Annotated in this window: 57 protein-coding genes and 1 pseudogene (2 of these 58 cut by a window edge); 33 read left to right on the top strand and 25 right to left on the bottom strand. The window is 37.4% G+C overall.

From position 1 onward, the window contains the following. Positions 1–186: the 3' portion of a DUF2187 family protein gene (locus tag ACFQZ1_RS12400; protein WP_377882480.1), read on the top strand. 42 nt of this gene lie to the left of the window's left edge; the window shows 186 of its 228 coding nt (coding positions 43–228); its start codon lies beyond the left edge, outside the window; the stop codon is at positions 184–186. 144 nt (positions 187–330) lie between these two features. Here the strand turns inward: ACFQZ1_RS12400 and ACFQZ1_RS12395 are convergent, their stop codons facing one another. Together ACFQZ1_RS12395 and ACFQZ1_RS12390 are read right to left on the bottom strand one after the other, a co-directional pair. Beyond that, positions 331–858: a DinB family protein gene (locus ACFQZ1_RS12395; protein WP_377882479.1), complete on the bottom strand. Its 528-nt coding sequence runs from the start codon at positions 856–858 to the stop codon at positions 331–333. Positions 859–952: 94 nt separating this feature from the next. Beyond that, positions 953–1,903: a helix-turn-helix transcriptional regulator gene (locus tag ACFQZ1_RS12390; RefSeq protein WP_377882478.1), complete on the bottom strand. Its 951-nt coding sequence runs from the start codon at positions 1,901–1,903 to the stop codon at positions 953–955. A gap of 217 nt (positions 1,904–2,120) precedes the next feature. Between ACFQZ1_RS12390 and ACFQZ1_RS12385 the strand changes: the two genes are divergently transcribed. Further along, positions 2,121–3,134 (top strand): LacI family DNA-binding transcriptional regulator, encoded by a 1,014-nt coding sequence (locus tag ACFQZ1_RS12385; RefSeq protein ID WP_377882477.1) that lies wholly within the window; start codon positions 2,121–2,123, stop codon positions 3,132–3,134. A 38-nt stretch (positions 3,135–3,172) separates the two neighbouring features. Here ACFQZ1_RS12385 and yhfH read toward each other — a convergent pair whose 3' ends face one another. After that, positions 3,173–3,301, bottom strand: a complete 129-nt coding sequence (yhfH, locus tag ACFQZ1_RS12380; RefSeq protein ID WP_377882476.1) for a protein YhfH — start codon at positions 3,299–3,301, stop codon at positions 3,173–3,175. Between the two features lie 192 nt (positions 3,302–3,493). Here yhfH and ACFQZ1_RS12375 point away from each other — a divergent pair, with 192 nt between their 5' ends. From ACFQZ1_RS12375 to ACFQZ1_RS12335, 9 genes are all read left to right on the top strand, one after another. Beyond that, positions 3,494–4,228 (top strand): MBL fold metallo-hydrolase, encoded by a 735-nt coding sequence (locus ACFQZ1_RS12375; RefSeq protein ID WP_377882475.1) that lies wholly within the window; start codon positions 3,494–3,496, stop codon positions 4,226–4,228. Between the two features lie 9 nt (positions 4,229–4,237). Next, complete coding sequence (gene lplA / locus ACFQZ1_RS12370; RefSeq protein WP_377882474.1) at positions 4,238–5,227, top strand: lipoate--protein ligase; 990 nt, start codon at positions 4,238–4,240, stop codon at positions 5,225–5,227. A gap of 137 nt (positions 5,228–5,364) precedes the next feature. Then, entirely contained in the window at positions 5,365–6,897 is a 1,533-nt protein-coding gene (locus ACFQZ1_RS12365; RefSeq protein ID WP_377882473.1) for a fatty acid--CoA ligase family protein, read from the top strand. An 837-nt stretch (positions 6,898–7,734) separates the two neighbouring features. Continuing rightward, positions 7,735–8,781: a sulfate ABC transporter substrate-binding protein gene (locus tag ACFQZ1_RS12360; protein WP_377882472.1), complete on the top strand. Its 1,047-nt coding sequence runs from the start codon at positions 7,735–7,737 to the stop codon at positions 8,779–8,781. Between the two features lie 33 nt (positions 8,782–8,814). After that, on the top strand, positions 8,815–9,657 hold the full coding sequence (gene cysT, locus ACFQZ1_RS12355; protein ID WP_377882471.1) for a sulfate ABC transporter permease subunit CysT: 843 nt from the start codon (positions 8,815–8,817) through the stop codon (positions 9,655–9,657). Positions 9,658–9,672: 15 nt separating this feature from the next. Further along, entirely contained in the window at positions 9,673–10,539 is an 867-nt protein-coding gene (gene cysW / locus ACFQZ1_RS12350; protein WP_377882470.1) for a sulfate ABC transporter permease subunit CysW, read from the top strand. 22 nt (positions 10,540–10,561) lie between these two features. Further along, on the top strand, positions 10,562–11,635 hold the full coding sequence (locus ACFQZ1_RS12345) for a sulfate/molybdate ABC transporter ATP-binding protein (RefSeq protein WP_377882469.1): 1,074 nt from the start codon (positions 10,562–10,564) through the stop codon (positions 11,633–11,635). 250 nt (positions 11,636–11,885) lie between these two features. Beyond that, a complete protein-coding gene (locus ACFQZ1_RS12340) occupies positions 11,886–12,821 on the top strand; it encodes an ATP-grasp domain-containing protein (RefSeq protein WP_377882468.1) in 936 nt (311 codons plus the stop codon). A 641-nt stretch (positions 12,822–13,462) separates the two neighbouring features. Further along, positions 13,463–14,368, top strand: a complete 906-nt coding sequence (locus tag ACFQZ1_RS12335) for an AraC family transcriptional regulator (RefSeq protein WP_377882467.1) — start codon at positions 13,463–13,465, stop codon at positions 14,366–14,368. Between the two features lie 42 nt (positions 14,369–14,410). On the opposite strand, the gene ACFQZ1_RS12330 is transcribed toward ACFQZ1_RS12335, so the two are convergent. Then, complete coding sequence (locus ACFQZ1_RS12330; protein ID WP_377882466.1) at positions 14,411–14,995, bottom strand: SCO family protein; 585 nt, start codon at positions 14,993–14,995, stop codon at positions 14,411–14,413. Positions 14,996–15,148: 153 nt separating this feature from the next. On the opposite strand from ACFQZ1_RS12330, the gene ACFQZ1_RS12325 reads away from it, so the two are divergent. Further along, positions 15,149–16,405, top strand: coding sequence for a M48 family metallopeptidase (locus ACFQZ1_RS12325; RefSeq protein WP_377882465.1), 1,257 nt, complete (start codon positions 15,149–15,151; stop codon positions 16,403–16,405). Positions 16,406–16,535: 130 nt separating this feature from the next. Here the strand turns inward: ACFQZ1_RS12325 and ACFQZ1_RS12320 are convergent, their stop codons facing one another. Beyond that, positions 16,536–16,751, bottom strand: a complete 216-nt coding sequence (locus ACFQZ1_RS12320; RefSeq protein WP_377882464.1) for a spore germination protein — start codon at positions 16,749–16,751, stop codon at positions 16,536–16,538. A 194-nt stretch (positions 16,752–16,945) separates the two neighbouring features. Between ACFQZ1_RS12320 and ACFQZ1_RS12315 the strand changes: the two genes are divergently transcribed. The 11 genes and pseudogenes from ACFQZ1_RS12315 (at position 16,946) to addA (ending at position 33,789) form a co-directional block, all read left to right on the top strand. Then, on the top strand, positions 16,946–18,187 hold the full coding sequence (locus ACFQZ1_RS12315) for a DUF5667 domain-containing protein (RefSeq protein ID WP_377882463.1): 1,242 nt from the start codon (positions 16,946–16,948) through the stop codon (positions 18,185–18,187). A gap of 75 nt (positions 18,188–18,262) precedes the next feature. Beyond that, positions 18,263–18,985 (top strand): RNA polymerase sigma factor SigI, encoded by a 723-nt coding sequence (gene sigI, locus ACFQZ1_RS12310; RefSeq protein WP_377882462.1) that lies wholly within the window; start codon positions 18,263–18,265, stop codon positions 18,983–18,985. Next, positions 18,978–19,883 (top strand): annotated as a pseudogene (locus ACFQZ1_RS12305) (anti-sigma factor domain-containing protein); the annotation flags it as partial. The gene sigI and the pseudogene ACFQZ1_RS12305, both read left to right, overlap by 8 nt. A 475-nt stretch (positions 19,884–20,358) precedes the next feature. Then, a complete protein-coding gene (gene aceB, locus ACFQZ1_RS12300) occupies positions 20,359–21,948 on the top strand; it encodes a malate synthase A (protein ID WP_377882460.1) in 1,590 nt (529 codons plus the stop codon). A gap of 24 nt (positions 21,949–21,972) precedes the next feature. Next, positions 21,973–23,250 carry an isocitrate lyase gene (gene aceA, locus ACFQZ1_RS12295; RefSeq protein ID WP_377882459.1) on the top strand — a complete coding sequence of 426 codons (1,278 nt, stop codon included), beginning with the start codon at positions 21,973–21,975 and terminating at the stop codon, positions 23,248–23,250. A 332-nt stretch (positions 23,251–23,582) separates the two neighbouring features. Next, positions 23,583–24,176, top strand: a complete 594-nt coding sequence (locus tag ACFQZ1_RS12290; RefSeq protein WP_377882458.1) for a competence protein ComK — start codon at positions 23,583–23,585, stop codon at positions 24,174–24,176. A gap of 591 nt (positions 24,177–24,767) precedes the next feature. Continuing rightward, positions 24,768–24,968, top strand: a complete 201-nt coding sequence (locus tag ACFQZ1_RS12285) for a cold-shock protein (protein WP_377882457.1) — start codon at positions 24,768–24,770, stop codon at positions 24,966–24,968. Between the two features lie 303 nt (positions 24,969–25,271). Next, positions 25,272–25,871 (top strand): TVP38/TMEM64 family protein, encoded by a 600-nt coding sequence (locus ACFQZ1_RS12280; RefSeq protein WP_377882456.1) that lies wholly within the window; start codon positions 25,272–25,274, stop codon positions 25,869–25,871. Between the two features lie 53 nt (positions 25,872–25,924). Continuing rightward, entirely contained in the window at positions 25,925–26,488 is a 564-nt protein-coding gene (gene lepB / locus ACFQZ1_RS12275) for a signal peptidase I (protein ID WP_377882455.1), read from the top strand. A gap of 72 nt (positions 26,489–26,560) precedes the next feature. Beyond that, on the top strand, positions 26,561–30,070 hold the full coding sequence (gene addB / locus ACFQZ1_RS12270) for a helicase-exonuclease AddAB subunit AddB (RefSeq protein WP_377882453.1): 3,510 nt from the start codon (positions 26,561–26,563) through the stop codon (positions 30,068–30,070). Further along, positions 30,067–33,789, top strand: coding sequence for a helicase-exonuclease AddAB subunit AddA (gene addA / locus ACFQZ1_RS12265; protein ID WP_377882452.1), 3,723 nt, complete (start codon positions 30,067–30,069; stop codon positions 33,787–33,789). The genes addB and addA overlap by 4 nt, the downstream gene beginning before the upstream one ends. A gap of 110 nt (positions 33,790–33,899) precedes the next feature. On the opposite strand, the gene ACFQZ1_RS12260 is transcribed toward addA, so the two are convergent. From ACFQZ1_RS12260 to ACFQZ1_RS12230, 7 genes are all read right to left on the bottom strand, one after another. Then, on the bottom strand, positions 33,900–34,115 hold the full coding sequence (locus ACFQZ1_RS12260; protein ID WP_336483561.1) for a spore germination protein: 216 nt from the start codon (positions 34,113–34,115) through the stop codon (positions 33,900–33,902). 41 nt (positions 34,116–34,156) lie between these two features. Next, complete coding sequence (locus tag ACFQZ1_RS12255; protein ID WP_377882451.1) at positions 34,157–34,543, bottom strand: spore germination protein GerPE; 387 nt, start codon at positions 34,541–34,543, stop codon at positions 34,157–34,159. A 12-nt stretch (positions 34,544–34,555) separates the two neighbouring features. Then, the gene (locus ACFQZ1_RS12250; RefSeq protein WP_377882450.1) at positions 34,556–34,750 is read right to left on the bottom strand and encodes a spore gernimation protein GerPD; all 195 of its coding nucleotides are present in this window, start codon (positions 34,748–34,750) and stop codon (positions 34,556–34,558) included. A gap of 6 nt (positions 34,751–34,756) precedes the next feature. Beyond that, complete coding sequence (gene gerPC / locus ACFQZ1_RS12245) at positions 34,757–35,371, bottom strand: spore germination protein GerPC (protein ID WP_377882449.1); 615 nt, start codon at positions 35,369–35,371, stop codon at positions 34,757–34,759. Between the two features lie 61 nt (positions 35,372–35,432). Beyond that, positions 35,433–35,642 carry a spore germination protein GerPB gene (locus tag ACFQZ1_RS12240; RefSeq protein ID WP_377882448.1) on the bottom strand — a complete coding sequence of 70 codons (210 nt, stop codon included), beginning with the start codon at positions 35,640–35,642 and terminating at the stop codon, positions 35,433–35,435. 15 nt (positions 35,643–35,657) lie between these two features. After that, positions 35,658–35,879, bottom strand: coding sequence for a spore germination protein (locus ACFQZ1_RS12235; RefSeq protein ID WP_377882447.1), 222 nt, complete (start codon positions 35,877–35,879; stop codon positions 35,658–35,660). Positions 35,880–36,016: 137 nt separating this feature from the next. Then, positions 36,017–36,196 carry an aspartyl-phosphate phosphatase Spo0E family protein gene (locus tag ACFQZ1_RS12230; RefSeq protein WP_377882446.1) on the bottom strand — a complete coding sequence of 60 codons (180 nt, stop codon included), beginning with the start codon at positions 36,194–36,196 and terminating at the stop codon, positions 36,017–36,019. A gap of 241 nt (positions 36,197–36,437) precedes the next feature. On the opposite strand from ACFQZ1_RS12230, the gene ACFQZ1_RS12225 reads away from it, so the two are divergent. Both ACFQZ1_RS12225 and ACFQZ1_RS12220 read left to right on the top strand, forming a co-directional pair. Beyond that, positions 36,438–37,337: a fumarylacetoacetate hydrolase family protein gene (locus ACFQZ1_RS12225; RefSeq protein WP_377882445.1), complete on the top strand. Its 900-nt coding sequence runs from the start codon at positions 36,438–36,440 to the stop codon at positions 37,335–37,337. Beyond that, positions 37,327–37,818: an HXXEE domain-containing protein gene (locus ACFQZ1_RS12220; RefSeq protein ID WP_377882444.1), complete on the top strand. Its 492-nt coding sequence runs from the start codon at positions 37,327–37,329 to the stop codon at positions 37,816–37,818. Before ACFQZ1_RS12225 ends, ACFQZ1_RS12220 begins: the two co-directional genes overlap by 11 nt. A 37-nt stretch (positions 37,819–37,855) precedes the next feature. Here the strand turns inward: ACFQZ1_RS12220 and ACFQZ1_RS12215 are convergent, their stop codons facing one another. Continuing rightward, positions 37,856–39,046 (bottom strand): ornithine--oxo-acid transaminase, encoded by a 1,191-nt coding sequence (locus tag ACFQZ1_RS12215; RefSeq protein ID WP_377882442.1) that lies wholly within the window; start codon positions 39,044–39,046, stop codon positions 37,856–37,858. Between the two features lie 153 nt (positions 39,047–39,199). Here ACFQZ1_RS12215 and ACFQZ1_RS12210 point away from each other — a divergent pair, with 153 nt between their 5' ends. Further along, positions 39,200–39,553, top strand: a complete 354-nt coding sequence (locus ACFQZ1_RS12210; RefSeq protein ID WP_377882441.1) for a YisL family protein — start codon at positions 39,200–39,202, stop codon at positions 39,551–39,553. A gap of 51 nt (positions 39,554–39,604) precedes the next feature. On the opposite strand, the gene ACFQZ1_RS12205 is transcribed toward ACFQZ1_RS12210, so the two are convergent. After that, the gene (locus tag ACFQZ1_RS12205; RefSeq protein WP_377882440.1) at positions 39,605–40,156 is read right to left on the bottom strand and encodes a DUF2777 domain-containing protein; all 552 of its coding nucleotides are present in this window, start codon (positions 40,154–40,156) and stop codon (positions 39,605–39,607) included. Positions 40,157–40,508: 352 nt separating this feature from the next. On the opposite strand from ACFQZ1_RS12205, the gene asnB reads away from it, so the two are divergent. After that, positions 40,509–42,356 carry an asparagine synthase (glutamine-hydrolyzing) gene (gene asnB / locus ACFQZ1_RS12200; RefSeq protein ID WP_377882439.1) on the top strand — a complete coding sequence of 616 codons (1,848 nt, stop codon included), beginning with the start codon at positions 40,509–40,511 and terminating at the stop codon, positions 42,354–42,356. A gap of 391 nt (positions 42,357–42,747) precedes the next feature. Here asnB and ACFQZ1_RS12195 read toward each other — a convergent pair whose 3' ends face one another. The 3 genes from ACFQZ1_RS12195 to ACFQZ1_RS12185 form a co-directional block, all read right to left on the bottom strand. Further along, positions 42,748–43,572: a metal ABC transporter permease gene (locus ACFQZ1_RS12195; RefSeq protein WP_377882438.1), complete on the bottom strand. Its 825-nt coding sequence runs from the start codon at positions 43,570–43,572 to the stop codon at positions 42,748–42,750. After that, a complete protein-coding gene (locus ACFQZ1_RS12190; RefSeq protein ID WP_377882437.1) occupies positions 43,518–44,225 on the bottom strand; it encodes a metal ABC transporter ATP-binding protein in 708 nt (235 codons plus the stop codon). The genes ACFQZ1_RS12195 and ACFQZ1_RS12190 overlap by 55 nt, the downstream gene beginning before the upstream one ends. A 76-nt stretch (positions 44,226–44,301) precedes the next feature. Beyond that, positions 44,302–45,255: a metal ABC transporter substrate-binding protein gene (locus ACFQZ1_RS12185; RefSeq protein ID WP_377882436.1), complete on the bottom strand. Its 954-nt coding sequence runs from the start codon at positions 45,253–45,255 to the stop codon at positions 44,302–44,304. Positions 45,256–46,280: 1,025 nt separating this feature from the next. On the opposite strand from ACFQZ1_RS12185, the gene ACFQZ1_RS12180 reads away from it, so the two are divergent. Together ACFQZ1_RS12180 and ACFQZ1_RS12175 are read left to right on the top strand one after the other, a co-directional pair. Then, on the top strand, positions 46,281–47,783 hold the full coding sequence (locus ACFQZ1_RS12180; protein ID WP_377882435.1) for a malate:quinone oxidoreductase: 1,503 nt from the start codon (positions 46,281–46,283) through the stop codon (positions 47,781–47,783). A gap of 307 nt (positions 47,784–48,090) precedes the next feature. Next, the gene (locus ACFQZ1_RS12175; protein WP_377882433.1) at positions 48,091–48,258 is read left to right on the top strand and encodes a hypothetical protein; all 168 of its coding nucleotides are present in this window, start codon (positions 48,091–48,093) and stop codon (positions 48,256–48,258) included. Between the two features lie 220 nt (positions 48,259–48,478). On the opposite strand, the gene ACFQZ1_RS12170 is transcribed toward ACFQZ1_RS12175, so the two are convergent. Together ACFQZ1_RS12170 and ACFQZ1_RS12165 are read right to left on the bottom strand one after the other, a co-directional pair. Further along, a complete protein-coding gene (locus tag ACFQZ1_RS12170; protein WP_377882431.1) occupies positions 48,479–48,736 on the bottom strand; it encodes a DUF3947 family protein in 258 nt (85 codons plus the stop codon). 322 nt (positions 48,737–49,058) lie between these two features. Then, on the bottom strand, positions 49,059–50,348 hold the full coding sequence (locus ACFQZ1_RS12165; protein ID WP_377882430.1) for an ammonium transporter: 1,290 nt from the start codon (positions 50,346–50,348) through the stop codon (positions 49,059–49,061). 282 nt (positions 50,349–50,630) lie between these two features. Here ACFQZ1_RS12165 and ACFQZ1_RS12160 point away from each other — a divergent pair, with 282 nt between their 5' ends. Next, entirely contained in the window at positions 50,631–51,923 is a 1,293-nt protein-coding gene (locus ACFQZ1_RS12160) for an alpha-amylase family glycosyl hydrolase (protein ID WP_377882698.1), read from the top strand. Between the two features lie 24 nt (positions 51,924–51,947). Here the strand turns inward: ACFQZ1_RS12160 and ACFQZ1_RS12155 are convergent, their stop codons facing one another. Beyond that, complete coding sequence (locus ACFQZ1_RS12155) at positions 51,948–52,439, bottom strand: YajQ family cyclic di-GMP-binding protein (protein ID WP_098306142.1); 492 nt, start codon at positions 52,437–52,439, stop codon at positions 51,948–51,950. A 403-nt stretch (positions 52,440–52,842) separates the two neighbouring features. On the opposite strand from ACFQZ1_RS12155, the gene ACFQZ1_RS12150 reads away from it, so the two are divergent. Then, the gene (locus ACFQZ1_RS12150; protein WP_377882429.1) at positions 52,843–53,697 is read left to right on the top strand and encodes a CvfB family protein; all 855 of its coding nucleotides are present in this window, start codon (positions 52,843–52,845) and stop codon (positions 53,695–53,697) included. A gap of 191 nt (positions 53,698–53,888) precedes the next feature. Here the strand turns inward: ACFQZ1_RS12150 and prsA are convergent, their stop codons facing one another. Then, positions 53,889–54,740 carry a peptidylprolyl isomerase PrsA gene (prsA, locus tag ACFQZ1_RS12145; RefSeq protein WP_377882428.1) on the bottom strand — a complete coding sequence of 284 codons (852 nt, stop codon included), beginning with the start codon at positions 54,738–54,740 and terminating at the stop codon, positions 53,889–53,891. Positions 54,741–54,869: 129 nt separating this feature from the next. Beyond that, a complete protein-coding gene (locus ACFQZ1_RS12140) occupies positions 54,870–55,001 on the bottom strand; it encodes a DUF3941 domain-containing protein (protein WP_377882427.1) in 132 nt (43 codons plus the stop codon). Between the two features lie 98 nt (positions 55,002–55,099). On the opposite strand from ACFQZ1_RS12140, the gene ACFQZ1_RS12135 reads away from it, so the two are divergent. Next, positions 55,100–55,957 carry a YitT family protein gene (locus ACFQZ1_RS12135; protein WP_377882426.1) on the top strand — a complete coding sequence of 286 codons (858 nt, stop codon included), beginning with the start codon at positions 55,100–55,102 and terminating at the stop codon, positions 55,955–55,957. A 64-nt stretch (positions 55,958–56,021) separates the two neighbouring features. Here ACFQZ1_RS12135 and ACFQZ1_RS12130 read toward each other — a convergent pair whose 3' ends face one another. The 3 genes from ACFQZ1_RS12130 to ACFQZ1_RS12120 all read right to left on the bottom strand — a co-directional run bounded on the left by ACFQZ1_RS12130 (position 56,022) and on the right by ACFQZ1_RS12120 (position 57,265). Next, on the bottom strand, positions 56,022–56,219 hold the full coding sequence (locus ACFQZ1_RS12130; RefSeq protein ID WP_377882425.1) for a DUF3813 domain-containing protein: 198 nt from the start codon (positions 56,217–56,219) through the stop codon (positions 56,022–56,024). Further along, positions 56,219–56,359: a hypothetical protein gene (locus ACFQZ1_RS12125; RefSeq protein ID WP_020059838.1), complete on the bottom strand. Its 141-nt coding sequence runs from the start codon at positions 56,357–56,359 to the stop codon at positions 56,219–56,221. The genes ACFQZ1_RS12130 and ACFQZ1_RS12125 overlap by 1 nt, the downstream gene beginning before the upstream one ends. A gap of 96 nt (positions 56,360–56,455) precedes the next feature. Next, positions 56,456–57,265 carry a Cof-type HAD-IIB family hydrolase gene (locus tag ACFQZ1_RS12120; protein ID WP_377882424.1) on the bottom strand — a complete coding sequence of 270 codons (810 nt, stop codon included), beginning with the start codon at positions 57,263–57,265 and terminating at the stop codon, positions 56,456–56,458. Positions 57,266–57,660: 395 nt separating this feature from the next. Here ACFQZ1_RS12120 and ACFQZ1_RS12115 point away from each other — a divergent pair, with 395 nt between their 5' ends. Next, positions 57,661–57,671: the 5' portion of a YjzC family protein gene (locus ACFQZ1_RS12115; RefSeq protein WP_020059836.1), read on the top strand. The gene runs 169 nt beyond the window's last position; only the first 11 of its 180 coding nucleotides appear in the window; it begins with the start codon at positions 57,661–57,663; its stop codon lies beyond the right edge, outside the window.

Genomic DNA, 57,671 nt, shown 5'->3' with positions numbered 1-57,671 from the left:
TTTCCTTATCGTGATAACCCATCCTTAAAATTAACTGGATATGTAGTAAACATTTTAATAAATACAGTTGTTGTAGATGTTTCAGAAATGTTAAAGAATGAAGAGCATCAAGATATCGAAGTTCGCCAAGTGGTAAAACATGATCAGTACAAGAAAATAGAAATTTCGAGAGATAATGTTTCATGATGAATACGATAAACATTCTCCATTAGAGGAAATAAATTTTGAAAGCCCTTTCAGTAGGGGTTCCTAGTCTCTTCAAAAAAAAGCTAGCAAAGTGCTAGCTTTTTGTATTTTGGATAACGATATATCGTGGTAAAGGAGAAATCTTTACCCATTAACGTGTAAAAGATCAAGTCTTTCTTTTTGACGAAGATGATGCTGAAAATGCATATGAATAAGTTGAAACCATTCCGTTGCATTTAAATAACCAAGGCGGGGATGTTGTACTTTATAGTTATTTGGAATAGTTGATAATGCAGGTTCAATTTCTTTCATTTTTTCGATAAGTTGTAATAGTCCTTGCTTAATCTCTTCTTTATTCGTTGGATTGTTCGGTGTATATTCAGGGTGAGCAGGTACTTTAATTTGGATCGGGGGAAATGCTCCCATTGCGTAAATTTTTTCTCCGGCTTCTGTTTTATCTCCTCCAACAGCAGCTGTTTTGTTTGCACACTTTTCAATAGCTGCTATTTGCATATGGAAAGCTGATAAAATGAGATGATTGTACATTTGTCCAAGTGACCATTCTTCATCGGAAGGTTTTTGTATGAATCGTTCTAATGGATACTTCTCCAGCTCTTTTATATAGTATGTTGCTAACTCTTCAAACTTCTCCAAAACTATACTTGTTTTCATGTTACATACTCCCTTTCTTATAATAGTTAAGTTCTTTTCTCTTATTATAAAGAAGTATTGCTGACACCATTATGTCAGTAGTAAAAATGAAAAATTACATATTTAATATATTTTTTGCTTCCTCTTTTATTCTTTCTGCAAGCATGGGTGGTTCTAATACTTTTACTTTGCTTCCCCAGCTAAATACCCACTGGAAAATTTCATCTAGCTGTCTTATTTTTAAAAAAACATGGAGACCATCTTCTTTTAGTTCATATGTATCTATATAAAAATAACGGGTTTCTATTACTTTATGGAAAACAGAATGTTGAAACACAAGGTGAATAGTTACAGTACGATTATTTTCTGGTATGTATTCTGGTAAATAAAAGTTTTTTGGTTTTGTAAAGGTTTCCTTTTCTTGTATTAGATCGTTCATTCGATCTAAGCGGAAATGTCGTATTTGTTTTCGAAGTAAACAATAAGCAACAAGATACCATACTCCAGAAATGTTTACGAGGCCATAAGGATGAACGACTCTTTTTTCTTTTTGTGCTTCGGCTTGATTTGGTTTACGGTAATAAAAAGAGATTCCTACCTGTCTCTGGATGGATTCTTGCAGGGTAGAAATCTTCTGTTCTAGAAGCTGTTTAATTTCAAATGTATTATGAGAAAAAGAAGTAGAAAGGAAACGAAATGTGCCCCGTAATTCTTTCACTTTTTTTTGTTGTTCAGCAGGAAGGATTGCTTCGAGTTTTTCCTTGGCAGATTGAGCGTGTATACGGAAATGGCTATGCAGATTTTGTTCAACATAATCACTGCCTAACAAAAGGGTAACAGCCTCTTCCGGTTTTAAGTGGATTGGCGGTAAGAAGTATCCTTCCATTAAAGAGTAACCTTGCCCTGGAACAGAGAGAATGGGGACACCTGATTCACTTAATGCTTGTATATCTCGATAGATTGTCCGTTTACAAATTTCAAATTTTTTTGCTAAAGCATCTGCTGTTACAATTTTTGTTCGTTGCAATTCCATAATAATGGAAAGTAAACGATCCGTTCGATTCATCTATACCATCCTTTTTTGATTTATAAGTTCTAGTTACAACATCAAAATATATTCGAACTATAGAGTGTTTTTTCCTGCAGTTATAAAGTTAATTTACTAGTTTTTAAGTTTTACAATATCAATATAGTAATTTTCCTCTAAGGTGTCTTGCAGTTTCCAATTATATACTATATAATTCTAAATAAGAAAACGTTTTCATTCAAAGGGGGAGAATTTCGTGTCGACGATCGAGGACGTAGCGAAATTAGCGGGGTTATCAAGAACAACGGTTTCTCGGGTAATTAATAACCATCCGTATGTATCGGAAGAGAAAAAAAAGAGAGTACAATTAGCGATGAAACACCTTGGATTTGTTCCTAACTCTGCAGCGAGAAGACTTCGTAAGCAAAAGACAGAAACGATTGCAGTGTTGGTTCCGCGTGTGACAGATCCTTTTTTCAGTAAATTTATTGAGGCAATTGAAATTGTCGCTTCAGATCATAAATATAAACTGATTATTTGTCAAACAAGATATTTACCAGAAAAAGAGATGGAGTATTTACAATTGTTATCTACGAAACAAGTAGATGGAATTATTTTATGTTCACTTGAAAATCAGTGGGAGGATGTTGAGCCTTATTTACAGCATGGACCAATTGTTTTATGCAATGAATATATTGAAGAAGCAAACATTCCAACTGTAAACTTTGATCATGCACAAGGAGCTTACATAGCAGCGAAGCATGTGTTAGATCAAGGATATCGTCATCTTGTCTTTTGTCGGGGGAAAGAGACAAAGGTGGTAAGCCAGCAGAGAAAAATGGGCTTTTTGCGTGCTGTAACAGAGAAAAGTAAACAAGTTGAGTCGATTGATTTCATTGAAAGCGCTTACTCTGTTGAGGATGGAAAAAACATGTTTTATGAGCTTTTGCAAGACAAAAAAAATCCTACCGCTATTTTGGCAGGGGGAGATGAAGTTGCAGCAGGAATTATCACAGAAGCAAGTAAACACAACTGGAGCATTCCTGACGATTTAGCTGTAGTTGGTTTCGATAATCAGTTCTTATCACAAATTACAGACTCAGGTATTACAACAATCGATCAGCCAATTGATGAAATGGCGCGTAAAGTTGTCGAACTGATGATGGATAAAATTCATACGAAAAATTATCGAAATAAAGAAGTGTACGAGTTTGAACTGGAGCTCTTGGTGAAAGGGTCAACAGTGAAAGATACAATGATGCCAGCCTAGTAGACAATGTCTGCTAGGTTTTTTATATTTACAATCTATTAATCTTCGTGAGTACAATCCTCGCATTTGTTGTGATATGCTTCGTGTTGCTCATCAATCTCTCTTCCGCATTGGGAACAAGTTTTTGCCGGTAAATTTCTGAAGAACTCCATTGGTTGATCTATCATGGTAAATCCCTCCATTTCCATTTGTTACTATTATTGTATTAGTACAAATGATTAAAGTCAACAACTGTTTTATAACAAATTTGAAAATAATGAAAATGTGTAGAAAATCCATTATAGTTAAGAATGGAGAATAGGAAGTTAAACAGAGCATGTCAAACAAAATGATTAATGGATTAGAAAGGATGAACACATATGAAAATGACAGTTGTTGGCTTTTGGGGCGGTTTTCCGGAAGCAGGAGAAGCAACATCTGGATATTTATTTGAACATGATGGCTTTCGTTTACTTGTCGACTGTGGCAGCGGTGTACTAGCACAGCTTCAAAAATACATAACGCCTTCCGATATAGATGCTGTTCTGTTATCACATTATCATCACGATCATGTTGCTGATATTGGAGTACTTCAATATGCACGCTTAATTACAAGCATGACAAATGGTGTATTACCAGAACTGCCAATTTACGGCCATACTTTTGATGCAAAAGGATTTGCATCGTTAACACATACACCGTATACAAAAGGGGTTCCTTATAACCCAGCGGAAACATTGCAAATTGGTCCATTTTCCATTTCCTTCTTACAAACAGTGCATCCTGCTATATGTTTTGCGATGCGTATTACAGCTGGTGAGAAAACTGTTGTATATACAGCAGATTCTAGTTACATGCCAAAGTTTGTTTCATTTGCACAAAATGCAGATGTATTTATTTGTGAATGTAACATGTATGCGCATCAAGATGGATCCAAAGCTGGGCATATGAATAGTACAGAAGCAGGAGAAATTGCAAAACAAGCAAATGTAGGAGAGCTGCTTTTAACTCATTTGCCGCATACAGGCAATTTATCTGATTTAGTAGCGGAAGCAAAACAAATTTTTAACGGCCGAACTGTGCTTGCTCATAGCGGTTACGTTTGGGAATCTTGAGGTGAAATGATGTTATTTATTGATAATAAAGGGATTACAGATCCAACGATTAACTTAGCAATTGAAGAATATTGTGTGAAAAACTTAAATATTAACGAAACGTACTTACTGTTTTATATCAATGAGCCATCTATCATTATTGGAAAGAATCAAAATACAGTAGAAGAAATTAATGCAGATTATGTGCGTGAAAAGGGAATTCATGTTGTAAGACGTCTTTCTGGAGGCGGCGCTGTGTACCATGATTTAGGAAATTTAAACTTTAGCTTTATTACGAAAGATGATGGAGATAGCTTTAACAATTTTAAAAAGTTTACAGAGCCGGTAACAAGAGCGCTTGGGAAATTAGGTATTAACGCTGAATTAAGCGGTCGTAACGATATTTTAGCGGAAGGAAGGAAAATTTCTGGTAACGCTCAGTTCGCGACAAAAGGCCGTATGTTTAGTCATGGTACGTTATTATTCGATTCAGAAATTGACCATGTTGTATCTGCATTAAATGTAAAAATGGATAAAATTCAATCAAAAGGAATTAAATCCATTCGCAGCCGCGTTGCAAATATTGCAGAATTTCTAAGTGAGAAAATTACAATTGAAGAATTTAAACAGCTGCTTTTAGAAAATATTTTTGAAGGGGAAAATGAAATCCCGACATACGAATTAACGGAAGATGATTGGAAAGAAATCTATAAAATCTCAGAAGAACGTTATCGAAATTGGGATTGGAACTACGGGAAGTCTCCAAAATTTAATTTGCAGCATTCACACCGTTTCCCAGTTGGACAAGTAGATGTTCGGTTAGAAGTACAGAAAGGCGTAGTCTCAGAATGTAAGATTTACGGGGACTTTTTCGGTGTTGAAGATGTACGTGATATCGAAGAGCGTTTAAGTGGTAAGGTGTTTGATAAGGAAGCATTTGCCGCAGCACTAGCTGACGTAGAAGTGCCACGTTATTTTGGTAATATAACAAAAGAAGATTTCTTATCTTTATTCTTTTAATGATATAAGAAACAGTCCTATCTTACGGTAGGGCTGTTTCTTATATATATGTTCAATGAAATGTAACTTGCACCCTTAATTTTCTTTTAATATAATGTATTTAGAATTTTTAAAATTTTATAAAAGGTGGGGGTTTTGTGAATCTCGTTCAAAGATTAGCCGAAACGGTGAAAAAGAGAGGTGACAAGCCGGCTTATATTTTTCAGGATCAGTCGGTTTCTTATGACCAATTTAACGTATTAGTCACAAAGTTTTCTAGTAGTTTAGCAAACATGGGCATTGGAAAAGGAGACAATGTCGCATTAATTGTTGGGAATTCACCGCACTTTTTAATCGGTTTATACGGGGCAATGCGTGCAGGAGCCACCGTTATTCCAGTCAATCCGATTTATACACCAGATGAACTATATTACATTTTACAAAATGGAGACGTTAAAGCAATCATTACACTCGACATCCTTCTACCAGTTATGCAATCACTTACATCAAGACTTCCTTCTATCGAGAACATCATCATTTGTGAAACCTCAGCAGATTCAACTCATAAAGAAACTGAAAAAATGAAAACGTTTACGAATTTAGTAGCAAGCGGAGATCTCGCTTTTCAAGGTCCGGATATACAAGAAGAAGACGTTGCTGTTATTTTATATACATCTGGAACGACAGGAAAGCCAAAAGGAGCAATGTTAACACACAAAAATTTATACAGTAATGCAAGCGATGTTGCTTCGTATTTACAGTATTCAGAGCATGATCGTGTGATTGCAGCACTTCCGATGTTCCATGTATTTTGTTTAACGGTTGCAGTCAATGCGCCAATTGTAAACGGTGCAACGATTTTAATGTTACCAAAGTTTAGCCCGAAAGAAGTATTTCGCATTTGCAACACATATGAAGCTACGATATTTGCCGGCGTACCGACAATGTATAATTATTTATATTTATATGAAGAAGCAAGTGCAGAAGATGTTCATACGCTTCGTTTTTGTATTTCTGGTGGCGCGTCTATGCCTGTTGCCTTACTAAAAAACTTTGAACAACGATTTGGTGTTATCGTTTCAGAAGGATATGGATTATCAGAGGCATCGCCTGTAACTTGTTTTAATCCGCTTGATCGTCCGCGTAAGCCAGGTTCAATTGGAACGAATGTTCAGAATGTGGAAAACAAAGTTGTAAATGAAATGGGCGAGGAAGTACCGGTTGGAGAAGTAGGAGAATTAATCGTTCGCGGTCCGAATGTAATGAAGGGCTATTACAAAGCGCCGGAAGATACAGCTGCAACAATTCGTGATGGCTGGCTGTATACAGGCGACTTAGCAAAAATGGATGAAGAAGGTTATTTTTACATTGTAGACCGGAAAAAAGATATCGTCCTTGTTGGCGGTTATAATGTTTACCCACGCGAAGTAGAAGAAGTGTTATATATGCACGAAGCTGTTGCTGAAGTAGTTGTAATTGGTGTTCCAGATGAAAGTTTAGGTGAAGCGGTTAAAGCATACGTCGTACTGAAAACGACAAATGTGACAGTGGAAGAGCTTATGGCGTATTGCTCGCTTCACCTTGCGAAATATAAAATACCAAGCAGCATTGAGTTTTTAGAAGAACTTCCGAAAAATACGACAGGAAAGATTTTGAGAAGGGCATTAAAAGAGAAGGCGATGCAAGTATAAGAGGAATGAAAAAGCAGCAGCTTGATGTATTTGGGCTGCTGTTTTTTATTTGTATGTATTTCTTTTTATAAAAAAAATTATAGAACAAATAGTTGGAAACATCATTAATTGTAAATCGAATAATTCATTAATATTTTGGGGAATCCCACCAAGAAAAATTTTAATTAATAACATTACGATACTACCTAATAAAAAATATATAACTAAAGCTAGTTTAAAAGGTACGGATTTAGGAATTATATAGTATCTATATAATAATTCACCGATTATACACCCTATTAATACGATGGGTGCTCCATAAATTATCATTATCACGGTAAAACCCAAAAGGTCCTGCCACTCTATCTTACTTGGAGACATAATCAGTCCTAACAGATTCATTGAAATAATCAAGCTACTTAAAGAATAAAGAAAAGCTACTATAAATTTTTTAATTATCTATCTCTCCAATCATACAATTAATTTTTTACAGTAATTGTATCAAGAATAAAATTTGTTGCAAAGTGTTCTCAATCAAATTAAACTCTGTATAAAATTCTTAACTAAGAAGTTACTATACTTGACTGGGTTAAAAAACATACATAGTCCTATTTGAAATTATGGGGGCATGATAGCTGTTGACATGCCCTCACTTGGTTAGTTTTACTTTGTTTTCCTTTCGCGAAATAATCGTTTGATTTCTTAGTTGACATATCGGAATTGTGTATTTAGAATAAAGGGAAATAATTGAAAAATTAAACAATAGAAGCTGATCAGAGAAACTGAAGGCGCGCAACGTTCACTTTGTGAAAAGATTGTGTGCCTTTTTTTATTGTATGAAACAAAGGGGGCTTATAGATGAAGCTGTGGGGGAAAACATCAATTACAAAAGGTGCAGGTGTTCTGTTGTCTACGCTAGTTCTGTTATCGGGGTGTGCTTCGACAACATCTACTAGTAAATCGGAATCAGGAAAGTCTATTGAACTTTTAAATGTATCTTATGATCCAACTCGGGAATTGTATCAAGATTTTAACAAAGATTTCGCAAAGTATTGGAAAGAAAAATCTGGTGAGACGGTTACTGTGAAACAATCTCATGGAGGCTCAGGTAGTCAAGCGCGTTCAGTCATTGATGGGCTAGAGGCAGATGTTGTGACGCTAGCATTGGCGTATGATATTGACGCGATTAGTAAGAAGAAGTTGTTATCTGAAGATTGGCAGAAACGTTTGCCTAATAACTCAACTCCATACACGTCTACTATTGTGTTTCTTGTGCGGAAAGGAAATCCGAAAGGGATTAAAGACTGGGATGACTTAACGAAGAAAGGAGTTTCTGTTATTACACCAAACCCGAAAACATCAGGAGGAGCTCGCTGGAACTATTTAGCGGCATGGGGATATGCATTAAAGAAACACAATAATAGTGAAGAAAAAGCAAAAGAATTTGTAAGTCAGCTATATAAAAACGTAGAAGTGTTGGACTCAGGTGCGCGCGGTTCAACGACTACCTTTGTAGAGAAAGGGATTGGGGATGTTCTTATTGCTTGGGAAAATGAGGCATTGCTATCACAAAAAGAGTTAGGGAAAGACAAGTTTGAAATTGTTACACCGTCTATTAGTATTCTTGCTGAGCCACCAGTGGCTGTCGTTGATAAAGTTGTTGATAAAAAGGGGACTCGTAAAGTAGCAGAGGAGTATCTCAAATATTTATATACGGAAAAAGGGCAAGAGATTGCGGCGAAAAACTTTTATCGTCCTCGAGACCAAAAGGTAGCTGAAAAATATACATCACAATTCCCGAAATTACAATTATTTACGGTTGATGAAGTGTTTGGAGGGTGGAAAAAAGCACAAGAAACACATTTCAAAGATGGAGGTGTCTTTGATAAAATCTATCAAAAATAATATAAACAGATGACCGCAATGAGGTGAAAGAATGTGAAGAAGAGCAAAAGGAAGCAAGGACAAATTTTACCGGGATTCGGGATTTCTCTTGGTTTTACGATGTTATATGTAAGTTTGTTTGTCTTAATACCATTGTCTATCGTTTTTATTCAAACTTCTCAGTTAGGGTGGAGCAAATTCTTTCAAGTTATAACAAGTGAAAGGGTATTGCATTCTTATCAAGTTAGTTTTACAACTTCACTTGCAGCGGCGATTGTAAACGTCGGTTTTGGTCTATTAATTTCCTGGGTACTTGTTCGTTACTCGTTTCCAGGAAAACGGCTTCTTGATGGATTAATTGATTTACCGTTCGCTTTACCAACAGCTGTTGCTGGTATTACGCTTACTACCTTGTATTCTCAAAACGGCTGGATAGGAAAAATTTTTGATATGTTTCATATAAAAATAGCATTTACTCCACTTGGTATTATTGTTGCTTTAACCTTTATTGGACTGCCTTTCGTTGTACGTATGGTTCAGCCTGTATTACAAAATATTGATAAAGAAGTCGAAGAAGCAGCGGCCAGTTTAGGAGCATCACGTTTACAAGTATTTTGGAAGGTTGTTTTTCCAGAAATTTTGCCGGCTTTATTAGCAGGATTTTCGTTAGCTTTTTCAAGGGCGCTAGGGGAATACGGATCGGTTGTCTTTATTGCTGGAAATATGCCGCTCAAAACAGAAATTGCTCCGCTGATGATCATGACGAAACTTGAGCAATACGATTATGCAGGTGCGACAGCTGTGGCGGCCGTTATGCTAATTGTCTCTCTTTTCTTCCTTTTTACTATTAATATCATTCAGGGGTGGAGTCAAAAACGTGGATTGCGAAACGAATAGAAAGGGGACGAAAGGATGGAACCGTCATTATTTAAACCGATAAAGCAAAGAACAGTTCAGACACCTGCACCCATTGCAGAATCTAAAGTAATCCGCATTATTTTAATTGCGGTGACAATTATATATTTATCTTTATTTCTTTTGTTGCCGTTAGCTACGATTTTTATGAAAGCATTTGAACATGGAATAGATGTGTACATTGCAGCAATTACAGATAGTGAAGCATTTTCTGCTATTCGTCTAACGATTATTGTTGCCCTAATTGTTGTTCCGCTTAATACGATATTTGGCGTGGCGGCAGCATGGCTTATTACAAAATTTCGCTTTAGAGGGAAACAGTTTCTTTTATCACTCATTGAATTGCCCTTTGCTGTTTCACCAGTTATTGCGGGGTTAGTTTTTGTATTATTATTTACGCCTCGTGGTGAACTGGGTGCATGGCTAATGGAACATGGTGTGAAGCTTATTTTTTCTGTACCAGGTATTGTAATTGCCACTGTGTTTGTGACATTCCCATTTGTAGCCCGCGAATTAATTCCAGTCATGCAGGCACAAGGAACAAGTGAAGAAGAAGCAGCTTTATCACTTGGAGCAAGCGGATGGAAAATGTTTTTGCGCGTTACGTTGCCTAATATAAAATGGGGTCTATTGTATGGCATGATTTTATGTAATGCCCGTGCGATTGGAGAATTTGGAGCCGTTTCTGTTGTATCTGGACATGTGCGAGGTGTTACGAATACGATGCCGCTTCATATTGAAATTTTATATAACGAATATCAATTTTCCGCTGCGTTTGCCGTTGCTTCTTTAATGTCACTGCTTGCGGTCGTTACATTAATTATAAAGAACTGGATTGAATGGAGAATGAAAGGAAGGCAATAGGTAAGAAAGGAGATGGGATATAATGAGTATTCAAATTCATAATGTGTGGAAACAATACGGTACGTTTCAAGCTTTGCAGCAAATTAATTTGGAAATTCCGAAAGGAGAACTCGTTGCACTGTTAGGTCCATCTGGTTCTGGGAAAACGACGTTATTACGAATTATTGCAGGGCTAGAGCAGGCGGATCGAGGGTCAATCTTATTTGACGGGGAAGATTTAACTCATACTCATGTGAAAAATCGACAAGTTGGTTTTGTGTTTCAACATTATGCTCTTTTTAAACATATGAATGTATTTGAAAATGTGGCTTTTGGATTGAAAGTAAGAAAAAAGAAATTCAGACCGTCTGCGGCAGAAATAGAAGAAAAGGTTCTTGAGTTATTAAGACTTGTTAAGATGGATGGTTTTGCGGCGCGTTATCCCGCGCAGTTATCTGGAGGACAAAGACAACGGATTGCGTTAGCGAGGGCTTTAGCGGTCGAACCGAAAATTTTGTTGCTTGATGAACCATTTGGTGCATTAGATGCAAAGGTGCGTAAAGAATTGCGAAGATGGCTGCGAAAATTACATGATGAGTTTCAAATTACAAGTGTGTTTGTAACGCATGATCAAGAAGAAGCATTAGATGTTGCGAACCGAATCATTGTAATGAATGAAGGGCGCATTGAACAAATGGGTACACCAGAAGATGTGTATGATAATCCAGCTAGTCCGTTTGTATACGATTTTCTTGGAAATGTAAATTTATTTCACGGTCGTGTTCATAAAGGAAAATTGAATTTAGGATCTATTGAATTAGAAGCGCCGGAGCATACGCATGTTTCAGATACAGATGCAATTGCCTATGTGCGTCCGCATCAGTTGTCTATTGAACGTACAAAACAAAGTGAAGATGCAATTCAAGCAAAAGTTACATATATACATGCAGTTGGTCCGAATGTATATATTGAATTGCAACGCTTAGGAACGGAAGAGTATTTAGAAGCGGAAGTAGGCAAGGAGCAATTTACACAGTTACATGTTCGGACAGGAGAGGTAGTGTATGTGCGTCCGAAAGAGGTGAAAGTGTTTGTTCCAGAGGATTTTGTGATTTAAATTAGCCATTCATTTAGCAAAAAACGAAAGATGCCTTGTCATCTTTCGTTTTTTTTACTTATGTCATAATTTTATCCCGCTATTCGCGGGCAGTATGGCCCCCGCCTCAAGATTCAAAGAGAAACGAGGAAGAGAGGTGGGGATGAAAAAACTTCACTGATGGAAGATCTACTTTATCTCAAAATTATTATTTTGCTGAGTAATAAAAATAGTATAATGAAACTATTACATCTAGAAAGAGGGTAGAACTGTGGGGAAAATTCACATTATTCATGAAAATAAAGAGTGGACAACTCATCTTATAAAAAGGTTGGAAGAACTTGGACTTCCATATGAAGAATGGCATTTAGATGAAGGTATTGTTGATCTTTCTTCTATTCCGCCAAAAGGTGTATTTTATAACCGAATGAGCGCTTCTTCTCATACGAGAGATCACCGTTTTGCACCGGAGCTTACTGCTGCTGTACTTGCTTGGTTAGAACAACATAATCGAAAGGTGTTCAATGGAAGCAGAGCATTGCAGCTTGAAGTAAGTAAAGTGGCACAATATATGGCATTAAACGCTCAAGGGATTCGTACACCAAAGACGATTGCAGCTGTTGGTAAAGAGCATATTATAGAAGCGGCAGCTCAATTTGAAGGACGTCCATTTATTACGAAGCATAACCGTGCTGGAAAAGGATTAGGGGTTCAACTGTTCCAGTCTGTTGCTTCTTTAAGAGATTATGTAGAAAGTGCAGCATTTGAAGAGCCAGTAGATGGTATTACATTAATTCAAGAATATATACAAGCTCCTGAACCTTATATTACGCGTTGTGAATTTGTTGGCGGAAAGTTTGTATATGCAGTTCAGGTAGATACATCGAAAGGTTTCGAATTATGTCCAGCCGATGCTTGTCAAATTGGAGATTTATTCTGTCCAGTTGGAGAGAAAGCTCCGGAAAAACCGAAGTTTCAAATTATAGAAGGATTTAATGACCCAATTCTTCAAAAATATGAAGCAGTTTTGACTGCTAACGATATAGCGATTGCTGGCATTGAGTTCATTCGAAATGCTGATGGTGAAATTTTCACTTATGATATTAATACGAACACAAACTATAATGCTGATGCAGAAGCAGTTGTTGGCAAATACGGTATGTTAGAAATAGCGAAGTTTCTTGGTAGTGAATTAGAGAAATTATAATAGATTAGGAAAGAAAGCTGCTGATTGGCAGCTTTCTTTTCTATTAGCTATGGTACGTAATTCTATTATCTGATAAAAATGAAAGCTCGAAAATAAAGGAATACCCGTTTGGAGGGAGTGAGAAAATGCATAAAAAAAAGTATTTTATACTATTAGTTCCGGCCCTTATCATTGCACTGTTCTTGCTTTATCATCTTTCAGCTGATAGACGATATTATGTATTCTTGGTACCTATTCTATTTTGGACTATCTATTATCTTTGGATTTATATTGAAAAGAAATCAAAAAATATCTTATGAAAATTTTTATGAAAAGGTTCTTTGGGGAAACAAAGCAAAAGAAAGACAATCTTTATCCCGCTACTTTTGAGGTGGGAGTATTACTGTCCATTAATGCGGGAGTTTCATGCATAAGACCTTCGGCTACGTGAAAGTGCTACGTGAGGGAGAGGAGATGTGGAAATAAATCGATCATATGCAACTTGTAAATGTGCTCTAATGATTGTGTTTCTCTTCCTCTCCGTCTATAAAAATGAATGAATTTTGAAAAAGTTACAAAATTCCATAAAACAAAAGCAAAAAACATCAAGAAGGAAACGCCAGTTCCCTTTATGATAATACATATAAGGCAGGTGAACAGAGATGGAAAGCTATGAAATACAAATTCAAAAGGTAATAGATTATATTGAAGAAGATGTGATGGAAAAGCAAACGTTAGCGAACCTGGCTTGCATTGCAGGATTTTCCGAATTTCATTTCCACCGCGTGTTTCAAGCACTTGTAGGAGACTCTGTGATGGAGTATGTACGAAAGAGAAGGCTAGCCCGGGCAGCTTATCAGCTTTCTCATACAGAGGAGAAAATCCTTGATATTGCACTAGAACACGGCTTTCAATCTCATGAAACGTTCACGCGCGCCTTTAAAAAGCTGTTTCATATGACGCCGAGTGAATATCGAAAGAAGGAGATTCGAACGCCGTTATATTCCAAAGTGAATGTGAAGCAGCGGAAATTTAATCCGTATTTAGGAGGAATCAAAATGGAATTTCGTATAGAAACAAAGCCAGCTTTTCAAGTGATTGGGTATGAAATGAAGACCACGAGTAAAGAAGGAAAAAATCTAAAAGATATTCCAGCGATGTGGGAAAATTATTTACAAAATAATTTATCAGAAAATATTCCAAACCGTAAGCATACGAATGAGTTCGTAGAGTTAGGGATGTGTACGGATTTTAATTTAGAAACAGGGGAGTTTACGTATATTATTGGGATAGAAGCAACAAGCTTTGATGATGTGCCAAGTAATTTGGCGTGTCGTACATTTCCAGAAGCAACGTACGCTGTATTTACAACGCCAAAAGTTCCGCACGAAGAAATGGTAGCATCGATTCAGCAAACGTGGAATGCAATCTTTACAGAATGGTTCCCGCATTCTGGCTACGAACACTCTGGTGTTGTAGAGTTTGAATTATATGATGAGCGCTGTCATGCTGATAAACATGAGCTTGCACAACTAGAGATTTGGTTACCGGTGCAAAAGAAAAAGTAAAAATAAAACAGAAAAAAGTTTCCTAGATTCTAGGAAACTTTTTTACATTGCCTTTTTAATTTTCTCTAACACTTCTTTACTATCAAATCCGCGCTCTCCCATGCCAAATACTTCGATTAAACGATTGTTTTCATCTAGTAGATAAGAATTTGAAGTATGAATGTAAAGACCGCTTCCAGGGTCGCGGTAGCGGAAGTTAAAAGATTCGGCTAGTTGTTTCGTTTCTTCCTCATCGCCGCGCAGTAAATGCCAGCCTTTCATTTGTTTCATGTCGAAGGTTTTAGAGTAATTTTCTAAAACTTCTTTCGTATCATATTTCGGATCAATGGTAATTGTAATAAATTCGATTTTTGTTCCGAAAACTTTCTCTTTTACAAGCTCATCTCGTAAATATTTCATTTTATATGTTGTAACAGGACAAATATCTGGACATTTTGTATACATAAATTCTACTAATTTTAATTTTTTAGGAAGCATATCAAATGAAACAGCTGTCCCATTTACATCATCCATAACAATCCCCTTTGGTATTTCCGCCGATGCTTTTCGGTAACCGGTAAAATAAAAAATTCCAATCCCGATTGCAATAATAAGTCCTAACGTAAAAGTAATATACAGTTTTTTCATTCCAATCCCTCCCAAATTTATTTTATAAGAAAAATCTGAAAAATAAGGAGGGATGAGTGAATATTACATGACAATTCATCGTATTAGCTTGTTCTATTTTTCGAGGAACGAACTACAATAATAATAGACAGGCAGCGATGAGGAGGAGAAAACATGCGAAAAGTGATGAGCTGGACACTTTTTTTGTACGTGATATTTGCTTTGTTTATATATTGGTATTTATTTGGATGGAATCATGAGATGATACCGGAAGCGTATAAAGGAACAAATGCAGATCCAGCAACATTTATGAATGCGAGGGAGCTGACGCTTAGTCAAGATTACTCTCGGGTGAAAAATTTATTATTTTTCTTAGCGACGCCGCTGCAATGGATTGTTTTATTATTTGTACTTGTTCTTGGTATATCAAAGCGGTTTGAAAAATGGGCGAAAGATACAACAAAAGTACGGGTGCTGCAAATTGCGATTTATTTGTTTTATTTATCACTTGTGACAACAGTGTTAGCGCTGCCGCTCCAATGGATTGGTCATCAAGTGTCTGCTGATTATGGCATTTCTACGCAATCAACAGCAAGTTGGATCAAGGAACATGTACTTGATTTTTGGATCAACTTTTTCCTTATGTTTCTCACGGTGTCTGTACTATTATGGCTCATTAAAAAATATCCGAAACGTTGGTGGCTGTACGGCTGGGCGCTTTCAGTGCCATTCACTATCTTTTTAACGTTCATTCAGCCGGTAGTCATTGATCCGCTCTATAATCATTTTTCTACACTTCATAATAAGGAGCTAGAGAAAAAGATTTTAAAATTAGCGGATAAAGCGAATATTCCAGCAGAGCATGTGTATGAAGTAGATATGTCAGAGAAAACAAATGGGTTAAATGCATACGTAACGGGAATTGGCTCAAATTCTCGCATTGTGTTATGGGATACAACGCTTGAGCAATTAAAAGATAAAGAAATATTATTTATTATGGCACATGAAATGGGTCACTACGTTATGAAGCATATATATTGGGGTGTTGGAAGTTATATTGTCTTAACTTTCGTTGGCATGTACCTCATTTATCGCATTATACAAGTTTGTATTCGTAAGTGGGGAGATACACTGCATATTTCTAAGATAGCGAGTTTCTCAGTTTTACCACTATTCTTTCTTGTATCTTCTATGCTTTCCTTTGCGGTAAGTCCTGCCACAAATTACGTATCGCGCATTGAAGAGAGAGCAGCAGATCAATATGCATTAGATATGACGAAGGATAGCCAGTCGGGGATAAAAACATTTCAATATTTATCAAAGACGAGTTTAAGTCAAGTGAACCCGCCGGCTTTGGTGAAATTTTTCTTATATACACATCCGCCAATTTTCGAGAGAATTCATACATTTGAGGAGTACAAGGGGAAATAATTGATTAAATTAAGATCAAAATAAAAAACACTAATAAATAAGGCAATGGATATATTAGTCACGACTAATATATCCATTGCCTTTCTTTTTGTTCAACTAACGTTTTCTTATTATGTTTTAAATTCCTAATTTACAGTGTAAATGATGTTTGTTGATCACTTTGATCATTATCAAATACATTTGCGGTACTAACCCCATTAAAAACTTTTAATGCTTTTGCTGTATTTGATGATCCAGAACCATGATATTCTTTATTTCCAAATCGAGGAGTTACACTGTATTGGTCACCTAAATTTACATTCCCCTTACATTGTGAAATGACAATGCTGTCAACAATTGCGGGCATGCTCTTCACCTCTTTTTTATTTTTATTGTATGCTGCTTATTTTGAAAAAAAGTTTGTTTATAAAAATAATGATAGGTTGTTCTTTTAGAAAATTTGTTTTTTATTTTTATAAAAAAATATTTTTTTAACCCCTATAAAATTTACATTCCCTCCGAATATGTATTAGTGAAGAAAGCAAATGGAGGAAAAAATACATGAAAAAGATATTATTAAAAGGCTCTATGGTAACTATGATGGCATGCAGTCCGTTTCTAATGGGTACAGCAGCGTATGCTGAAAACAAAGACGCGGTAAAAACAACGGAAACAGAAAAACCATCTTTAGTACAAGGCGATTTCTTTTATTTTGTGAAAACAACGGTAGAAGATATTAAAATGGCTCTGGCGACAAACGATTTAGATAAGGCAAAGCTATTGTCCGAGCAAGCTGCGGAACGAATTTCTGAAGCTGGTGTATTAATTGATAAGGGAAAAGATGATCTTACACAAGATACATTAGAAAAAGCAGCAGAGGACTTAGAAAAAGCAGATAAGCTTTCAGGAGATGAAAAAACAGAAAAGCCTGCTGACAAAGAGAAAACAGAAGAAAAAGCAATTGATGTAAAGAAAGAAGAAACAGAAAAGTCAACTGACAAAGAGAAAACAGAAGCAGAGAAGTCTACTGAAGCAAAGAAAGAAGAAACAGAAAAGTTAACTGACGAAAAGAAAACAGAAGAAAAAGCAACTGATGTAAAGAAAGAAGAAACAGAAAAGTCAACTGACGAAAAGAAAACAGAAGAAAAAGCAACTGATGTAAAGAAAGAAAAAACAAAAAAGCCTGCTGACAAAGAAAAAAACGAAGCGGAAAAAGTAAAAGTACATATTGGAAATAATATCGAAGCATTAGCAAAAGTGCTTGATAAAGTGAAAAATCCGAAAGCAAAAGCTGCAATTGCCAAAAATATCGAGAAGAGTTTTGCAAAGATTGCAGCTAAAATAGAGAAAGAACAAGAGAAACAAGCGGCTGCTATTGCAAAAGAAAGCAAGAAAGCAGATCAAAATACAGAGGTAACTCCAGCACAACCAGAACAACCGGCACAACCAGAACAAGCAGCACAACCAGAACAAGCAGCGCAACCAGAACAAGCAGCGCAACCGGCACAGCCAGCACAACCGGCACAGCCAGCACAACCGGCACAACCGGCACAGCCAACGCATGCAGCACAACCGGCACAGCCAGCGCACCCAGCACAACCGGCACAGCCAGCACATAAACCGGCTGTTTCCCATGAGAAGCATGAGCAATCAAACCAAAAGGGTCAAACAGAAAACGATGATAATCAAGGAAACGAGAATCATCAAGACAACGGTAATCATAAAGGAAACGAGAATCATCAAGACAACGGTAAAAAAGTTGGTCACGACAAGCAAGAAGACAAGCACAAAGAAAAGCAGTAAGAAAATGTGGTATAATGGTCACTTCTTTAGTGACCATTTTGCCATTTGCGGCAAAAGGGGGGAGGGGGATTACTAGTGTTAAGTTTAATGATGAAAATCATAAAAAAACCGGCTATAGAAGATACAGTATTTAACATACAAAACAATGTAGGCGATAAGGAAGCTTTTATCGCACAGTATCGGCCTTTTATTCGAAAATCAATCTCGTCTGTCTGCCGCAGGTATATTACGGAGCAGGATGATGAATATAGCATTGGATTGTTTGCGTTTAATCAAGCAATTGAACAATATTCATATAAAAAAGGAAAATCTTTTCTAGCGTTTGCTGAGCTTCTTATAAAAAGAGATGTAATTGACTATATACGCAAGGAGTCTAGGCATAATCTCGTCTTTTTAAAAGAAGACCAGCAAGAGGAAATGGTAGAAATGCAGGCATCGCTTACGGAATATATGAAAGAGATGGAAAACAGTAACCGTAAGGAGGAAATTCTTCATTTTCAAAGTGTGCTAGCTGAGTTTAAAATCACATTTACAGAGCTTGCTAAGGAATCTCCAAAGCATCGTGATACGCGTGAGCATTTAATAGAAATTGCAAAGATTGTTATAAAAGAAGAGAAAATGATAGAAGAGCTGTTCCGAAAGAAAAAATTACCGCTTAAACAAATTGAACCGCGTGTTAGAGCAAGTCGGAAAACGTTAGAGAGGCATAGAAAATACATTATTGCAATGTGTATTATCTTTGTAAACAACTATACATACATTCTTGATTATATAAGAGGGGAGAAAAATGATGAATAAAGGGATTGTGATGGATATACAAAAACATAGCGTAGTTGTTTTAACGCCAGACGGAGAGTTTATCACGTTTAAAAGAAAATCGCACCCTTATATGATTGGGCAAGAAGTCTCTTTTAATGAGCAAGAACAAAGAGTACCGCGTTTTTCAATCCCTTCTTTCTTAAAGCCTGCATCACTGCTTGTTGCTTGTTTTCTATGTGTGTTTCTGTTTTTCTACAACCAACCGGAAGAAAAAGCACTCGCTTATGTCTCTGTTGATATTAATCCAAGTTTAGAGGCGAGTGTGACAAAGGATCTTCATGTTATAGAATTGCGCGCTTGTAATGATGATGGAAAGCGCATTTTAAAAGAATTGAAACGATGGAAAAATCAACCTTTGCAGGATGTGGTGCGTGCCATTGTAAAGCAAAGCCAAGAGGATGGATATTTAACGAATGACAAGCAAGTTATGTTAACATCTGTTGCAAAGGACAAGTCGCTAGAACCGCAGTTGCAAAAGGCGATGCAAGCGTTAAAGAGAGAGTATGATAAAAAACATGTTACAGTCGTATATCAAGAAAGTACTATGCAAATGCGGGAGAAGGCACAAAAAGCTGGGGTTAGCACAGGTGTTTATATAAAGCAGGAAAATGAGAAGAAGAACTCGCTTGTTCCTCCTGCACCGCCGTCTAATCAGGAGGAACATCCTCCGGAGATACATTCGCAACCAGAGTCATCACCGGATTCATCGTCAAATTCACCATCGAATTCGTCATCGAATTCGTCTTCTGTAAAGGAAGAAAGACATGAGGGGCAAGAGCAAAAAGAACAACGGCAAAAAGAACAAAAGCAGTTCCAACAACAGCAAGCCCAGCAATCAAACAGAAATAATGGGCATCAGGAAGAAAACAACGATAAAGAACAGAAAAAAGAATATAAGGAACAGAAAAAAGGGGACAAAGAGCAGCAAAAAGAGCAGAAAGACTATGAAAAAGAGCAAAAAAAAGAACAGAAAAACTATGAAAAAGAGCAGAAAAAAGAAGAAAAAGGGCATAAACAAGAAGATAAAGGCCATGGAAAAGGAGACGAATAAGTTTCTGCTCTAAAACATGAGGAGAAAGAAAAATCTATAGAATATTTCAAAAGCATAGGGTATTGTACACCTTATGCTTTTTTTTATGTAAAAATGAGAAATAAAACTCCATCTTCAAAACGTGCGGGACGTAACCTAGTTTAAGGTGGGAGTTTTCATTTAATGTGATATGTAAGGATAAACCAATTTTTAAATACTGTTAAAATATTCAAAAAATTCCTTCCCTTTCTGATTTTTTGTTATATAATATAAACATAAAAATTAAATCTGTTATAAAACAGTTTAAAAAGGAGATGCTAATATGTCGACACAGACTTCACGGGTTACACTCGTTGGAGAAGTATTACCGGCGTATTTGGAGATTTTGACACCAGAAGCACTCACGTTTATAAAAGAGTTGCATGAGAAGTTCAACGGACGTCGTAAAGAATTACTACAGAAGCGGGTGGAAAAGCAAAGAAGAATAGATGCAGGGGAGTCCTTACACTTTTTAGAGGAAACTGCACATGTTCGGGCGAAGGATTGGACTGTTGCACCGCTTCCGAATGACTTACAAGACCGCCGCGTAGAAATTACAGGGCCGGTTGATCGCAAGATGGTTATAAATGCTCTAAATTCAGGGGCACGTATATTTATGGCAGACTTCGAAGATTCGAATGCACCGACATGGCAAAATGCAATTGAAGGACAAATAAATTTACGAGATGCAGTTAAGGGAACGATTTCATATAACAATCCAAATGGAAAAGAGTATCGTCTTAATGAACAAACAGCTGTACTAATGGTGCGTCCGCGCGGTTGGCATTTACAAGAAAAGCATGTGTTAATAGATGGCGAAGAAATATCAGGCAGCTTATTAGATTTTGGGTTGTTCTTTTTTCATAATGCAAAGGCGTTAATTAAAAAAGGAAGCGGTCCATACTTTTACTTACCGAAAATGGAAAGTTACTTAGAAGCAAGACTATGGAATGATGTGTTCGTATATGCACAAAAGTACATTGGTATTCCAAATGGAACGATTAAAGCAACCGCACTGTTAGAAACGATTCATGCTTCATTTGAGATGGATGAAATTTTATATGAGCTTCGTGATCATTCAGCAGGACTAAATTGCGGACGTTGGGATTATATTTTTAGTTTCTTAAAAACTTTCCGCAGCCATAAACAGTTCCTACTTCCGGACAGGGCGCAGGTAACGATGAGTGTTCCGTTTATGCGAGCTTATTGTTTGCGTGTGATTCAAACGTGTCATCGTCGCAATGCACCAGCAATTGGTGGGATGGCAGCGCAAATTCCAATTAAGAACGATTCGGCAGCGAATGAAGCAGCATTTGAGAAAGTGCGTGCTGATAAAGAGCGTGAGGCGTGTGATGGACATGATGGCACTTGGGTTGCCCATCCGGGACTTGTACCTGTAGCGATGGAAGTATTTGATCGCATTATGAAAACACCAAATCAAATATATCGAAAACGAGAAGAAATTAGTATAAATGAACAAGACTTATTAGAAGTTCCAATGGGAACGATTACAGAGGCTGGCCTTCGTACAAATATTAGCGTCGGGATTCAATATATTGCATCGTGGCTAAGCGGAAGAGGTGCAGCACCAATTTATAACTTAATGGAAGATGCGGCGACAGCCGAAATTTCACGTGCGCAAGTGTGGCAATGGATTCGTCATGAGAAAGGAAAATTAGAAGATGGACGAAAAATTACGTTTGCATTAGTAGAACAGTTTAAAGCAGAAGAGTTAGCAAAAATAGAGCAGGAGATTGGCAGCGATCGTTTTGAAAAAGAAAGATTTATAGAAGCTACAAAGCTATTTACTAGTCTTATTATGAATAATGAATTCGAGTCCTTTTTAACGTTGCCGGGTTATGAAATTTTATAAATTGAAAAAAAGGGGATGGAAGAAATGGTAAATGAAAGAGTACAACAATTACAAGAGAACTGGGAGCTTGATAAACGCTGGAAGGGAGTTACACGTCCGTATTCTGCAGAAGATGTTATTCGTTTGCGCGGATCGATTGATATTGAATATACGCTAGCACGCCTTGGTGCAGAAAAGCTTTGGAATTCTCTTCATAGTGAAGATTATATTCATGCATTAGGTGCATTAACTGGGAATCAGGCAATGCAGCAAGTAAAGGCAGGTTTGAAAGCAATTTATTTAAGCGGCTGGCAAGTAGCGGCAGATGCAAATGTAGCGGGTCAAATGTACCCAGATCAAAGCTTGTACCCAGCAAATAGTGTGCCGGCGGTTGTAAAGCGTATTAATCAAACATTGCAGCGTGCTGATCAAATTCAGCATATGGAAGGCAGCGGTGATATTGATTACCTCGTACCAATAGTTGCTGATGCAGAAGCTGGCTTTGGCGGACAGCTTAATGTATTTGAACTTATGAAAGGAATGATTGAAGCAGGAGCGTCTGGTGTTCACTTTGAAGATCAACTTTCTTCTGAAAAGAAATGCGGTCATTTAGGCGGAAAAGTATTACTGCCAACGCAAACGGCAGTGCGCAATTTAGTATCAGCACGTCTTGCGGCAGATGTAATGGGGGTACCAACGCTAATTATTGCAAGAACGGATGCGGATGCAGCCGATCTCATTACAAGTGATATTGATCCTGTTGATAAACCGTTTATTACAGGGGAAAGAACACCTGAAGGATTCTTCCGCACGAAGGCTGGACTTGATCAGGCGATTGCGCGCGGCTTAGCATACGCACCGTATGCAGATCTTGTATGGTGTGAAACATCCGAGCCGAATTTAGAAGATGCGAAGCGCTTTGCAGAAGCGATTCATGAAAAATTCCCTGGTAAACTATTAGCTTATAACTGTTCACCGTCTTTTAACTGGAAGAAAAAATTAGACGATGAAACAATTGCAAACTTCCAAAAAGAAATTGCAAATTACGGATATAAATTCCAATTTGTAACGCTTGCTGGTTTCCATGCTTTGAACTACGGTATGTTTGAACTAGCACGCGGATATAAAGAGCGAGGCATGGCAGCTTACTCAGAGATGCAACAAGCCGAATTTGCAGCAGAAGAGTACGGCTATTCTGCAACACGTCATCAACGCGAGGTTGGTACAGGATACTTTGATGAAGTAGCACAAGTAATTACAGGCGGAACTTCATCAACAACAGCATTGAAAGGATCTACAGAAGAGGAGCAGTTTACGCGATAACAGTAAGAAAGAGTCAGCCTTCGAGCTGGCTTTTTCTTATCCCGCTATTCGCGGGCAGTAAGACCCCCACTGAGGGAAGTTTCACTTTATGTTACAAATTTTTCAAAATGGGAGAATGTGAAATTTTACATAAGGTAATTTTATTTTATATAGGAAGAATATTAGATTTGATTAGAGATATTCATACAGATGTATAGAAGGAAATTTTAATTTATTGATAAGAAAATGTAAAAAAATTGAAAATATCGTTTATTCTTGTTATAAAATGGTACAATTATCCATGCAGGTAATTATATGAAATTATCTAAGAATGGAAAAAGGAGCGAAAAAGGATGACAAGTGAAGCTGAAAAATATACATCACAGTACATTATTAATTTAAAAACGATTGCACTACTTCCAATTGTTATGAAAGATAAACGAATTGTGACGCGTGTGATTGAGGAAAGTGATGAGTTTTTTGTGTACCAAAAACCACTTGAGATTGTGGAGCAAAGCTGTCGTCAATATGGAGCTAGCTTTGGCGGACGGAAAGACGGCACGAAAGAATACACAGGTTTTACGCATAAAGCACCGATTGCAATCAGTCCCACAGATCATATTTATTTCTTCCCCACGTTTTCTTATTCTCGCAAAGAATGTGCCTGGTTATCTCATTTTCATATCGAAAGTGTGACAAAACTTCCACACGGAAATATTCTCATTGAATTCATAAATGGTCAGACAATTAAACTAGAAGTATCTAAAAACAGCTTTGAAAATCAGAGAAATAGAACTGCACAGCTGCGTGCAGAATTTGAAGATAGAAAAAGAAAACAAGCAGAGCCGAAATTTTTACTTGTCAATCAGAATGAGGTTTTAGAGTTAAAACCAGCATATGAGAAAATGTATCTTATAAAAAAAGAAGATCAATTATATATGGAATAATGTGGTTCGTGAAAATTGCTACTAAGAAAATGACTATATAAATCTATTTTAACTTTCCTGTATATAAGTCGTTGCGATGCAGAACAAAACATCGCCTGCTCTTTTTTTACCCTTGCATGTGGCAGGAAAAGGTCCTGAATGCTTCTATACATGGCTAGATGTTTTTACCCACCTAAAAAGAAAGGTGCTTTTAGGTGGGCTTTTCAACTTGTATTTACTAGTAGTGATGTAATATTTCATTAGTATTTTGCGTATGGAGTAATCGTTACAGGGTTAGAAATAGATGTTGCATTAGTCGTTGCGTTAATCATTTTAACTCTGTAAGATTACAGCATTGATAATGATGGTTTTGAAAATCGAGTATGTGAGATGATTTTCTTGTTCTTGCAAATTATGTTGTACATTCCTTTTAAGTATGGTATAGTCAATATATAGTTGAATACCTAAATCAAGCAATCCATATATTATCAAGTGCCGTGAAACTAGCGAGGAAATTGTGTATGTGTTCTGTTTCGCATTTGATAATGTATGGATTCTTTTTTTATGTTGTAGAAACTACAAAATATATTTATTTCCTAGGAGGAAGTTATTATGAAAACAGGTCAAGTAAAATGGTTTAACAATGAAAAAGGTTTCGGTTTCATCGAAGTTCCAGGCGAAAACGATGTATTCGTACATTTCTCTGCTATCACAACTGAAGGTTTCAAATCTTTAGAAGAAGGCCAAAAAGTTAGCTTCGAAGTAGAAGAAGGTAACCGTGGACCTCAAGCTAAAAACGTTGTAAAACTATAATCTTATTGATGCGTAGTGTGAAAAAGGATGACATTTGTCATCCTTTTTTGTTATTTAAAACAGGATTTTTCCTTGAAAATATGGAAAATAAATATATATCTAGTTGTCACATATGTTATTTCCCCTTATTGCCCAATAATGATAAAGTAATAAAAGGAAAAGATAAAATGGAATTTTTATGAATGTTTTCTCTTTATATAGAAAGTTCACACCAATTGGGTCCTTACAGGAAGTATAACATCCTCCTAATTTAGAAAAAAATGTTACTATTCGTTAGAGTAAGGTAAAGGGGTATATAGTAGAATGGATTTTCAAACAATTAAAGAACATTTCACAATAGAAAATATGAAACATTTGTTAGAAAGCTACCAAGCATTTGGTCCGTTAATTGGGATCGGTCTTCCGATGATTGAAGCGTTTATTCCCGCTTTGCCGCTTTTTTTATTTGTGATGGCAAATGCAGTTGCCTTTGGATTATGGCTCGGCTTTTTTTATTCATGGCTCGGTTCATGTATAGGGGCATTGCTTGTGTTTTTTATCATTCGTCGTTTTGGCAGAAGTCGTTTTTTTGCTTTTGTAAATAAGCATCCGCGGGTTCGCAGTGCGATGACATGGATTGAGCGAAAAGGGTTCGCACCAATCTTTTTATTATTTTGTTTTCCGTTTACACCATCAGCACTTATTAATGTTGTAGCGGGATTATCGCGTATTAGCAAACGACAGTTTATTTTAGCGCTTTCTCTTGGTAAGCTTGTGATGATTTTCGTGCTAAGTTACGTTGGGCATGATCTTGCTTCTTTTATGCATAATCCAGTAAAAACAGTTATCGTACTTGGTGTTATTTTTATTTTATGGTATGTTGGAAAGAAAATTGAAGTAAAGCTTGAACTAAGCAGAGATTAGACTTCGTAAGTGAGCGCACCCCTGTTATAGAAAAAGGAAAGGGATGTGGCATGATGAAGCGAAAGTGGAAAAAAGAAAGCATAGAGTGGATGAGAACCATTTTTATAGGTATTTTATTGGCTATATTTTTTCGCACTTTTTTCTTTGCAACGTATGTTGTGGAAGGAAAATCGATGATGCCCACACTCCAAGATGGTAACATGCTGATTGTGAACAAAGTTGGTTATCAGTTTGGTGAGTTAAACCGCTTTGATGTTGTTGTCTTTCACGCAAATAAACAGGAAGATTATGTGAAGCGAATTATCGGTCTTCCAGGTGACAAAATTTCATATAAACATGATAAACTATATATTAATGGACAATTTATTGAAGAACCGTATTTAGATGTATATAAAAAGCAAATTCATGGACGACAGCTAACAGGCGATTTTACTCTAGAAGAGTTAACGGACGAAAAGGTTGTTCCGCAAGGGTTTATCTTTGTGCTTGGAGATAATCGTTTAGGAAGTTGGGATAGTCGTCATTTCGGATTTGTAAAAATAGAACAAGTTGTTGGAAAAGTTGATTTGCGCTATTGGCCAATCAGTGAAGTACAAACAAATTTCTCTAAGGGGTAATTCGAGATTTCGGATTACCTTCTTTTTCGGATATATGTTGATAGAGGTTCATTTACAGAAAGGCGGGTTTACATGTCACTTCGATTTATTTTAGGACGAGCTGGGAGTGGAAAGAGTACACAATGCTTGCAAGAAGTACAACAGGAGCTCCAATATCGTCCAAAAGGTGAAACCATTTTATATCTTGTGCCAGAACAGATGACATTCCAAACGCAGCAAGCATTAATTAATGGAGATGTGAGCGGCTCCATTCGTGCGCAAGTGTTTAGTTTTTCTCGTTTAGCGTGGAAGGTGCTGCAGGAAGTGGGCGGAGCAAGTCGCCTTCATATTGATGAGTCTGGTGTTCATATGTTGCTTCGTAAAATTGTGGAGGCGCGTAAAGAAGAGTTATATGTCTTCCAAAAAGCAGCAGAGCAAAACGGCTTTTTTGAACAACTTGGCAGTATGATTGCTGAATTCAAACGCTACAATTTAACACCGTCAAATGTGTATGCGATGTGGCAAGAGTTAGACGCTCATAGCAGCGGGAATGAGCAGAAATTGTTAGCAAATAAAATGTATGACTTGCAGCTTCTATATGATGATTTTGAGCGAGCGTTAATTGGAAAATACTTAGATTCTGAAGATTACATGCAGCTTTTATTTGAAAAGCTTCCACATTCAGAGTATGTGAAAGATAGCATCATTTATATTGATGGGTTTCATACGCTTTCCCCACAAGAGTTAGAAATTGTAAGGCAACTATTAAGATGCGGTGCAAAAATGACAATTGCATTAACACTTGATGAACAAACGTTATCAAACAAGGCGAATGAGCTTGATTTATTTTACCAGACACTTATAACGTATGAAAAAGTAAAACAAGTAGCAAGGGAAGAAAAAATCGTTATTGAAGATATGATTGTCATGCGTGAACAACCACGCTTTACTTCAAGAGCACTTGCGCATTTAGAGGCGCATTATGATTCTCGTCCGTATGCAGAATTTCAAGGAGAATCACAGATTACGCTATATTCTGCAGCTAATTTGCGTGCAGAAGTAGAAGGTGTTGCACGTGAGATTCGTAGGTTAGTAGCAGAAGAAGGCTATCGTTATCGTGATTTAGCTGTTCTTCTTCGCAATGGCGAAAGCTATTACGATATGATCAAGACGTTGTTTGTTGATTATAATATCCCATTCTTTATTGATGAAAAACGCCCGATGCTTCATCATCCATTAATTGAGTTGATTCGTTCAGCGTTAGAAGTCATCAGCGGGAATTGGCGTTACGATGCGGTATTTCGCTGTGTGAAAACCGAACTGTTGTACCCGTTAGATGTAAATAAATCAAGAATACGTGATGAAATGGATGAATTTGAAAACTACTGTTTAGCATATGGGGTGCAAGGGAAACGTTGGACTTCGGAAGAACCGTGGACATACCGTCGTTATCGCTCATTAGATGGTATACATGGCGGCCAAACAGATAGTGAACGAGAAACGGAAGAGAAAATTAATCGTCTTCGTGAGATTGTTCGCACACCTATTATTCGTTTGCAAAAGCGATTAAAACGCGCAGCAACGACAATGAGCATGTGCGAAGCAGTCTATCTATTTTTAGAAGAGCTAGACGTTCCAAAAAAATTAGAAGATTTACGTTTGCGAGCAGAAGAAGAAGGAAACTTCTTATTTGCGAATGATCATGACCAAGTGTGGGAACAAGTGATTACGCTTCTGGATACGTGCGTTGAAATGCTTGGAGAAGAGAAGATGTCACTTTCTATGTTTGTAAACGTTATGACGACAGGACTAGAATCACTTCAGTTTGCTAATATTCCGCCGTCTTTAGATCAAGTTTTAATTGCAAATATTGACCGTTCTCGTCTTTCTAACATCAGGGCGGCATTTATGATTGGAGCAAACGAAGGGGTTATTCCAGCTGCGCCATCAGATGATGGTGTGTTATCCGATGAAGAAAGAGAAGTACTTGTTTCAGCAGGAATAGAACTTGCACCAACAGCGCGGCAAAAGCTGTTAGATGAACAATTTGTCATTTATCAAACGGTTACTAGAGCATCAGAGAAGTTATATATTTCTTGTCCGCTTGCAGATGAAGAAGGGAAGACGTTGTTAGCATCTAGTTTCATAAAGAGAATGAAAAGAATGTTTCCTTCTGCTGCTGAAGTATTTTTAACGAATGATGTAAATGATCTGTCATCTCGTGAGCAAATTTCATATGTGGCAACGCCAGAAGTGACACTTTCGTATTTAACGCAGCAATTGCAAAATTGGAAAAGATACGGTTTTGAAGGGAATCTTTCTTTCTGGTGGGATGTATACAATTTTTATGTTACGTCACCAGAATGGAAACAGAAGAGCAGCCGTGTGTTATCCAGTTTGTTTTACCGAAATAGAGCGCGTAAGTTAAGTAATGCTATAAGTAAAGAGTTGTATGGTGACAAAATTAAAGGCAGCGTATCACGTATGGAACTCTTTAATCGCTGTTCGTATGCACATTTTGCGCAGCATGGATTATCTTTGAAAGAACGTGATATTTTTAAATTAGATGCACCAGATATTGGGGAATTGTTCCATGCAGCCTTGAAAAAAATTGCTGATAAGCTATTGAAGGAAAAGCGTACTTGGGCTGATTTAACAATAAAAGAGTGTGAATATCTTTCTGTCACAGTGATTGAAGAGTTAGCACCGCTTCTGCAGCGTCAAATTTTATTAAGCTCGAACCGTCATCATTATTTAAAGCATAAATTGCAGCAAATTATTTTCCGTACTTCACTCGTGCTAAGAGAGCATGCAAAGTCAAGCGGCTTTGTGCCTGTTGATTTAGAAGTAGGATTTGGTATGGGTGGAACAAATTCGTTGCCGCCTATGAAATTTGAACTATCAAATGGTGTAAAAATGGAAGTAGTCGGGCGAATTGACCGCGTTGATAAAGCAGAAGATGAAACCGGAACGTTTTTACGTATTATTGATTATAAATCAAGTGCTAAAAAGCTAGATTTAACGGAAGTATATTACGGTTTAGCACTGCAGATGCTTACGTATTTAGATGTTGTTACAACAAACGCAGGCAAATGGATGAAACAAGGCGGAACTGCAAATCCTGCAGGGGTTCTTTATTTCCATATTCATAACCCAATCGTTGAAATGAAGGGTGACGTATCAGACATTGAAATTGAGCAAGAGATTTTAAAGAAGTTTAAAATGAAGGGGCTTGTCCTTGGAGATGCTGATGTTGTTCGATTAATGGATAACACATTAACGACAGGAAGCTCTAATATTATTTCAGCTGGCCTGAAAAAAGATGGAAGCTTTAGCGCACGTTCTGATATTGCGAGTGAACAAGAATTTGATGTACTGCAAAAATACGTACATCGTACATTTGAAAATATCGGGACGGATATTACAGAAGGTGTAATCGATATTGCACCGTATAAAATGGGGAATAAAACAGCATGTACGTTTTGTAATTTCCGCTCTGTTTGTCAATTTGATGAGTCGTTAGAAGATAACAAATACAGAGCATTACAAGATATGAAAGATAGTGAAGCGTTAGAGAAAATGAGAGAGGAGACCCAGTCATGACACAAACTTGGCCAGCAAAACCAGAAGGAAGTCAGTGGACCGATGATCAGTGGAAAGCAATCGTCGCTGATGAGCGTGATATTTTAGTTGCAGCGGCAGCTGGGTCGGGAAAAACAGCGGTACTTGTTGAACGCATAATTCGTAAAATGATTCGAGAGGACAATCCAGTTGACGTTGACCGCCTGCTTGTTGTGACATTTACAAATGCAGCAGCGCAAGAGATGAAAAACCGAATTGGTGAAGCTTTAGAAAAAGTATTAATCGATGATCCGGCTTCACCCCATATTCGAAAGCAGCTCAGTCTTCTGAATAGGGCATCGATTTCGACAATCCATTCTTTCTGTTTACAAGTGATTCGAACGTATTATTATATGCTCGATGTTGACCCGCGTTTTCGCATTGCGAATCAGACGGAGAATGAATTATTAAAAGAAGAAGTACTGGATGACATATTAGAAGCAGAGTATGGTATGCAGGAAAATGAATTGTTTTTTGAACTTGTCGATCGTTATACGAGTGATCGTAGTGACGATGATCTGCAGCGTATGATTTTGGCGCTCCATACAGAGTCAAGAGCGCATCCGGACCCAAACGGTTGGCTTGATAAACTAGTTGCAGCATATAACATAGAAGGAAAAACAATTGAAGATTTAATGTATGTCTCGTATTTATTAGAGGATGTAAAGACTCAGCTGCAAACGGCAAAGCAATATATAGAAAAAGCGATTGAACTTGCGATGTTACCAGACGGCCCAGCACCGCGCGTTGAAACGCTGCAAGCAGATCTCTTATTGCTTCAGAACTTGTCCGAGGCAGCTTGTGAATCTTGGACAAGCACATATGAAGCAATGCAAACTGCTTCTTGGCAAACGTTAAAGCGTATTAAAAAGAGTGATTATAATGAAGAGATTGTGAAGCAAGTTGATTCTTTACGTAATAAAGCGAAGGATGAAGTAAAGAAACTGCATGAAGAATTATTTAGCCGTAGTCCAGAAAGTTTTTTACGCGATTTTCAAGATATGCACCCTGTACTGCAAAAGCTTGTTGATCTTGTAAAAGTATTTACAGAACAGTTCCAAGCGATAAAGCGCGATAAAGGAATGGTTGATTTTACGGATTTAGAGCATTTTTGCTTACAAATTTTAAGTGAGCATACGGATGAGGGAGAGATGCGCCCATCACCAGTTGCGTGGCAATATCGCAATAAATTCGCAGAAGTGCTTGTCGATGAATATCAAGACACAAACTTTGTACAAGAATCCATTATTAAATTAGTAACAAAAGACTCTGAGCAAGACGGCAATTTATTTATGGTCGGTGATGTAAAACAATCCATATATCGCTTCCGTTTAGCAGAGCCAGGACTATTTTTAGGGAAATATAAACGTTTTACATCTGAAGGTATAGATGGCGGTATGAAAATTGATTTAGCAAAAAATTTCCGCAGTCGTCATGAAGTATTAGCAGGGACAAACTTTATTTTTAAACAAATTATGGGCGAGGCTGTCGGGGAAATTGATTATGATGAAGACGCTGAATTGAAGCTTGGAGCGAGCTATCCAGAAGGAGCGGATACATCGGCAGAGTTGTTATTTATTCATCAGTCTGATAGCACAGCAGTGGATGAAGAGGAAGGTGTGGAATTAGAAAAGGCGCAATTAGAAGCACGCCTCATTGCGCAAAGAATAAAAGCAATGGTCGATTCAGGTTATGAAGTATATGACCGAAAAACAAACGGCATGCGTCCCGTTACGTATCGTGATTTTGTTATTTTATTGCGCTCTATGCCATGGGCGCCGCAAATTATGGAAGAGTTAAAACAGCAAGGTATTCCGGTTTATGCAGAGCTTGCGACTGGTTATTTTGAAGCGACAGAAGTGAATGTAATGATGAACCTATTTCGCGTCATTGATAATCCAGCGCAAGATATTCCGTTAGCAGCTGTGCTTCGTTCGCCAATTGTTGGATTAACAGACGAAGATTTGGCGATGCTGCGTGCTCACGGGAAAAAGGGCTCCTTTTATGAAGTGATGCGCTCATTCTTGCAAGGAGCACCGCTTCAGGAAGAGAAAGAATTGCATGAAAAACTATCATGGTTTTACGAGCATTTACAAGAGTGGCGTGAATTTGCGCGTCAGCAGTCGCTTTCGGATTTAATTTGGAAAGTGTATCGTGAAACGGGTTATTATGACTTTGTGGGTGGTCTTCCTGCTGGTAAACAGCGCCAGGCAAACCTTCGCGTGTTATATGATCGTGCCCGCCAATATGAGGCAACTTCATTTCGTGGTTTATTCCGCTTCTTACGTTTTATTGAACGTATTTTAGAACGCGGTGATGATATGGGAACAGCACGTGCTCTTGGAGAACAAGAGGATGTTGTTCGTATTATGACCATTCATAAAAGTAAGGGATTGGAGTTTCCGGTTGTATTTGTGGCAGGGCTTGGAAGACGCTTCAATACACAAGATTTAATGAAGCGCTTCTTGTTGCATAAAGATTTCGGATTTGGCTCGCAATTTATTGATCCGAAAAAGCGCATTAAATATACGACATTATCGCAGCTAGCGATTAAGCGCAAAATGAAAATGGAGCTTATTGCTGAAGAAATGCGCGTCTTATATGTAGCTTTAACGCGTGCAAAAGAAAAGCTTATTTTAATTGGGACAGTAAAAGATAAAGAAAAAGAAATGCAAAAGTGGCTTGATGCACGTGAGCATACAGACTGGTTATTGCCGGATTATGTACGTGCCGGGGCAACTTGTTATTTAGATTGGATTGGACCATCGTTATGCAGACATAGAGATGGTGATATGCTTCTCGAGGTAGGTCAAGGAAGTATTCCAACTGATATATATGAGTATGAAACGAACTGGAAAGTAGAAGCAGTTGACGGAGCGGGATTACAAGCGCCAGAGGCAATGAAGGAAGAAAAGCAAGAGCTATTAGAAGCGCTCAGGGAACAAAAATCAGTTTCTCTGTGTAGTGAGCAAAAAGACGAAGTATATGAAAGATTAACATGGCAGTACGGATTCCAAGATGCAGCAGCGCACCGCGCAAAGCAATCTGTTACGGAAATTAAACGAAACTATCAGGCGCAAGAAGGTAGTGATACGGCGTTTATAAAACGAGTTCGTGCACCAATTGAAACGCGTCCGCGTTTTATGGAGAAGAAAGGGCTCACGTATGCAGAGCGAGGGACGGCTGTGCATACCGTTATGCAGCACGTAAACTTAGCAAAAGCAATAACAATTGAAGCCCTTCAAGAGCAAATTGCTGAAATGGTAAATAAAGAGCTCTTAACATTTGAACAAGCAGAAGAAATAGCACCGGAAAAGATTGTTGCATTTTTTGAAACAGAATTAGGGAAACGAATGCTAGCTGCAAAGCATGTAGAGCGCGAAGTACCGTTTACGATGATGTTATCAGCAGAGGAAGCATACCAAGATTGGAAAGATGAGCAAGATGAATCGATTCTTGTTCAAGGGGTTATTGATTGTATGATTGAAGAAGAGGATGGTATCGTTTTAATTGATTTTAAAACAGATACAATTGAAGGCCGCTTCCCAGGTGGATTTGAACAAGCGAAATCAACATTAGAAGAACGATACAAAGTGCAGCTGAAACTTTATCGTAAAGCACTAGAGAAAAGTTTGCATCAATCAGTAAAAGAAACATATTTATACTTCTTTGATGGTAGCCACGTATTGCAAGTAAAATAAGTGTGTCGCAAATATATAAGCGTGGACTTGATTAAATAACGAAAAAACGGAGGGAATTCCCTCCGTTTTTTCGTTACCCCGCTAAAACCCCCACTGATGGAAGTTTCACTTTATGCTGTTCCGATTTGATCTTGGTCAGCTACATCTGAATCAAATGTATTTGTACCACTTACACCGTTAAATGTATTAAGGACAAAAGCAACATTTGATGAACCGGATCCATTATAAGCTTTCGTATTTTCTTTCGGAGATACATTATAGAAGTCTCCTAAGTTGAAAGAACCGTTACTATTTTGAACGACTAAGTTCCCAACGATGGACGGCATGTTTTCACCTACTTCAAATTCCTTTTATGGTACTATATGATTTATTTTCCAGAAGGTTCTTCTGTAACAAAGTGTCGAATCTGTAAAATGCGCGAGTTTGAAAATACATAATCAATAGATCCAATGTGAAGACAAGAAGAGTTAAGCATACTTTCAATATCAATGCAGTTTACTTCGATAAAGGGATTTATGTTAATGACATTCATGTTTACCTCATTTATACGAGTTGGAATTGTGATTTCGTCATCAGTAAATATTGTATACGCTTCCCATCTTCCTTCTTGGGCCAAAAAGTAAGGGATTTCGCGTTGAACAACAATTGTTCTATTTTTTAATTCCATTTGGTTTGTATCGCCAATTTGAACAACAGAAGCAAGTCCTAGCGTGATGACAGTGGGCTGATGGACAACGGAAATATGTCGAAACATAACCAGTCCTCCTTATCTAGGAGTGGAAGGTACAGCAGTTACGAGTGGTACAAACGGGCCTCCTGTAACAGATTCAAATGGTGTATCTAAAATAGAAGATGAAATAATGAGATTTGCATCGCCAATTAAGAATAAAGCAGACGAAGATACCCCAAGGGATTTAATGTTACCTACTTTGATTTCGTGATTAATAACAGTAAAATTCATATGCATTTACTCCTTTCGAAAGTTACGCGGTATATGCTGAATAAAGGAAAGAAATGCTTTATCAATATCTTGTTTCATTGCTCGAATAATGACATCTTTCATATATTGTGGATTAGATGTAATTTCTGGATGTGGCTGTACTTGAGATAAATAGTATGGGAGACGATGTTCCATTTGTTGCTTTATATCATCAATCATCATTTGCCGGTACATATCATCGAGAGGTGTTCGTTCTTCCTGTTCAAAATGAAGAATGCGACTATACGCTTCTTCGTCTAAATAGCGCTGCACTTCTTGAATGATGTCTTGATAAAAATCGGGATTTACTTGGGTTTCAGGGTTTACCTTTAATGTTTCAGTTTCAACATTAAAGTCTTCAATAACTTCCCCTTTGCTCGTAAATGGATTTAAACCGATATTTAATGTGCCATTTAAATTTTCGACTTTTAGTTGATCAAATTTGTATTCGACTTTCCCAATTGAAGAGGATGGCCGCTGTTTCAGTTCTTCTATTTGCTCTGTTAGCTGCGCTAGTTGTGTTTCTAAAGCATTTATTTTTTCCTGTTGTTGTTGAATGAATTGTTGCATTTGCTGTAAATAAGTATATAGATCTTGACTCACTGCTAGAAGCCTCCTTTTCAACCTGGAGGGTATATTGGTATATGTCTATGATATTAGTACGTTAAGAAGAACTAGGAGGGGGAGGGGAAATAGAAATAATTTGTCCTGGAGCTGTTAGCGGCGGGGTTGGTTGTGTAAATCCACCTGTATTAGAGAATTTCGACAATGTTTTAATACTGCCGGCACTTCCAATTTGAAAGACGGCTGAAGTTGTAAGGTTATCTATTTTTATGTTGTTAATAATAATACTTTGATGTACATACAGTTTCAATTTTTATTCCCCCCTTTAATAAGTAGCAGTAATTGGCTGATCGATTACATCAGAATCATTTACATTTGTTGTGTTTTCGTAATTGTATATTGATACATTTTCTCCAACATTAAAAGAACCTGCTCCTGCAAATGCACGAGAATAACTAATGGGACGAATGGCAAATACATCTCCAATATGCAATACACCGCTCGATCCGATATTAACAATATTAATGTGTCCAACCATTGCAGGCATAGAAAACACCCTTCATGATAAAAATTTTTGTATTTTTCTCTTTGTAGACCGAATTTCTATGATCAGAGTTTTACCCTATTATTGTATGGGCGTTTGGGCAAATATGTGTCTGTTATTTAAAAATAAAAAACGTACACTCAGCGGGAGTGCACGTTTGTATTTTGAGTTGGCACATCATCTATTTGTATGAATAATATAACATTTAAGAGCCTGTCCAGCTCTTGGCTACAGCTAACTGTTTTTTGAGATGTCATTCCATAACGTTTGGCCAAGTATTTCATTTTTTCTCGTTTTTTTTCAATCGCTTGCTCAAACATAGAATCGGCTCCGTCTCCTTATAGATTTTAAGAGTATCTTTAGTACATATTATACAAACTTCCCATAAAAAAGAAACACATTCGCTAAAAGAAGAAGGGATTCTACATATTTTGGCAAAAAAACATTTTAATTGCACGAAAAATAGAAAGAATATTGTAAATTAAAAATATTTTAAGGAGGATTTTCATTAGTAGGTACGAATACAATTACAGTACGAGTTTGAAGATGGGGTGTGGAAATATGCGGTTTGTGACAGTAAAAACAGATGAAAAAGTGTTTGTTGGTGTTGTAGATGACACATCACAAACAGTGTTGCATGTCAGAGAAGCACAGAGGAAAAAAGGAGAAAAAGTTACGATTCCCATTACAATGCTAGAGTGTATCGACCAGGGAGAATCTTTTATTACAAAAGTAATTGAGATTGTCGAATGGGCGAAAGCAAATTGCAAGGATGCCTATTATCCATTATCGGAAGTTAAGTTATTGGCTCCTGTTCCAAGGCCAAGAAAAAATATTCTTTGTGTTGGAAAAAATTATCGTGAGCATGCAATCGAAATGGACGGAGCGGAAGCAGTTCCGGAAAATATTGTTATTTTTACAAAGGCTCCAACAACTGTAATTGGTGATGGTGATAAAATTAATAGTCATCCGCATGCTACGAGCGAACTTGATTATGAGGGGGAGCTCGCCATTGTGATTGGAAAGCGTGGAAAGGAAATCCCGAAGGAAAAAGCTCTTGATCATGTGTTTGGTTATACAGTTATAAATGATGTTACAGCTCGGGATATTCAAAAGAAGCATAAGCAATTTTTTCTTGGAAAAAGCTTTGACACGTTTTGTCCAATGGGACCTGCTATTGTGCATCACTCAATGATTACTAATCCGAATGCGCTTCATATTGAAACGAAGGTGAACGGGGAAGTACGTCAATCTTCTACAACGGCAAATATGATGTTTTCGATTGAAGAAATTATATCAATTGTAAGTAGAGGAATGACGTTAGAGCCAGGAGATATTATTGCGACTGGAACACCAGCGGGGGTTGGAAAGGGATTTCAACCACCACGTTTTTTACATGCTGGTGATGAAGTTGTTATAACAGTCGAACATGTTGGAACGCTCTGTAATCATGTCAAATAATATATCGCGCTCTCCTTATTTCTGGCTGATTCCTACTTTTTTTGCTATGCATAATGCAGAAGAGTATTATTTTTTTCCAGAAATAAAGTATTTACAACCCATTCAGATGGAAGAGAATGCATTACAACAGGAGCATTTTTTTATAGCATTACTTATACTAACTGTTTTTGTATGTGCGATTGTGCTTATACACAATATGTTTTTAAAGAAGATAACGTTATATGCGGTATTGTTTACGCAGGCAATGATTTTTATGAACGGGATTGTTCATCTTGTAGGGGCAATCTTGAAGAGGGGATATGTACCTGGACTTGGTACAGCCTTCTTTTTAATCATTCCTTTTTCATTGTTTTTGTTTTGGAAAGGAAATGTAGTTGGCTGGTGGAAATGGAAGCATGTGTGGGTATCATGTATTATCGGTATATTACTCATGTTTCCTATCATAGCTGGTCTGCTGTATATAGTTAGGACTATTGTATAGTAAAAAAGGTTGTCTCTGAAGAGACAACCTTTTTTTATTAAGATAATACTGCTTTAATTTTTTCGAACGCCCATTGTAAATCCTCTTCAGAAATAACAAGAGGCGGAGCGATGCGGATTACATTTTCATGTGTTTCTTTACATAGTAAGCCAGCTGCTTTTAATTGTTCACAGTAAGGACGTGCTGGTTCATTTAATTCGATTCCGATAAACAATCCTCTTCCGCGGACTTCTGTGATCATTGGATTGTCAATTTCACGCAATTGATTTAACAGCTTTTCTCCTAATTGTAAAGAGCGCTCTGTTAATTTTTCTTCTACTAGTACGTCTAGAGAAGCAAGAGAAACTGCACAAGCTAGTGGGTTACCACCGAACGTAGAACCGTGAGAACCTGGCTCAAATACACCTAAAATTTCGCGGCTTGCAGCAACGCAAGAAATTGGGAACACACCGCCGCCTAATGCTTTTCCAAGGATATACATATCAGGACTAACATTGTCCCAATCGCATGCGAACAATTTTCCAGTACGGCCTAAGCCTGTTTGAATTTCATCTGCAATAAATAATACATTTTCTTCTTTACATGCATTGTATGCTGCTTGTAAGAAACCTGCTGGTGGAATGTTAATACCAGCTTCGCCTTGGATTGGTTCTAAAATAAATGCAGCTGTATTTGGTGTGATAGCTTCTTTTAATGCTTCGATGTCGCCGTAAGGAATTACAACAATACCTGGAAGCATTGGTCCGAATCCGCGTTTATATTCTGGGTTGGATGACATAGATACTGCACCCATTGTACGGCCGTGGAAGTTATCAACACATACAATAATCTCTGCTTTGTTGTCTTCAACTTTTTTCACATCGTATGCCCAGCGTCTAGCTGCTTTGATAGCGGTTTCAACAGCTTCAGCACCTGTATTCATTGGTAGTACCATTTCTTTATTAGTTAATTTCGCTACTTTTTCATACCAAGGACCTAATTGATCACTGTGGAATGCACGTGATGTTAATGTTACACGCCCGGCTTGGTCGATAAGCGCTTGAATAATTTTTGGATGACGATGACCTTGGTTTACTGCAGAATATGCACTAAGCATGTCCATATAACGGTTGCCTTCTGGATCTTCTACCCAAACACCCTCTGCTTTCGCAATTACAATCGGTAGTGGATGGTAGTTATTTGCTCCGTAAGTTTCTGTTAATTCGATAATGTCTTTTGTTTGAATCATGCTAGTTCCCCCTTTTGTTTTTACAAGAAGTTTGTAAATACTCTAAATATTATATCATTTAAACGTGAAAAAAGCTAAATGTTTCCTGAAAAGAAATGGACGTGGTATCATATAAAGTGAAAAAATGTGTAAAAAGAGGAGGAAGAGACTTATATGATACATATGCATATTACATCATGGACGCTCGGGATTATTTTGTTTTTTGTAGCGTATTCGATGTATAAGAATGGAAAACAAGCAAAAGCAATGCACATGGTGGTTCGTTTGCTGTATATCTTGATTATTGCAACAGGATTATTAATTTACAAAGATGTTCACTGGATGCCTATGATGTATGGAATTAAAATGCTCGGTGGTATTTGGGTAATTGCAGCGATGGAAATGGTTCTTGTGAAAGCAAGCAAAGGGAAATCAACAGGGGCGTTTTGGGCTCAATTTGTTATTGTGTTGTTAGTTGTGTTATATCTTGGTTTACGATTACCACTAGGGTTTTCGCCGTTTGCTTAAACAAAAAAGCACGTTATCCCGGTATATAAGCGAGATAACGTGCTTTTATTGTTAATTGCCAATATGCAGTTCATTCCCGTCTGCTTTTACAATTTTAAATATATCCTTATTTTGTGTAGAATAACGGACATAATGGTGATGAAGAGAACAAATCATTTCTTCATTATCAAATAAAAGAAAATTAACTCCTTCGCATGGCTGGTCTTTTGGCTGAAAGGATAAAAAATTATGGGAATATATGCAGTCGTATAAAGAATAGCCTAGTGATTGTAACATCTCTGTTATAAGTGCGAAGGATGCATCGGGAAGTTCTTCTAACCACTCATGATAGCTCATCATTAACTTTTTTCGGATACGAATCGTTTCACCGTTTTGCAACGGATGATGTTCATCTGCTACTTGTAAAATACTATGTTCATAAAAACGAGCAGGTAACCAATTATTGTTATATAAAACTTCAAAGCCATCTGCAACCATATCTTCTAATAAAAAAGCTTCGTCGCTTTCTTCATCGAAAAATATCCATTCATCGTTTATATATTCAACATTTCCAATTGTATGAGCACGCGGTTGGCTATACAAAATATGTTTACGCTGTTTCATTCCTACGTCCTCCTTTTTTATAGAAGCTTCTATTCTTGTTATAGACAGTTCGGTCTAACTTTATCCAAAAATCGGCAATTTATAAAAAGTTTTTGCATCCAAATCGAATGATTGAAAAAAGTAGTTCAAAAGGCGCTTGTTGATGGAATAGAGGGGTTGTACCATCAGGTACCCGTGTCAACTCCACTCGTGTTAAGCCGTCTGATAAAGATGATACATGAGAAACCCTCACTTCAAAATCCGAGGCTGAGGAGATAAGGGGAGGGAGTTTTCATGACAAAGGAACATTGAATCAAAATTGGGCATACAATAAAAACAGACTGCGGATACGAGATGAGAAAGGGTGATTGCGATGTGTGGAATTACGGGGTGGGTCGAGTATAAAAAAGTGTTATCAGAAGAAAAAAGGACAATAACGAGGATGGCAGAAACGCTCACGAAGAGAGGACCGGATGATACGAACGTTTGGCTGATGAATCATGTTGCTTTTGGGCATAAACGGTTAATTGTTGTTGACCCAGAAGGCGGGAAACAACCGATGACGCGGATGAAAAAAGAAGAACGCTATACAATTTCCTATAATGGAGAGTTATATAACACAGAAGATATTCGAAAAGAATTAAAGGAAAGAGGCTATACGTTTCAGGGGCATTCAGATACAGAAGTATTATTAACAGCCTATATAGAGTGGAAAGAGCAATGTGTGGAGCATTTAAATGGTATTTATGCATTTGCTGTATGGGATGAGGAAGAAGAAAAAGTTTTTATTGCGCGCGATCGATTAGGGGTGAAACCATTATTTTACAAATGTGATGCAGGAAGATTGTTGTTCGGCTCAGAATTAAAAGCGATTTTAGCTCACCCAGATATCAAGGCGGAGGTTACGACAGAAGGGTTAGCGGAAGTGTTTGGATTGGGGCCGTCCAGAACCCCTGGGCATGGTATATTTGCTGGAATCGAAGAATTGCGTCCAGGTCATGCGCTTACGTTTTCCAAAAACGGTTTAAAAGTTTGGCGTTATTGGAATGTCGTAAGTGAAGAGCATACACATAGTTTTGAAGAAACGGTAGAAAAAGTTCGTTTTCTATTGCAAGATGCGATTACAAGGCAGTTAGTATCAGATGTTCCATTATGTACATTTTTATCAGGAGGCGTCGATTCTAGTGCGATTACTGCATTTGCAGCGATGGCGTATGAACGGGAAGGAAAAGGGAAGCTTCATACGTATTCGATTGATTATGAGGATAATGAAAAATATTTTAAATCGAATGCATTTCAGCCAAATTCAGATGCTCCGTTTATTACGTTAATGACAAATACATTTGATACGATCCATCATCGCTGCGTTATTTCGAACGAAAGCTTAGCGGAGCATTTAACAGAAGCTGTTCTTGTCCGTGACTTGCCGGGAATGGCTGATATTGATTCCTCGCTCTTATGGTTTTGCCGAGAAATTAAACAAGATTTTGTCGTAAGTTTGTCAGGTGAATGTGCCGATGAAATTTTTGGTGGGTATCCGTGGTTTTATCGCGAAGACGACTTACAGTCAAGTGCGTTTCCATGGATGCGATCAACAGAAGCTCGTGAAAAATTATTAAGAAAAGAATGGCGTAAAAAGCTCAAATTACAAGAATATGTACAGTGTCGCTATGAAGAATCTGTACGCGAAACACCTGCTTTAGAAGGGGAGAACGCACTTGATGCAAAGAGAAGGCAATTATTTTATTTAAATATGATTTGGTTTATGACGACCCTTCTTGATCGAAAAGATCGAATGAGTATGGGAGCTAGTTTAGAAGTGCGTGTGCCATTTGCTGATCATCGTCTTGTCGAATATGCGTGGAATATTCCGTGGGAAATGAAAATGTATAAAAATCGCGAAAAAGGTCTCTTACGCAAGGCGCTAGAAGGTGTATTGCCGGATGATGTATTGTATAGAAAGAAAAGCCCATATCCGAAAACACATAATCCGTATTATACGAAGGCAGTTACTTCATGGCTACAAGAGTTATTAACGGATAAACAGTCCATTCTTCATGAATTATTTGATAGCGAGCAGTTGCATGGGCTAATTGAATCAGGGGGCAGTGCATTTCAAACGCCGTGGTTCGGGCAGCTCATGACAGGACCACAGTTGTTGGCACACTTAGGGCAAATTCATGTTTGGTTTAAGGAGTACAATATAAATATTAAGGAATGAAATCGAGGGTCATAGCGTGTAAGCTATGACCCTCAGTTTTAATAAGCGTATTTTGAAAGCTGCTCTGCTTCTTTTGTTGTTAAGACAATACGTGACAGATTGTAATATCTTTCACTTTATCCCGCTATTTGCAGGCAGTAAGACCCCCACCTCAAGATTCAGAGAAAAGCGTTGTCCAGCTCTAGCGGCTAGAATCTCCGGTCGTTTCGCCCCCTCGGACGAGGCAAAAAGCGCCTCTCTGCCTTGAGCTCCAACGTCCTGCGATTCTGGGCGAGCCGCTTCCGCTTTTCTACAGAAGGTAGGTGGGGGATAACTGCTGGCATGCGCCCGATTGGTGAGAGCTTTCCATCAGTGGGAGATGAAAAAACTCTCCACTGATGGAAGTTTCACTTTATGCGCGATTAGAACGAATATATTTCCAAACCCATTGAATGCACAGGCCGCAAAGTAAAAATAATACAAGGACAAGTGTAATAGTTGCCCCAGGCGGTGTCCCTAATTTATATGAAGACGTGAGTCCTAAAAACATACTAATGACACCTATTGCCATACTCGATAGAATAGCTACTTTAAATCCTTTTACCAGACGCATCGCAATAGCAGCTGGTAATATCATAAGCGCTGATACAAGCAATGCACCTATAATAGGCATCATAACGGAAATGGTTAGACCTGTTAATACGCTAAAGGACAAGGATAGCCATTTTGTAGGTAGTCCGCTTGTAAAGGCTGTATCTTCATCAAACGTCAGTACGTACATAGGGCGTTGAAACACTAGATAATAGATTCCCACCAAGATACAAACTACTACTAAGAAACGAAGCTGTTCTTTGCTAATTGTGATAATCGATCCAAATAGATATTGTTCTACATTAGTTGAAATACCGCCTTGATTTAAACTCATTAGGACGAGAGCTAAGGATAATCCAGCTGCCATAAGGATAGCCACGGATACTTCTGAATACGTACGATAAGTATTTCTCATATATTCAATTCCTAATGCACCAATAATAATAACGATAATCGTAACTAAATTAACATTGGAATGAAGTGTTAGACCAAGTGCTACTCCAGCTAACGAAATATGAGAAAGGGTATCCGCCATTAAAGACTGGCGTCTTAAAATCAAAAACATCCCTAATATGGGGGCTATCATGGCAATTAATCCGCCTGCCCAAAATGCTCGCTGCATGAACCCAAAGTGAAGCATCTCCATTGTGTGTTCTCCTTTCTTTCTAAATAAATGTTTCGATCTGCACACGGTTTTACATCATCCAAGTCATGTGTAACCATGATGACCGTTCGTCCATGTTCTGTGACATGATGTCTCATCAATTGATAAAAATGATTGCGACTTTCAAAATCCATGCCAGTAGTGGGCTCATCTAAAACTAGAATGTCTGGTTCAGAAGCTAGGACACGAGCGATACAAATACGTTGCTTTTGTCCTCCTGATAGCTCTCCAATCTTGCTATTACGAAATTTCCACATATCGACTCCAAGTAGCGCTTGCTTAACATACTCATGATCTTCTTTAGAAAGTGAACGAAACCACTTTCCGCGAGGAAAACGACCAGATTGTACAAGTTCTAACACGGTACTTGGAAATCCCACATTAAAGGAGGAAACTTGTTGAGGGACGTAACCAATGATAAGTTTCTGTCCTTGTTCATTTTTTTTACTAATGTTTACGGTTCCTCTCCAGGGCTTTAATAAGCCTAACATAATCCGTAACAGAGTAGATTTTGCTGCTCCGTTCGGTCCAGTCAGTGTAATAAACTCACCACTATTTATATTGAGAGAAATATCTTCTAAAATGGTTTCGTTTCCATACTTAAATTGAACCTGATTCATAGATATAAGTTTCATGAAATCCGCCTTTTCCTTTCTTTAGGTATAAGTAGAAATAGTGCGTTTTACATGATTGTAAAACGCACTACTATTGCTATTGCATAACAGATTGTTTTAGTGCATCCAAGTTCTTTTTCATATAGCTAATATAGTCATTTCCCTTGGCTTGTTCTTCTTTTGTAATTCCTTCAATTGGACTTAATACAACTGTTTTTGCTCCCGTTTCATCCGCAAGAGTTTTTGCTATTTTTGGAGAAGTTACTTCCTCAAAATAAATGACCTTAATATTGTTATCCTTTACATACTTTTGAAGTTCCGCTAATTTGGCTGGACTTGGTTCCTGATCAGGCGAAAGACCAGCAATTGGAATTTGAGTAAGACCATATTCTTTTGCTAAGTACCCAAATGCCGCATGTTGCGTTACGAATTCTTTATGTTTTGCATTACCGAGAGTTGTTCTAAATTGGTTATCTAAATCTTTTAGCTTTGCATTAAATTGATCTGCGTTTTTTTCATAGTCTTGTTTATGAGTTGGATCTGCTTCTATAACTGCTTGCTTAATATTTTCTACTTCTTTTTGGGCTAACACAGGATCTAACCATACATGAGGATCCATCGGATGTTCTTGTTTCTTATCTGTATGTTTATCTTTTTCTTCCTCAGCAGTTCCTTCTATAAGTGAAATACCCTTACTTGCATCTACCACTTTTATGTTTTTATTATCAAGGCTTTTGAGTACTTTAGGTACCCATGTTTCCATGGAGTCACTGTTGTATACAAACACATCGGCACTTTCAATTTTAGCAATATCTTTTGGAGTGGGTTCAAAATCGTGTGGTTCTGTCCCAGCAGGAATTAACACATCTACTTTTCCATTGGATCCAACCACATTTTTTGTAAAGTCGTACATAGGATAAAATGTAGTTACGACCTTAAGAGACTTGTCTTGTTTTGTATTGCTTTTTGACTCATCCTGTTTAGAGCAACCTGCAATAGCGGTCGAAAGAGCCAAAGCAGTTACTAATGCACCATATTTCCATTTTTTCATGATGTATTCATTCTCCTTTTTACAAATATGAAACTTAATATAAATAATAGTAGTTACGATTTACGAAAAGAATACTACCATCTGAGGTTAACCACTTTTAAAATTGTCCCCTAGATATTAGAGGAATATCCTGGATTGTAATAGTTTTAATTTCATTGTGCTGTTCATGACCGAAGAAGTGATGAAATGAATATATAATCGTATGTGCTTGCTTTTGTAACAACTCTTCTACAACTATACTTCTATAAGAAATGTCCATTACTTGTATTTCTGTGTCTATAATTTTGTACGTCTCATTTTTGCTTTCTTTAATTACTTTTCATTTACTAAGCCTACTTTATTTAGTACGATCATAGTGGCATTTGTAATTTGATTTTTAAGTAGATTAAGAACAGATTTAAATGAAAAAATAACTTCCTTATATAAAGCGAAATCATTTCGATTTATATTATAGCAATTATATGGCCATAGGTACATACTATATACTGACACTTTCTTCTGAAAATATTATACTAATTGTAAGGGAGAATTTTTGTATTATAGGAAATAGCCTATTTGATGAGACAAGTAGAGCAAGCCGACTAATGGATAAATGAAATATCTTTTGTATCAGTTTTCAAATATTTAAACTAAATAAGGTTTCCTTTTTAAACGTGTTACTCTCTGTTAAGTGCGGAGAACTATACCGCAAGAAACGGTGGAAATTAGAGGGTTTCGGTTCACTGGTAATGACAAACCAGGGCCTTAATCCTTGCAAGAAACTGAGTTAAAGTTTTGGTTTTTGTGTGTTCCTAGGGCCCTGTGGACGGATTTTTCACTTTTTTACTAGCTTTAAATGCTTTATAATTACTAGATAATAGTAGATATTTTACTCTATAAATAATTATAATAGAATATGATATGGTTATAGTGGAGACAGAAAAGGTTTGTTCCTAGGTGGGGTCTAGGTGGTGCATTGCTTTTGGTGACATCTAAGCAGGAGCGCCAACTCTTTTTTGTAAATATAGGGGATGAGGAAGGTTATTATGAGCAAAATACAGAAGAAAACAGACGTTATCTTAATTGGTGCCGGAGTCATGAGCGCGACTTTGGGATCATTACTGAAAGAGTTAGTACCTGAATGGGAAATCAAAGTGTTTGAGAAACTCGCAAACGCAGGAGAAGAAAGTTCTAACGAATGGAATAATGCGGGTACGGGCCATTCTGCATTGTGCGAGCTTAACTATACATCCGAAAAAACAGACGGATCTGTAGATATTAGCAAAGCTATAAAAATTAATGAACAGTTTCAGCTTTCAAGACAGTTTTGGGCATATCTTGTAAACAGAAATCTGATTCGTAATCCACAGAACTTTATCATGCCGATACCTCATATGAGTTTAGTGCAAGGGGAAAAAAATGTAAAGTTTTTGAAGAACCGTTTTGAAGCGCTTTCAAACAATCCTCTGTTTCAAGGGATGGAATTTTCCGATGACCCTCAAAAATTGAAGGAGTGGATTCCGCTTATCATGGAAGGGCGTACACCGAATGAACCGATAGCGGCAACAAAAATTGACTCTGGAACGGATGTCAACTTTGGTGCTTTAACACGCATGTTGTTTGACTACTTACAGAGTAAAGACGTCGAGGTAAACTACAAGCACAGTGTTGGGGATATTAAACGTACTAGCGACGGTTCGTGGGAAGTAAAAGTGCATGATATTGATAGCGGTAAAATCGAATACCATACTGCAAAATTCGTCTTTATCGGCGGTGGAGGCGGAAGTCTGCCTTTACTACAAAAAACCGGTATTCCTGAGTCAAAACATATTGGAGGGTTCCCGGTAAGCGGCTTATTTATGGTATGTAACAATCCAGAAGTTGTAGAGCAGCATCATGCAAAAGTATACGGTAAAGCTAAGGTTGGTGCTCCTCCAATGTCTGTTCCGCATCTTGATACAAGATATATCGACAACAAAAAAACATTGCTGTTTGGACCGTTTGCTGGCTTCTCACCAAAGTTCTTAAAAACTGGTTCAAATTTTGATTTAATTGGTTCCGTAAAACCGAATAATGTCTTGACTATGTTGGCGGCAGGCGTAAAAGAGATGGGATTGACAAAATACTTGATCCAGCAAGTTATGTTATCGAATGAAAAGCGCATGGAAGAATTACGCGAGTTTATTCCGAATGCCAAAAGCGAAGATTGGCATACAGTGGTAGCGGGCCAACGTGTGCAAGTTATCAAAGATACTGATGCTGGCGGTAAAGGAACACTTCAATTTGGTACGGAAGTTGTTAGTGCCGCTGATGGCTCGATAGCTGCATTGCTCGGTGCTTCTCCAGGTGCTTCTACTGCCGTTCACGTTATGCTTGAGGTATTAGAAAAATGCTTCCCACAACATATGAAAGAGTGGGAACCGAAAATAAAAGAAATGATTCCTTCTCATGGTGTGTCATTAATGGAAAACCCAGAGCTTTTCCAAGAAATTTATACTTCAACAGCGCAGACGCTTGGTCTAAACGAAAAAGAACCAGTCTGTAGTTAAATCTTTGGATGTAGAAACAAAGGTATGTAATGAAAAAGTTTAAGTGACATTTTCATCAATGGAAAATTGTTTCTATAATGAAGAGATTGAAAAAGCAGAGATAAAATAAAAAATTATATAAAGAATTGAGTAAATAATAGAATTTCATTGGAAATAAAACAAAGAACCTTTGATCTATCTTTGGATTGAAGGTTCTTTGTTTTTTTCAAAACTCGCAGTTAGAGAGGCTACGGCGGACCTTACCACAAATAACGGCAAAAATTCAAACGGACTTTGTTTACGAAGATGTAAAAAGGGAGGGATCCACATGAGATGCGGATCAAAATGCTTTCTTGTTGAAATGGAAATAAAGGGAGAAAAACAAATCAGATCAGTTACTGCGAGAACATCCGTGGAAGCTAGAAAAACCATTCGAATAAAATATGGAGCAGAGGCTCATGTCTTATCAGTTATAGAGGAGAAAAAGAAATGTTGAACTTGATCGATGCTATTAGTGTCATACAAAGCGAATGTTTCTCCCCCCTCTTGAGATGTATATATAGGATATCCGGTTCATCCCGCTATTCGTGAGCAGTAAGGCCCCCACCTTAAGGCTCAGAGAAAAGCGAAGAAGATAGGTGGGGGATGAAGAAACCCCTACTGATGGAAGGTTCACTTTATTCGTGCAAAGAAAAAAGGAAAGACGAAAGCTTTCCTTAGAGATAATATATTGAGCCAAAGGGAATTGTCGAGAGAGCAGCTGGATACATAGCATGATGGGAGATAACAGGGTGATGTACAATATAATGGGGCGTAGCATAATGATATACGACATGTGTCAAAAGAGGATCTGTTGCCATCACCTGATGAATTGCATGAAGTGTTTGTTGGGCAGAACTAAATGTGACAGCACCTGCGCCCAAACCCGCGCCCGCGCCTACTTGTCTTGTATTGTTAAAGAATGGATTTATCATGATATTTCATAGCGCTCCTTTATGGTAGTTGGATTCTCTTTATATGTTATGACCTATATCTAGGGAAAGAGCGTACCTTTAATCAAATCAGGTAGATTACCCATTAAATAGTTTTATCCCCCTATTCGTGAGCGGTAAGACCCCCACTGAGAGAAGGTTCACTTCATGAATCCATTTCAAATTATCCGATTTTGTAAGCTGAAAATATAAATCGAATAGGCCTCATTACAAATGTAAAATACATTTTTCATCTAACTTTAATAATAGAAGAAAGAGGATTTCATTATGAAATCCTCTTTTTATCATTTCGCTTAAACGGGGCCTATTTGGGGGAATTGTACACACTTTGGTGGTTTAACTTGCCATCTAAAATATCTCCAATAAGAGGGGTTTCGACTTGTTCATACGCCCTTTCTCCGTGAAGGGAAAGGTCAAGTCCCATTTTCTCTTCATGTTCATGTGCGCGAACTGGCAGGAATAAACTAATACCTTTAATAATCGCATACGTCGCTATGGCTGTGAAAGCATAGGTTGCTCCGATTGCGAGCAGTTGTTTCCAAAGAAGTGCGGCATTTCCGTAAAACAATCCATCTACACCTGCACTGTTAATGGATTTTGTAGCGAATAGTCCTGTTGCAATGCCGCCCCAGGTTCCGCCAATGCCGTGGCAACCGAAGGCATCGAGTGCATCGTCGTAACCGAGTTTATGTTTTAAGAAATAGATTGCTCCGAAGCAAAGAGCACCGCCAATTGCACCTATAATAAGGGCAGATAATGGTGTCACAAAACCACAAGCTGGTGTAATTGCAACGAGGCCAGAAATAGCTCCGCAAGCGGCACCTAGTACAGTTGGTTTTGTTTGAAATAGCCATTCTGTAAGCATCCATGTAAGTGCAGCAGCTGCAGCAGCTGTATTTGTATTAATAAAAGCTGTGAGTGCGACGTCATTTAATGTTAATGTGCTACCGACGTTAAAGCCGAACCAACCAAACCATAATAATCCTGCACCTAAAATTGTGAATGGTAAGTGATGAGGTGAAGAGTCGTGGGCATCTTTGCGTTTTCCTAGGAAAATAGCTAATACAAGACCTGCTACACCGGATGTAATATGAACAACATTTCCTCCTGCAAAATCGAGTGCTCCGAGTTCTCGAAGCCATCCCCCTACGCCCCAAACCCAGTGGGCAACAGGATCGTATACAATTGTCGTCCAAAGTAAGATGAAAATAAGGAAAGCGGAAAAACGCATTCGTTCTGCGAATGCACCAGAAATTAAAGCGGGAGTTAAAATTGCAAACATGAGTTGAAACATCATGAATAAGTTATGTGGAATTGTAGCGCTGTAGGCTTCATTTGGTGTGAAAGTAACATGTTGTAGTCCGAACCAATCAAAATTACCTATAAGTCCATTCCAATCCGGCCCGAATGCTAAAGAGTAACCGATGAAAATCCATTGAATGGACACGATTGCCATTGCGCTATAACTGTGCATTGTTGTACTAAGTACGTTTTTGCTGCGAACCATTCCTCCGTAAAACAAAGCAAGCCCAGGTGTCATAATCATCACCATCACGGTAGATAAAAAAAGAAATACTGTGTCTTCCATACTCATTTTTCCCCCTCTTATAATGTTATATAAATTAACATAAAAAGTTATATTTAGTATCATATTCAATAATTAAAAATAAATCAACAGATTTTTCTAAAAATTTAATTTATTGTGTAAGGAAATGTAACATGATAAATCTTTAGTTAAGGAAAAATATTGCTTTTGAGCAATCGAAATGCTTGAGTATACGAGATTACAATAAATTGTTATACTTTTCATATAATTAGAAAATAATTTGGGGGAAGCGATGTGAAGAGGGGTTTGGGAAAATATTTTCTATGTTTCATGTGTCTGTTATTTTTATTTCAATTACCGATTCATGTATCAGCGAAGGAAACGAGGCAGTGGCAAGATGAAATTGTGTATTCTATTATGATCGATCGTTTTAATAATGGTGATCCAAGAAATGATCAGGAGATGAATACGAATGATTTAGAGGCGTATCAAGGTGGAGATATACAAGGGATTATAAAAAAACTTGATTATATAAAAGAGATGGGCTTTGCTTCTATTTTGTTATCACCGCCTACTGAAAGCAGTAGTTATGATGGTTACCATCCTACTGATATAACAAAAATGAATGAACATTTTGGAACGATGAAGGACATGCAGCAACTTGTCCAAGAAGCACATAAACGGGATATGAAAGTCATGTTTGAATTTGTAGTGGATCGTGCAGATGAAAAGGGCACGATTGAAGGTGCGAAAAAGTGGATTAAGGAAACAGATATAGACGGGTATTACTTGATACATAATGAGAATATTACGAGGTCATTTTTGGATGAAGTGATTGAAGCTGTGAAGAGTGTGAAACAAAATTTCTTTGTAATAGAGGATACGCAAAGTACGGGAGGATTCAATCAGGCTTATCAGCAGAGAATTACGGAGGTATTTGCAAAGCCGAATATGTCTGTAAAGTCACTGTATGATGTAACGAGAATTAGCGGCGATAGAATGGAAGGGACGTTTGTAGATAATAGTCAAACGGAGCGATTTGTTAGAATCGCAAAAGAAAATAAATATTATCCACCGACCCGTTTGAAATTAGCACTTGTTTATTTATATACATCACCGGGTGTTCCGTTCATATACTATGGTACTGAAATTGCGCTAGATGGAGGGAAGACACCGGATAATCGCCGTTTAATGGATTTTAAAACAGATGAGAAGTTTTTGCAGTATATAGAGAGGCTAGGAGAACTTCGAAAAACATTACCATCACTTCGGTATGGAACATTCGAACTATTGTATGATAAAGATGGCATGAGCATTATAAAACGTATGTATAAAGATGAAACAACGTTTATTGCTATTAATAATACAACAGAAACGCAAAAGGTGACGCTTGCTGCAAGTGAACTTGGAGAAAATCGTGAGCTGCGTGGATTGCTAGAAGATGATATGGTACGAGAAGAAAACGGGGAGTATTATCTTGTGATGAAAAGAGAAACGGCTAACGTATATGCGCTTGCAGAAAAAACGGGGTGGAACTGGTCGTTTATTTTGGCACTAGTTTGCGTTTATTTGTTGTTCATGATTTTTATTGTATTAGTGAAGAAACGAAAAAAATCCTCTTAATTAGAGGATTTTTTTCATGTACAATTAACGATAGTTTATAAATTGTACATCGATTGATAAATCAGCACCGCGTACAGCTGTGATAACTGCTTGTAAGTCATCTCGGCTTTTACCTGTTACGCGAACTTGATCGTCTTGTACTTGCGTTTTTACTTTTAATTTTAAGTCTTTAATAATGTTATTGATTTTTTTAGCGTTTTCTTTGTCAATGCCTTGTTGTAACTTTGCACGTTGACGAACTGTACCGCCAGAAGCACTTTCGACTTTTCCGTAATCTAAGTTTTTAATAGGAACTTCACGCTTAATTAATTTTGAAATAAGAACGTCTTTTACTTGATCAAGTTTATACTCATCATCAGAAGTTAAAACGATTTCCTCTTTTTCTAATTTAATATCACTTTTGCTTCCTTTAAAGTCATAACGATTTTGAATTTCTTTTAACGCGATATTAATAGCGTTTGTTACTTCTGGAAATTCTACTTTTGAAACGATATCAAAAGAACTATCTTTTGCCATAGTAAGCACCTCCAAATTAAATTCCAATTCTTCCCCCGCCTTAACGGCAGTAATGTCCAGATTAAAGTATAGCGAAAAATACATGAGTTGGATAGGGAATTATCAGCCTATAAAGGCCGAATTGGTTCGACTAATAATCAGTGAGGGAGACTCCCGCGCTGATTAAAGTCTCACTTTATTATAGTTAATTTTGGTCAGTTGGACAAATAAAGGAAAAAACGTGTATAATGAAACTTTGTTTGGAATGATAAAAAAATAAAGCAAAACTTCTATCAGTGGGGGTATCCCCATGGATGGTCATTTATGTTAATTTAGTTTTATGAGCTGTTTTTATATTAAGAAACAATAAGGATGCCACCCGTTAGAATAGGATAAATTTTATATAGAGAAGGGAATTAAAAATATGAAGCTACAACCAGGAGCGATTGAACAAGTAACAGTTTTACGCGAAACAGAGATTGGGTATATGGTCGGTTATGAAGAAGATGAAGTATTTTTACATAAAAATGAAGTAGCTGGAGAGATTGAAGAGGGCGACACAATTGATGTGTTTTTATATCTTGATCACCAAGAACGAATTGCTGCAACAATGAAGACGCCGGCTATTACAACAAATGATTGGAACTGGGTTAAAGTTGTGGAAGTAAAGCCTCGTCTAGGTGTGTTTGTTGATATTGGTGTTTCAAAAGATATATTAATTCCAGCTGATGAGTTTCCGATTTATACTCCTGTTTGGCCAGAAGAAGGCGATGAGTTGTATTGTACATTAAAATTAACAAATCGCGGTCGTTTAATTGCGCTTCCAGCAAGAGATGCAGACATGCAAGAGATTGTAGTAGAAGCAACGCCATCTATGCGCAATAAAAATGTAAACGGTCGTGTGTACCGTTCTTTGCAAGTAGGATCGTTTGTATTAACAGATGAACATTTCCGTGCCTTTTTGCACCATTCTGAGCGCAAAGAACAAGTGCGTATTGGAGAGCGCGTAACAGGCCGTATTGTTGATGTAAAAGAAGATGGAACAATCAACATTTCACTTCTTCCTCGCAAGCAAGAAGGAATGGAAGATGATGCAGCGGTTATTTATGAGTATATGGAAAGTCGCGGCGGTGCAATGCCGTTTTGGGATAAGAGTTATCCGGAAGATATTCAAGAGCGCTTTAACATGAGTAAAGCAGCCTTCAAACGTGCTCTTGGTAAATTGATGAAAGAAGAAAAGATTTATCAAGAAGAAGGTTGGACGTACTTTAAAAAATAAAGTGAAACTTCCATCAGTGGGGAGCTTCATCCCCCACTGATGGACAGCTCTCACCAATTGGGCGCATGCCAGCAGTTATCCCCCGCCTATCTTCTTTGTTCTTCTCTGAATCTTGAGGTGGGGGTCTTACTGCCCGCGAATAGCGGGATAATGAGGAAACAGCCGAACAAATTACATTTGTTCGGCTGTTTTTATGATTGTAAAGCATGTGTAAATGTATCTTTTAATTCACTATCTTTTACTTTAATATTTGCTTTCTTTAATTCGTCTGTTAATACTTTTTGACGCCACGTATTATCTTGGACACGTTCTTCTTCAATCGTCTTACGAATCGAATCTTTTACTTCATCATATGGTTTTAATGCTTTTTTATCTGTTAATTTAATAATATGGTAGCCCTTTGATGATTTTACAGGCTCGCTAATTTCACCGACATTTAATTTATAAGCGGCTTCTTCAAATTCAGGTACCATTTTTCCGGGACCGAAGTAACCTAAATCTCCGCCGTTTGCTTTTGAAGCCGTATCTTCAGAATATTGTTTTGCTAATTCTTCAAATGATGCTCCGCTGTTCAGTTGTTTTTTTATATCGTTAGCTGTTTGTTCGTCGTTTACTAAAATCTGGCTAGCTCTAATGTCTGGTTTATACCGTGCTTTTATGTCTTTTTCTGTTACTGTGTTCCTAACTGCTTTGTCGATGGCTAAGCTTGAACGAATTTGTTTTTTTAAGTCATCTTCGTTTTTCATCCGATTGCTTTCGAGAAATGTTTTAAAATTATCACCGGCTTGATCTTTTACTTTTTTAAATTCCTTATCAACTTCCTCATCGGATACTTTATATTTTTTTATCATAATGTCTTGTGCCATCATTTCATAGAGCATATCTTTTCCGAAACGTTCTTTTAATGCTTGATCAAATTCTCCTTTTGTTACCGTACCAGCGGTTGAAGTTGCGATTGGATCAGAACTTTCCTTTGGATCGCATGCAGATAACATTAATGTCCCGAGCGTGGCTGCAGCGATAAATAATTGTCTTCGTTTCATGTAAACACCTCATCCAAAAATCGTTATTACTATTGTAGAAAACGGAAGTGAACATGATGTGAATTTGAGATGGTTTTTTGCATAAAAAAGTACATCAACGAAAATGTTGATGTACGAGGAGGGGTTATTTCATAGATGATCGGTCTTTTTGGAGTAAGCGTATTTTCCTTGTTGTATATTTTTTTGCTGTTCTTCATTTTTTTGGGTGCGCTTTGCGTTGTTATCACGCGCTTTTTTGTCGTTGTCGCTTGTGTGAGGCATATGGTTCAACTCCCTTCGTAGCGGTTGTACGTTTATCATTTCCGTTTTCGTTAAGACTATGTATACAATGCAATTCATATAAAGGTGGGCTAGGTGATATGGACTTAAAGCTGAACTATGGTGAACTTGTGAAAAAGTTAGTCATTGTTATGATTTCTGGTTTGTTGAATGCAATTGGAATGAACTTATTTTTAACACCGGCCAAAGTGTATGCGAGTGGTTTCGCTGGATTGTCACAATTAATTTCGCAAGTGTTAGCGGATTTTATGTCAATTCATATCTCGACAGGATTTCTTTTTGGCTTATTCAATATTCCCGTTGTTATTTTGGCTTGGAAAAAAGTAGGGAAGTCATTTACTGTATTTAGTTTTTTTAGCGTTATATTTATGACGCTGTTTTTAGAAATAGTGCCGGTGAAAGCAATCTCTCATGATATCATTTTAAATGCCATTTTTGGAGGAATAATTTCTGCGTTAGGGGTAGGTCTTGCTTTGAAGTGGGGAGCTTCAACTGGTGGTTTAGATATCGTTGCGATGATTTTATCCAGAGTAAAAGACAAGCCGATTGGGACGTATTTTTTCTTTTTTAATGCCATCATTATTATAGCGGCCGGTTATTTATATGGCTGGGAGAAGGCGCTTTATACGTTAGTGACATTATATGTATCCTCACGTATTATTGATGCAATACATACGCGCCATGTGAAAATTACTGCATTTATTGTAACGAAAAATGGAGTGGAAGTGCGAAAGGCAATTCAGGAACGATTGGTTCGAGGGATTACGACTATTCCGGCGATAGGTGCGTTTACGAATGAAAATAAAGAAATGTTAATGATTGTTATTACTCGCTACGAGCTGTATGAATTAGAAAGGGTTATAAGAAAAGTAGATCCAGGTGCATTTACAAACGTTATACAAACGGTTGGGGTGTTTGGGTTGTTCCGTAAAGATTAATGAAAGAGGACCACATGTGGTCCTCTTTCATTCGTGCATCTAGTTGGAGTTGCTTTACTAAGCCTTACTCCGTTGCTGAAATGCTTTGAAGCTCTTCTTGCATTTCGCGTAATTGTACTTTTTCGGCAGTAGAAGAATTGGTATAAGCGGACAGCAAAGCATTTTTTGCTTTATCAACAAGTGCTTGTTGTTCACTATGGTTTGAACAAGATACAGCTTGTGAAACAGCATCTCGTGCTTGTTGGAACAGTAAGTTACCCATTAGAACCCTCCAAGAGAAGAGTTATTTCGTTCTTTTTCTGCTTCAGCTAATGTACCGCGGTATGGGAATCTTGCGTCATGCTGCATAACAGAATCTGCCCCTTGTTGTACGAAACGTTTTGACTTATTCTTTTTGCCCATTCGTAATTCCCCCTTAGCAGAAAAACATTGACACATTTGTTGTGTCTCCTATAGTATGTGCGCTTGGCGTCATACTATAAGTAGGGAATTTTCACCTTACAATCCAAGTGCCTCCTCTAAATAAAGAGCAATTCCGTCTTCCTCGTTTGATAATGTCACGTGATTTGCTAATGATTTTAATTCTGGAATGGCATTCCCCATTGCAATCCCGTGCCCGGCAAATTCAATCATTTCAAAATCGTTATCTTCATCACCAAATGCGATGATATTTTCTTTTGGGATATTGTAGTAACTTGAAATTTTTTGTAAGCCAATTGCTTTATTTAACCCGCTTTTTACAATTTCGATAATCGGCCAAGGAGCGCCCCATTTGCGATGATCGATTACCTCTGCATGCATATCTGTTAAATGTTGGCGGATAGAATTTGATTTTGATTCATGTGCATCGATTAATAAGCAAGTAGGGTGTTCTTGTAAAATGTCGAGTAAATCACCCGTGAAAATTTTAGGTGATCCAAATTCGAAAATATGTTTTTTATCTGCATCAATTTGTTTTACATATACATCATCAATCACTTCCGCGTAAATATTTTCTACCCCAAAATCGATACATGCGCGAACGATTTCTTGCGCAGTAGCAAGTTCAAGCGGAGAGTGATGCGTTCCCCAATTTTTATCAAGTGGGTGATGGACGTATGCGCCGTTGAAATTTACGATTGGTGTGTTTAAGCTAAGTTCTTTATAATATGCATGACTCGCACGAAATGGACGTCCGGTTGAAATAACAACGATATGACCTTGTTCTTTTGCTTTTGCAATGGTTTGTTTTGTGCGTGCTGAAATGATTTTTTGATCTGTCAGTAAAGTACCATCTAAATCTAATGCGATTAAATGTTGTTTTTTCATACGTCTCACACCTTTATATAAAAGTTTTGTATATATTCATCTTAGTTTCTACATTCGAATGTTGTCTACTATTTGTAATTGGAAAAGAGAAAAGTCAAGTTGTTTTCTGAAAGTTCGAATAATGTTTCTTTGATTTTGTACAATTTGTGAAAAGGGTTACAATAAACGGACTATCGTGTTTATAATGAGAGTGTAATCTTCTCGTAATAAGTTGTTTGACTCTCCTTTGATGCTGGTCGTTATGACCAGTTTTTTTTGTTTCTACATATACTGATGTATCTCCTGCTAAAATGTGTAATTTCATTATATGAGCAAGCTTTCCTAAACATAACAGAAAAGGTTTTTTAAAATGGGACATACTAAAGATGCAATGATGGAATGGAAGGAGAATGAATATGGGACAAAG

The sequence above is a fragment of the Bacillus sp. CGMCC 1.60114 genome, from assembly GCF_042676365.1.
Lineage (GTDB): Bacteria > Bacillota > Bacilli > Bacillales > Bacillaceae_G > Bacillus_A > Bacillus_A rhizoplanae_A.
Note: the sequence above shows the minus strand (reverse complement) of the source record. Positions and strands in the feature narration are given on the sequence as shown.

Excerpts from the sequence above, each read along its gene's own strand:
- ACFQZ1_RS12395 (WP_377882479.1), bottom strand. The coding sequence starts at position 858 with ATGAAAACAAGTATAGTTTTGGAGAAGTTTGAAGAGTTAGCAACATAC.
- ACFQZ1_RS12390 (WP_377882478.1), bottom strand. The coding sequence starts at position 1,903 with ATGAATCGAACGGATCGTTTACTTTCCATTATTATGGAATTGCAACGA.
- yhfH (WP_377882476.1), bottom strand. The coding sequence starts at position 3,301 with ATGATAGATCAACCAATGGAGTTCTTCAGAAATTTACCGGCAAAAACT.
- ACFQZ1_RS12375 (WP_377882475.1), top strand. The coding sequence starts at position 3,494 with ATGAAAATGACAGTTGTTGGCTTTTGGGGCGGTTTTCCGGAAGCAGGA.
- lplA (WP_377882474.1), top strand. The coding sequence starts at position 4,238 with ATGTTATTTATTGATAATAAAGGGATTACAGATCCAACGATTAACTTA.
- ACFQZ1_RS12360 (WP_377882472.1), top strand. The coding sequence starts at position 7,735 with ATGAAGCTGTGGGGGAAAACATCAATTACAAAAGGTGCAGGTGTTCTG.
- cysW (WP_377882470.1), top strand. The coding sequence starts at position 9,673 with ATGGAACCGTCATTATTTAAACCGATAAAGCAAAGAACAGTTCAGACA.
- ACFQZ1_RS12345 (WP_377882469.1), top strand. The coding sequence starts at position 10,562 with ATGAGTATTCAAATTCATAATGTGTGGAAACAATACGGTACGTTTCAA.
- ACFQZ1_RS12335 (WP_377882467.1), top strand. The coding sequence starts at position 13,463 with ATGGAAAGCTATGAAATACAAATTCAAAAGGTAATAGATTATATTGAA.
- ACFQZ1_RS12330 (WP_377882466.1), bottom strand. The coding sequence starts at position 14,995 with ATGAAAAAACTGTATATTACTTTTACGTTAGGACTTATTATTGCAATC.
- ACFQZ1_RS12325 (WP_377882465.1), top strand. The coding sequence starts at position 15,149 with ATGCGAAAAGTGATGAGCTGGACACTTTTTTTGTACGTGATATTTGCT.
- ACFQZ1_RS12320 (WP_377882464.1), bottom strand. The coding sequence starts at position 16,751 with ATGCCCGCAATTGTTGACAGCATTGTCATTTCACAATGTAAGGGGAAT.
- ACFQZ1_RS12315 (WP_377882463.1), top strand. The coding sequence starts at position 16,946 with ATGAAAAAGATATTATTAAAAGGCTCTATGGTAACTATGATGGCATGC.
- aceB (WP_377882460.1), top strand. The coding sequence starts at position 20,359 with ATGTCGACACAGACTTCACGGGTTACACTCGTTGGAGAAGTATTACCG.
- aceA (WP_377882459.1), top strand. The coding sequence starts at position 21,973 with ATGGTAAATGAAAGAGTACAACAATTACAAGAGAACTGGGAGCTTGAT.
- ACFQZ1_RS12290 (WP_377882458.1), top strand. The coding sequence starts at position 23,583 with ATGACAAGTGAAGCTGAAAAATATACATCACAGTACATTATTAATTTA.
- ACFQZ1_RS12285 (WP_377882457.1), top strand. The coding sequence starts at position 24,768 with ATGAAAACAGGTCAAGTAAAATGGTTTAACAATGAAAAAGGTTTCGGT.
- ACFQZ1_RS12280 (WP_377882456.1), top strand. The coding sequence starts at position 25,272 with ATGGATTTTCAAACAATTAAAGAACATTTCACAATAGAAAATATGAAA.
- lepB (WP_377882455.1), top strand. The coding sequence starts at position 25,925 with ATGAAGCGAAAGTGGAAAAAAGAAAGCATAGAGTGGATGAGAACCATT.
- addB (WP_377882453.1), top strand. The coding sequence starts at position 26,561 with ATGTCACTTCGATTTATTTTAGGACGAGCTGGGAGTGGAAAGAGTACA.
- addA (WP_377882452.1), top strand. The coding sequence starts at position 30,067 with ATGACACAAACTTGGCCAGCAAAACCAGAAGGAAGTCAGTGGACCGAT.
- ACFQZ1_RS12260 (WP_336483561.1), bottom strand. The coding sequence starts at position 34,115 with ATGCCGTCCATCGTTGGGAACTTAGTCGTTCAAAATAGTAACGGTTCT.
- ACFQZ1_RS12255 (WP_377882451.1), bottom strand. The coding sequence starts at position 34,543 with ATGTTTCGACATATTTCCGTTGTCCATCAGCCCACTGTCATCACGCTA.
- ACFQZ1_RS12250 (WP_377882450.1), bottom strand. The coding sequence starts at position 34,750 with ATGAATTTTACTGTTATTAATCACGAAATCAAAGTAGGTAACATTAAA.
- ACFQZ1_RS12235 (WP_377882447.1), bottom strand. The coding sequence starts at position 35,879 with ATGCCTGCAATGGTTGGACACATTAATATTGTTAATATCGGATCGAGC.
- ACFQZ1_RS12230 (WP_377882446.1), bottom strand. The coding sequence starts at position 36,196 with ATGTTTGAGCAAGCGATTGAAAAAAAACGAGAAAAAATGAAATACTTG.
- ACFQZ1_RS12225 (WP_377882445.1), top strand. The coding sequence starts at position 36,438 with ATGCGGTTTGTGACAGTAAAAACAGATGAAAAAGTGTTTGTTGGTGTT.
- ACFQZ1_RS12220 (WP_377882444.1), top strand. The coding sequence starts at position 37,327 with ATGTCAAATAATATATCGCGCTCTCCTTATTTCTGGCTGATTCCTACT.
- ACFQZ1_RS12215 (WP_377882442.1), bottom strand. The coding sequence starts at position 39,046 with ATGATTCAAACAAAAGACATTATCGAATTAACAGAAACTTACGGAGCA.
- ACFQZ1_RS12210 (WP_377882441.1), top strand. The coding sequence starts at position 39,200 with ATGATACATATGCATATTACATCATGGACGCTCGGGATTATTTTGTTT.
- ACFQZ1_RS12205 (WP_377882440.1), bottom strand. The coding sequence starts at position 40,156 with ATGAAACAGCGTAAACATATTTTGTATAGCCAACCGCGTGCTCATACA.
- asnB (WP_377882439.1), top strand. The coding sequence starts at position 40,509 with ATGTGTGGAATTACGGGGTGGGTCGAGTATAAAAAAGTGTTATCAGAA.
- ACFQZ1_RS12195 (WP_377882438.1), bottom strand. The coding sequence starts at position 43,572 with ATGGAGATGCTTCACTTTGGGTTCATGCAGCGAGCATTTTGGGCAGGC.
- ACFQZ1_RS12190 (WP_377882437.1), bottom strand. The coding sequence starts at position 44,225 with ATGAAACTTATATCTATGAATCAGGTTCAATTTAAGTATGGAAACGAA.
- ACFQZ1_RS12185 (WP_377882436.1), bottom strand. The coding sequence starts at position 45,255 with ATGAAAAAATGGAAATATGGTGCATTAGTAACTGCTTTGGCTCTTTCG.
- ACFQZ1_RS12180 (WP_377882435.1), top strand. The coding sequence starts at position 46,281 with ATGAGCAAAATACAGAAGAAAACAGACGTTATCTTAATTGGTGCCGGA.
- ACFQZ1_RS12175 (WP_377882433.1), top strand. The coding sequence starts at position 48,091 with ATGAGATGCGGATCAAAATGCTTTCTTGTTGAAATGGAAATAAAGGGA.
- ACFQZ1_RS12170 (WP_377882431.1), bottom strand. The coding sequence starts at position 48,736 with ATGATAAATCCATTCTTTAACAATACAAGACAAGTAGGCGCGGGCGCG.
- ACFQZ1_RS12165 (WP_377882430.1), bottom strand. The coding sequence starts at position 50,348 with ATGAGTATGGAAGACACAGTATTTCTTTTTTTATCTACCGTGATGGTG.
- ACFQZ1_RS12160 (WP_377882698.1), top strand. The coding sequence starts at position 50,631 with ATGTGTCTGTTATTTTTATTTCAATTACCGATTCATGTATCAGCGAAG.
- ACFQZ1_RS12155 (WP_098306142.1), bottom strand. The coding sequence starts at position 52,439 with ATGGCAAAAGATAGTTCTTTTGATATCGTTTCAAAAGTAGAATTTCCA.
- ACFQZ1_RS12150 (WP_377882429.1), top strand. The coding sequence starts at position 52,843 with ATGAAGCTACAACCAGGAGCGATTGAACAAGTAACAGTTTTACGCGAA.
- prsA (WP_377882428.1), bottom strand. The coding sequence starts at position 54,740 with ATGAAACGAAGACAATTATTTATCGCTGCAGCCACGCTCGGGACATTA.
- ACFQZ1_RS12140 (WP_377882427.1), bottom strand. The coding sequence starts at position 55,001 with ATGCCTCACACAAGCGACAACGACAAAAAAGCGCGTGATAACAACGCA.
- ACFQZ1_RS12135 (WP_377882426.1), top strand. The coding sequence starts at position 55,100 with ATGGACTTAAAGCTGAACTATGGTGAACTTGTGAAAAAGTTAGTCATT.
- ACFQZ1_RS12130 (WP_377882425.1), bottom strand. The coding sequence starts at position 56,219 with ATGGGTAACTTACTGTTCCAACAAGCACGAGATGCTGTTTCACAAGCT.
- ACFQZ1_RS12125 (WP_020059838.1), bottom strand. The coding sequence starts at position 56,359 with ATGGGCAAAAAGAATAAGTCAAAACGTTTCGTACAACAAGGGGCAGAT.
- ACFQZ1_RS12120 (WP_377882424.1), bottom strand. The coding sequence starts at position 57,265 with ATGAAAAAACAACATTTAATCGCATTAGATTTAGATGGTACTTTACTG.